The sequence below is a fragment of the Pseudomonas brenneri genome (assembly GCF_007858285.1).
GTDB classification, from domain to species: Bacteria; Pseudomonadota; Gammaproteobacteria; order Pseudomonadales; family Pseudomonadaceae; genus Aquipseudomonas; species Aquipseudomonas brenneri.
In genome coordinates this window covers 345,206-402,657 of sequence record NZ_VFIL01000004.1, presented here as the reverse complement: position 1 = coordinate 402,657, position 57,452 = coordinate 345,206, and the positions used below count along the sequence as shown (strand labels likewise).

Annotated in this window: 47 protein-coding genes (2 of these 47 running past the window's edge); 20 read left to right on the top strand and 27 right to left on the bottom strand. The window is 62.0% G+C overall.

What is annotated here, in order from left to right; all coding sequences use genetic code 11:
• Positions 1-660, top strand: the final stretch of a protein-coding gene (locus tag FJD34_RS11145) for a SurA N-terminal domain-containing protein (protein WP_090290799.1). 1,212 nt of this gene lie to the left of the window's left edge; 660 of the gene's 1,872 nt are visible here — the last part of the coding sequence; its start codon lies off the left edge, out of view; the stop codon is at positions 658-660.
• Between the two features lie 172 nt (positions 661-832).
• Here the strand turns inward: FJD34_RS11145 and FJD34_RS11140 are convergent, their stop codons facing one another.
• Complete coding sequence (locus FJD34_RS11140) at positions 833-2,011, bottom strand: MFS transporter (RefSeq protein ID WP_032860278.1); 1,179 nt, start codon at positions 2,009-2,011, stop codon at positions 833-835.
• Between the two features lie 126 nt (positions 2,012-2,137).
• Here FJD34_RS11140 and FJD34_RS11135 point away from each other — a divergent pair, with 126 nt between their 5' ends.
• Together FJD34_RS11135 and FJD34_RS11130 are read left to right on the top strand one after the other, a co-directional pair.
• Positions 2,138-3,082: a LysR family transcriptional regulator gene (locus FJD34_RS11135; protein WP_090290800.1), complete on the top strand. Its 945-nt coding sequence runs from the start codon at positions 2,138-2,140 to the stop codon at positions 3,080-3,082.
• 44 nt (positions 3,083-3,126) lie between these two features.
• Complete coding sequence (locus tag FJD34_RS11130) at positions 3,127-3,924, top strand: DUF2242 domain-containing protein (RefSeq protein ID WP_090290801.1); 798 nt, start codon at positions 3,127-3,129, stop codon at positions 3,922-3,924.
• On the opposite strand, the gene aceE is transcribed toward FJD34_RS11130, so the two are convergent.
• Positions 3,925-6,585, bottom strand: coding sequence for a pyruvate dehydrogenase (acetyl-transferring), homodimeric type (gene aceE, locus FJD34_RS11125; RefSeq protein ID WP_090290802.1), 2,661 nt, complete (start codon positions 6,583-6,585; stop codon positions 3,925-3,927).
• A 154-nt stretch (positions 6,586-6,739) separates the two neighbouring features.
• Between aceE and FJD34_RS11120 the strand changes: the two genes are divergently transcribed.
• Positions 6,740-7,216 (top strand): MarR family winged helix-turn-helix transcriptional regulator, encoded by a 477-nt coding sequence (locus FJD34_RS11120; RefSeq protein ID WP_029298408.1) that lies wholly within the window; start codon positions 6,740-6,742, stop codon positions 7,214-7,216.
• A gap of 18 nt (positions 7,217-7,234) precedes the next feature.
• On the opposite strand, the gene FJD34_RS11115 is transcribed toward FJD34_RS11120, so the two are convergent.
• The 3 genes from FJD34_RS11115 to FJD34_RS11105 all read right to left on the bottom strand — a co-directional run bounded on the left by FJD34_RS11115 (position 7,235) and on the right by FJD34_RS11105 (position 10,763).
• Positions 7,235-8,287, bottom strand: a complete 1,053-nt coding sequence (locus FJD34_RS11115) for a transketolase-like TK C-terminal-containing protein (RefSeq protein WP_050593349.1) — start codon at positions 8,285-8,287, stop codon at positions 7,235-7,237.
• A gap of 300 nt (positions 8,288-8,587) precedes the next feature.
• Positions 8,588-9,628: an AraC family transcriptional regulator gene (locus tag FJD34_RS11110; protein WP_065943655.1), complete on the bottom strand. Its 1,041-nt coding sequence runs from the start codon at positions 9,626-9,628 to the stop codon at positions 8,588-8,590.
• Positions 9,629-9,632: 4 nt separating this feature from the next.
• Complete coding sequence (locus FJD34_RS11105) at positions 9,633-10,763, bottom strand: carbon-nitrogen hydrolase family protein (RefSeq protein WP_032860273.1); 1,131 nt, start codon at positions 10,761-10,763, stop codon at positions 9,633-9,635.
• 210 nt (positions 10,764-10,973) lie between these two features.
• Between FJD34_RS11105 and FJD34_RS11100 the strand changes: the two genes are divergently transcribed.
• Together FJD34_RS11100 and FJD34_RS11095 are read left to right on the top strand one after the other, a co-directional pair.
• Complete coding sequence (locus FJD34_RS11100; RefSeq protein ID WP_065943657.1) at positions 10,974-13,013, top strand: NADPH-dependent 2,4-dienoyl-CoA reductase; 2,040 nt, start codon at positions 10,974-10,976, stop codon at positions 13,011-13,013.
• 57 nt (positions 13,014-13,070) lie between these two features.
• Entirely contained in the window at positions 13,071-13,961 is an 891-nt protein-coding gene (locus tag FJD34_RS11095) for a 1-aminocyclopropane-1-carboxylate deaminase/D-cysteine desulfhydrase (protein WP_065943658.1), read from the top strand.
• Here the strand turns inward: FJD34_RS11095 and FJD34_RS11090 are convergent.
• The 3 genes from FJD34_RS11090 to FJD34_RS11080 all read right to left on the bottom strand — a co-directional run bounded on the left by FJD34_RS11090 (position 13,958) and on the right by FJD34_RS11080 (position 16,669).
• On the bottom strand, positions 13,958-14,503 hold the full coding sequence (locus FJD34_RS11090; RefSeq protein WP_090290803.1) for a cytochrome b: 546 nt from the start codon (positions 14,501-14,503) through the stop codon (positions 13,958-13,960). The two genes, FJD34_RS11095 and FJD34_RS11090, sit on opposite strands and share 4 nt — an antisense overlap.
• A 114-nt stretch (positions 14,504-14,617) precedes the next feature.
• Positions 14,618-15,445, bottom strand: coding sequence for a phosphonoacetaldehyde hydrolase (gene phnX, locus FJD34_RS11085; RefSeq protein WP_032860269.1), 828 nt, complete (start codon positions 15,443-15,445; stop codon positions 14,618-14,620).
• Between the two features lie 99 nt (positions 15,446-15,544).
• Positions 15,545-16,669: a 2-aminoethylphosphonate--pyruvate transaminase gene (locus FJD34_RS11080; protein WP_032860268.1), complete on the bottom strand. Its 1,125-nt coding sequence runs from the start codon at positions 16,667-16,669 to the stop codon at positions 15,545-15,547.
• 112 nt (positions 16,670-16,781) lie between these two features.
• On the opposite strand from FJD34_RS11080, the gene FJD34_RS11075 reads away from it, so the two are divergent.
• Complete coding sequence (locus FJD34_RS11075) at positions 16,782-17,642, top strand: LysR substrate-binding domain-containing protein (RefSeq protein ID WP_090290804.1); 861 nt, start codon at positions 16,782-16,784, stop codon at positions 17,640-17,642.
• Between the two features lie 118 nt (positions 17,643-17,760).
• Here FJD34_RS11075 and FJD34_RS11070 read toward each other — a convergent pair whose 3' ends face one another.
• A complete protein-coding gene (locus FJD34_RS11070) occupies positions 17,761-18,636 on the bottom strand; it encodes a LysR substrate-binding domain-containing protein (RefSeq protein ID WP_090290805.1) in 876 nt (291 codons plus the stop codon).
• A 266-nt stretch (positions 18,637-18,902) separates the two neighbouring features.
• Here FJD34_RS11070 and FJD34_RS11065 point away from each other — a divergent pair, with 266 nt between their 5' ends.
• Together FJD34_RS11065 and FJD34_RS11060 are read left to right on the top strand one after the other, a co-directional pair.
• Entirely contained in the window at positions 18,903-20,228 is a 1,326-nt protein-coding gene (locus FJD34_RS11065; protein ID WP_032860265.1) for an MFS transporter, read from the top strand.
• 118 nt (positions 20,229-20,346) lie between these two features.
• Complete coding sequence (locus tag FJD34_RS11060) at positions 20,347-21,054, top strand: YebC/PmpR family DNA-binding transcriptional regulator (RefSeq protein WP_032860264.1); 708 nt, start codon at positions 20,347-20,349, stop codon at positions 21,052-21,054.
• A 132-nt stretch (positions 21,055-21,186) separates the two neighbouring features.
• Here FJD34_RS11060 and FJD34_RS11055 read toward each other — a convergent pair whose 3' ends face one another.
• From FJD34_RS11055 to FJD34_RS11040, 4 genes are read right to left on the bottom strand one after another with little or no spacing between them, the layout of a single operon-like run.
• Positions 21,187-22,491: a protein kinase gene (locus tag FJD34_RS11055; RefSeq protein WP_090293093.1), complete on the bottom strand. Its 1,305-nt coding sequence runs from the start codon at positions 22,489-22,491 to the stop codon at positions 21,187-21,189.
• A gap of 34 nt (positions 22,492-22,525) precedes the next feature.
• On the bottom strand, positions 22,526-23,638 hold the full coding sequence (zapE, locus tag FJD34_RS11050) for a cell division protein ZapE (protein WP_090290806.1): 1,113 nt from the start codon (positions 23,636-23,638) through the stop codon (positions 22,526-22,528).
• Positions 23,639-23,650: 12 nt separating this feature from the next.
• Positions 23,651-24,397 carry an anti-sigma factor family protein gene (locus FJD34_RS11045; RefSeq protein WP_090290807.1) on the bottom strand — a complete coding sequence of 249 codons (747 nt, stop codon included), beginning with the start codon at positions 24,395-24,397 and terminating at the stop codon, positions 23,651-23,653.
• Positions 24,394-24,900 (bottom strand): RNA polymerase sigma factor, encoded by a 507-nt coding sequence (locus FJD34_RS11040; protein WP_090293095.1) that lies wholly within the window; start codon positions 24,898-24,900, stop codon positions 24,394-24,396. Before FJD34_RS11040 ends, FJD34_RS11045 begins: the two co-directional genes overlap by 4 nt.
• Positions 24,901-25,104: 204 nt before the next feature.
• Here FJD34_RS11040 and FJD34_RS11035 point away from each other — a divergent pair, with 204 nt between their 5' ends.
• From FJD34_RS11035 to FJD34_RS11020, 4 genes are all read left to right on the top strand, one after another.
• Positions 25,105-26,712, top strand: a complete 1,608-nt coding sequence (locus FJD34_RS11035; RefSeq protein WP_090290808.1) for an amino acid adenylation domain-containing protein — start codon at positions 25,105-25,107, stop codon at positions 26,710-26,712.
• Positions 26,709-27,986, top strand: a complete 1,278-nt coding sequence (locus FJD34_RS11030) for a membrane protein (RefSeq protein WP_032860261.1) — start codon at positions 26,709-26,711, stop codon at positions 27,984-27,986. The genes FJD34_RS11035 and FJD34_RS11030 overlap by 4 nt, the downstream gene beginning before the upstream one ends.
• Before the next feature lie 102 nt (positions 27,987-28,088).
• The gene (locus FJD34_RS11025; protein ID WP_065943663.1) at positions 28,089-29,171 is read left to right on the top strand and encodes a catalase family peroxidase; all 1,083 of its coding nucleotides are present in this window, start codon (positions 28,089-28,091) and stop codon (positions 29,169-29,171) included.
• Positions 29,168-29,704, top strand: coding sequence for a cytochrome b (locus FJD34_RS11020; protein WP_065943664.1), 537 nt, complete (start codon positions 29,168-29,170; stop codon positions 29,702-29,704). Before FJD34_RS11025 ends, FJD34_RS11020 begins: the two co-directional genes overlap by 4 nt.
• Here the strand turns inward: FJD34_RS11020 and FJD34_RS11015 are convergent.
• Positions 29,602-30,867, bottom strand: a complete 1,266-nt coding sequence (locus tag FJD34_RS11015) for an MFS transporter (RefSeq protein WP_083204866.1) — start codon at positions 30,865-30,867, stop codon at positions 29,602-29,604. The two genes, FJD34_RS11020 and FJD34_RS11015, sit on opposite strands and share 103 nt — an antisense overlap.
• 96 nt (positions 30,868-30,963) lie before the next feature.
• Here FJD34_RS11015 and FJD34_RS11010 point away from each other — a divergent pair, with 96 nt between their 5' ends.
• Positions 30,964-31,419: a winged helix-turn-helix transcriptional regulator gene (locus FJD34_RS11010; protein WP_032860258.1), complete on the top strand. Its 456-nt coding sequence runs from the start codon at positions 30,964-30,966 to the stop codon at positions 31,417-31,419.
• A 24-nt stretch (positions 31,420-31,443) separates the two neighbouring features.
• Here FJD34_RS11010 and FJD34_RS11005 read toward each other — a convergent pair whose 3' ends face one another.
• Entirely contained in the window at positions 31,444-32,595 is a 1,152-nt protein-coding gene (locus tag FJD34_RS11005) for a M14 family metallopeptidase (RefSeq protein ID WP_032860257.1), read from the bottom strand.
• Between the two features lie 478 nt (positions 32,596-33,073).
• A complete protein-coding gene (locus FJD34_RS11000; RefSeq protein ID WP_065943665.1) occupies positions 33,074-33,418 on the bottom strand; it encodes a DUF6124 family protein in 345 nt (114 codons plus the stop codon).
• A gap of 129 nt (positions 33,419-33,547) precedes the next feature.
• Between FJD34_RS11000 and FJD34_RS10995 the strand changes: the two genes are divergently transcribed.
• Positions 33,548-34,195, top strand: a complete 648-nt coding sequence (locus FJD34_RS10995; RefSeq protein ID WP_090293097.1) for a LexA family protein — start codon at positions 33,548-33,550, stop codon at positions 34,193-34,195.
• Here FJD34_RS10995 and FJD34_RS10990 read toward each other — a convergent pair.
• Genes FJD34_RS10990 through FJD34_RS10975 form a run of 4 tightly spaced genes read right to left on the bottom strand, consistent with a single transcriptional unit; the run spans position 34,192 to position 39,744 of the window.
• Complete coding sequence (locus tag FJD34_RS10990; protein WP_090290809.1) at positions 34,192-36,144, bottom strand: acetyl/propionyl/methylcrotonyl-CoA carboxylase subunit alpha; 1,953 nt, start codon at positions 36,142-36,144, stop codon at positions 34,192-34,194. The genes FJD34_RS10995 and FJD34_RS10990 overlap by 4 nt on opposite strands.
• Positions 36,141-36,947 carry a gamma-carboxygeranoyl-CoA hydratase gene (locus FJD34_RS10985; protein WP_090290810.1) on the bottom strand — a complete coding sequence of 269 codons (807 nt, stop codon included), beginning with the start codon at positions 36,945-36,947 and terminating at the stop codon, positions 36,141-36,143. Before FJD34_RS10985 ends, FJD34_RS10990 begins: the two co-directional genes overlap by 4 nt.
• Positions 36,948-36,961: 14 nt before the next feature.
• Positions 36,962-38,569 (bottom strand): carboxyl transferase domain-containing protein, encoded by a 1,608-nt coding sequence (locus FJD34_RS10980; protein ID WP_032860253.1) that lies wholly within the window; start codon positions 38,567-38,569, stop codon positions 36,962-36,964.
• A gap of 11 nt (positions 38,570-38,580) precedes the next feature.
• On the bottom strand, positions 38,581-39,744 hold the full coding sequence (locus FJD34_RS10975) for an isovaleryl-CoA dehydrogenase (RefSeq protein ID WP_032860252.1): 1,164 nt from the start codon (positions 39,742-39,744) through the stop codon (positions 38,581-38,583).
• A 171-nt stretch (positions 39,745-39,915) separates the two neighbouring features.
• Between FJD34_RS10975 and FJD34_RS10970 the strand changes: the two genes are divergently transcribed.
• Positions 39,916-41,598: an AMP-binding protein gene (locus FJD34_RS10970; RefSeq protein ID WP_090290811.1), complete on the top strand. Its 1,683-nt coding sequence runs from the start codon at positions 39,916-39,918 to the stop codon at positions 41,596-41,598.
• A 696-nt stretch (positions 41,599-42,294) separates the two neighbouring features.
• On the opposite strand, the gene FJD34_RS10965 is transcribed toward FJD34_RS10970, so the two are convergent.
• The 3 genes from FJD34_RS10965 to FJD34_RS10955 form a co-directional block, all read right to left on the bottom strand.
• Complete coding sequence (locus FJD34_RS10965; protein WP_090290812.1) at positions 42,295-43,194, bottom strand: hydroxymethylglutaryl-CoA lyase; 900 nt, start codon at positions 43,192-43,194, stop codon at positions 42,295-42,297.
• A gap of 14 nt (positions 43,195-43,208) precedes the next feature.
• A complete protein-coding gene (locus FJD34_RS10960; protein WP_029298346.1) occupies positions 43,209-43,610 on the bottom strand; it encodes a MerR family transcriptional regulator in 402 nt (133 codons plus the stop codon).
• Between the two features lie 70 nt (positions 43,611-43,680).
• Positions 43,681-44,610 (bottom strand): LysR family transcriptional regulator, encoded by a 930-nt coding sequence (locus FJD34_RS10955; RefSeq protein ID WP_032860249.1) that lies wholly within the window; start codon positions 44,608-44,610, stop codon positions 43,681-43,683.
• A 151-nt stretch (positions 44,611-44,761) separates the two neighbouring features.
• Here FJD34_RS10955 and FJD34_RS10950 point away from each other — a divergent pair, with 151 nt between their 5' ends.
• Positions 44,762-45,991 (top strand): acyl-CoA dehydrogenase, encoded by a 1,230-nt coding sequence (locus tag FJD34_RS10950; protein ID WP_090290813.1) that lies wholly within the window; start codon positions 44,762-44,764, stop codon positions 45,989-45,991.
• A gap of 96 nt (positions 45,992-46,087) precedes the next feature.
• On the opposite strand, the gene FJD34_RS10945 is transcribed toward FJD34_RS10950, so the two are convergent.
• Both FJD34_RS10945 and xthA read right to left on the bottom strand, forming a co-directional pair.
• Positions 46,088-47,428 carry a substrate-binding domain-containing protein gene (locus tag FJD34_RS10945; protein WP_090290814.1) on the bottom strand — a complete coding sequence of 447 codons (1,341 nt, stop codon included), beginning with the start codon at positions 47,426-47,428 and terminating at the stop codon, positions 46,088-46,090.
• Positions 47,429-47,584: 156 nt separating this feature from the next.
• A complete protein-coding gene (xthA, locus tag FJD34_RS10940; protein WP_032860246.1) occupies positions 47,585-48,397 on the bottom strand; it encodes an exodeoxyribonuclease III in 813 nt (270 codons plus the stop codon).
• Between the two features lie 187 nt (positions 48,398-48,584).
• Between xthA and FJD34_RS10935 the strand changes: the two genes are divergently transcribed.
• The 3 genes from FJD34_RS10935 (at position 48,585) to FJD34_RS10925 (ending at position 54,698) form a co-directional block, all read left to right on the top strand.
• The gene (locus FJD34_RS10935) at positions 48,585-49,235 is read left to right on the top strand and encodes a GNAT family N-acetyltransferase (protein ID WP_032860245.1); all 651 of its coding nucleotides are present in this window, start codon (positions 48,585-48,587) and stop codon (positions 49,233-49,235) included.
• 64 nt (positions 49,236-49,299) lie between these two features.
• Complete coding sequence (locus FJD34_RS10930) at positions 49,300-51,027, top strand: autotransporter assembly complex protein TamA (protein WP_032860244.1); 1,728 nt, start codon at positions 49,300-49,302, stop codon at positions 51,025-51,027.
• A complete protein-coding gene (locus FJD34_RS10925) occupies positions 51,027-54,698 on the top strand; it encodes a translocation/assembly module TamB domain-containing protein (RefSeq protein ID WP_082445581.1) in 3,672 nt (1,223 codons plus the stop codon). The genes FJD34_RS10930 and FJD34_RS10925 overlap by 1 nt, the downstream gene beginning before the upstream one ends.
• A 132-nt stretch (positions 54,699-54,830) precedes the next feature.
• Here the strand turns inward: FJD34_RS10925 and FJD34_RS10920 are convergent, their stop codons facing one another.
• Entirely contained in the window at positions 54,831-57,365 is a 2,535-nt protein-coding gene (locus tag FJD34_RS10920; protein WP_373290074.1) for a fimbria/pilus outer membrane usher protein, read from the bottom strand.
• Positions 57,366-57,450: 85 nt separating this feature from the next.
• Positions 57,451-57,452 carry a 2-nt sliver of a fimbrial biogenesis chaperone gene (locus FJD34_RS10915; RefSeq protein WP_032860242.1) on the bottom strand. It continues 748 nt past the right edge of the window, so a 2-nt sliver of its 750-nt coding sequence is all that appears in the window; its start codon lies beyond the right edge, outside the window; the stop codon is cut by the window's right edge — 2 of its three bases fall inside, at positions 57,451-57,452.

Sequence of the window (57,452 nt, the reverse complement as noted above, 5' to 3'; positions counted from 1 at the left end):
TCCGACCTGGTCCAGCCGGCCTCGGACCTGAAGCTGACCGTACACACCTCGGCGCCGTTTGGCCGTGAAGGTGGTGAAGGCATCGCGGCCAACCGTGCCGTGATCCAGGCTGCTTTCAGTCCTGAAGTGCTGGATGAAGGTGCCAACAGCACCGCCATCGAGCTGGATCCGGAAACCATCGTGGTCCTGCGCGCCAAAGAGCACCGCAAGCCTGAGCAACTGCCACTGGCAAGCGTGGAAACGGCCATCCGTGCACAGTTGACCAAGGAGCGTGCAAGCGCTGCGGCGAAGACTCACGCTGACGAACTGATCGCCAGCCTGCGTGATGGCAAGTTGCCGTTGGATAAGCCGGTTGATGGCCAGGCCTGGAAAGTCACTGAAGCAGCCACCCGTGGCCAGGAAGGCGTTGAGCCTGCCGTGCTGCAGGCTCTGTTCCGCATGGCCAAGCCGGCGGCGAAGGACAAACCGACCTTTGCCGACGTGACCCTGCCTGACGGCAGCTTGATGATCGTACGCTTGAACAGCGTCAACGAAGGGGCTGCACCTACCGATGAAGAGAAGGAGCAGTATCGTCGCTTCCTCGCTTCGCGGGTCGGTCAGCAAGACTTCGCTGCGTTCCGTAAGGAACTGGAAGCCAAGGCTGACATCAAGCGGTTCTGATGTCGTGAGATAGCCTTAAAAAAGACCCCGGCCTGAAAGCCGGGGTCTTTTTTTGCCTGCGCACCGAGGTTTTGTAGGCGCGAGCGTGCTCGCGAAGAACCTGAGAGCGCCGCGTATACCCAGCAAGCCCCCTTTATCGTTAACGTCTTTCGCGAGCAAGCTCGCTCCTACCTTACTGGGGGCTCCGGGTCTTTAAGGTTGCGATCAATGCCAGCATGGCCAAGCCAGCGACCGCCCAGGGAAAGGACATCACGCCCCATCCTTGCAGCAGCACACCACCTACCAGCCCGCCGCCGGCAATTCCCAGGTTCCACACCGTCACCAGCATTGATTGGGCAGCATCCGCAGAGTTGCCGGCAGACTTGGCCAATGCCGTTTGCAGCAGGGCAGGCAAACCACCAAAGGCCAATCCCCAGAGGGCGATGGATGCATAGACGATATCGGCATCCGTCATCCACAACCCCAACCCCAACGCCGCCGCGCCAAACATCACACAACTGACCAGCAGCAGGGTGTGGAGGCGCCGATCAATCAACAGGCCGACGATCCAGATCCCCATCAGTGCAGCCAGGCCAAACACCAGCAGCACCTGGTCAATGTCAGCGGCGATCCCGGCGGGCACCAGGAACGGCGCGATGTAGGTGTACAGAATGTTATGCGCCAGCACGTAGGTAAAGGTCACCCACAGCACCGGACGTACCCCCGGCAAGCACAGGACCTGGCGTAAGCCCAGACGCTGTTGCGCCCCTTGCCCGGCAAAATCGGGCACCTGCCAGCGTACCCACGCCAACAGCACCACGGTCAGCCCGGTCATGATCGCAAAGCTCAAGCGCCAGCCTACCGCCGTGCCGAGAAAGGTCCCGGCCGGCACCCCGAGGGACAGCGCCAGGGGGGCACCAAGCATCGCCACGGCAATCGCCCGGCCTTGCAGGTGTGGCGCCACCATGCGGCTGGCATATCCCGCCAGCAGCGCCCAGAGCAAGCCCGCAAAGACCCCGGCCAGCAAGCGCGCAACCAGCGTCAGCCAATAGACACTGGAAAGCGCCGTGACACTGTTGACCAGCGCAAAGCCGCCAATGGCGATCAGCAGCAAGGGCCGGCGCCGCCAGCCACGGGTGGCGATGGTCAAGGGAATGGCGGCCAGCAACGAACCAAGGGCATACAGCGTCACGAGTTGGCCGACCAGCGCCTCGCTAACCCCCAGGCCGGCGCTCATCTGGGGCAGCAGGCCGGCGGGCATCGCTTCGGTGAGGATGGTGATGAAACCGGCGGTGGCCAGCGCCAGCAAACCCATCATGGGCAGGCGTTCGCGGGGGCTGGACAGGCATTGGGTTGTACTGCTGTCGTTCATGTGGCTCGGCTCCGTATTCAAGGCATCAGGACATTGGGGCAGAGTAGGGGGCTGAAGCGTTGGGAAAAATAGGCTAAGGTTCCGAACTTATCGGATGTTTATGTCCGTAATCAGCAGGAAGGGACAATGGACAGCCTGGGCAGTATTTCGGTGTTTGTGCAGGTCGCGGAAACCCGCAGCTTTACCCAGGCCGGTCGCGTGCTGGGGGTGTCTTCCTCGGCCGTCGGCAAAAGCATTGCGCGTATGGAGCAACGCCTGGGTGTGCGCCTGTTTCATCGCAGCACCCGCAGTATCACCCTGACTGCCGAGGGCGCGCTGTTCCTCGAACGATCGCGGCGGATCCTGGCTGAAGTGGACGCGGCGGAGCAGGAGTTGATCGAAGCGACGGCCATCCCCCGTGGCAAATTGCGTATCAGCTTGCCCCAGGTCCGGGGCTTGTTGATGCCGGTGCTGACCGAGTTCATGCGGGCTTATCCGGATATCGAGTTGGACGTGGATTTTTCCGACCGTATGGTGGATGTGATCGAAGAAGGATTCGACGCCGTGGTGCGCACCGGTAAACCTGAGGATTCGCGGCTGACGGCCCGACTGCTGGGGCACTATCGGTTGGTGTTGGTGGGATCGGCACAGTACTTCGCCCTACATGGCACACCGGTTTGTCCTACGGATCTGAATCGCCACGCCTGCCTGCGCCACAAATTCTGCGCCACGGGCAAGCTGGAAGCCTGGCCATTGCGCCATCTACCGGGTGAGCCCGAGCCCGTGTTGCGCGCGCCGTTGATCAGCACCACCATCGAGTCGTTGAACCATGTGGTGCATGAAGGCCTGGGGATCGCCTGCCTGCCGGACTTCATGGTTCGTGATTCCGTGGAGCAGGGCCGCCTGCAACGGGTACTGGACGATTACCTTGAGCACCACGGCAGCTTCTGGATGCTATGGCCGTCAAGTCGGCATGCCTCGGCCAAACTGCGGGTGTTTATCGATCATATGAGTGCCAGGCTTTTTCCTACGCCTGGCGTCGCGTCAGCCGCTGGCGTCTTACCCACAGGAATCCGCGCGCAGACCACATGATCTGTTGCACAATACCGCCCTGACCGTTTTCCTCAGGATCATCAATGTCGACTTCATTTCACTTGCGTGGCCTCGCGCTTGCGCTGGTGCTGGCAGGCGCCACGGGCTGCTCGTCGCCCAAGACCGCTATCTACGAACATGAGAATTTCGACGACTCCGGTACGTTTTCACGCAATTACCCGGTCAGCGATGTCGCGGCCTGTGAAGCGGCACGCCGGGCGTTGCTCAGCCAGGGCTATATCATCACCAGCAGCGACCCCAAGCTGGTGAGCGGCAACAAGAGTTTCCAGCAGACCGGTGAGACCCATCTGCAGATCAGTTTCAACGTGGTCTGTGCCGAAGATGGCAGCAGCGAGCATCATGCGACCATGTTTGCCAACGCCCTGCAGGATCGCTATGCGCTGAAGAAGGTCAATAACTCCGCCAGCCTGGGGGTGGGTGTACTCGGTTCGGTATCGATGCCGATCGGCTCCACCGACGACTCTATGGTCAAGGTGGCCAGCGAGACGGTCACTTCGCCCAAGTTCTATGACCGCTACTTTGCCTTGGTGGACGTATTCCTGCCTCAGGAAGTGAAGGCTGCCGAACACATTCAAGAGGCGCCCAAGGCTGACCTTGGCGTGCCGGAGCCCAAGCCCGCGCCGCTGATCGAGAAGGTTGAGACACCCGATGAAGCGCCGGCTGCGCCTGTTGCTCCAGCAGTCTCGGAACCGCTGTCGCTGCCACCGGAGACAGCGCCGATCATGCCCCAGCAAACGCCAGCGCAACCGACGGAACCGGCGCCAGCCACGCCTTTGCTGCCGGCACCGACGGAAGCGATCCCGCCGCTGCCGGCCCAGTGACTACACGTTGACGGGGTCGGTCTTGTCGACGTCGATCCCGTAGCGGCTGATTGCCTCGCTGACCTTGGCGCGGTTGATCAGGCCATCGTCCGCCAGGCCCTTCAATGCGGCCAGGACGATGAAGTGGCGATCTACCTCGAAGAATTCGCGCAGCGCTTCACGAGTATCGGACTGGCCAAAGCCATCGGTACCCAGGGCGACCAGGCGCCGGCCCGCCATGAATGGGCGAATCTGATCGGCGAAGATTTTCATGTAGTCGGTGGCAATCACCACTGGCCCTGCGCGGTCCGTCAGGCATTGCTCCACGTAGCTAGTACGTGGCGTTTCCTGCGGATGCAGGAGGTTCCAGCGCTCCACGGCGTGACCATCGCGGCGCAGTTCGGTGAGGCTGGTGACACTCCAGACGTCAGAGTCCACGTCAAAGTCCTTGCGTAACAAGTCCGCGGCGGCGATCACCTCGCGCAGGATCGAGCCACTGCCCATCAGTTGCACCTGGGGCTGCTGGCCGGCTTTCAGGCAATACATCCCCTTGAGAATTCCGTCTTCGACGTCGTCGGGCATGGCCGGGTGCGGGTAGTTTTCGTTGAGCAGGGTGATGTAGTAGTAAATGTCCTGCTGCTCGACAAACATGCGCCGTATGCCCTCACGGATGATTACGGCAAGCTCGTAGGCAAAGGTCGGGTCGTAGGACACACAGCAAGGGATCACCGAGGCCATTACGTGGCTATGCCCGTCATCGTGTTGCAACCCTTCGCCCATCAGTGTGGTGCGCCCGGCAGTGGCGCCCAGCAGGAACCCGCGGGCCCGCGCATCGCCTGCGGCCCAGGCCAGGTCGCCAATGCGCTGGAAGCCGAACATCGAATAGAAGATGTAGAAGGGCACCATCATCACGCCGTGGTTGGCGTAGGACGTACTGGCAGCGACCCAAGAAGAAAACGCACCAGACTCATTCAGGCCTTCCTGCAGGATCTGGCCGTCCTTGCTCTCTTTGTAGTAGCTCAGTTGGCCCGCGTCCTGGGGGGTATAGAGTTGGCCCACGGCAGAATGAATACCGATCTGGCGGAACAGGCTCTCCATGCCGAACGTGCGGGACTCGTCCGGCACGATAGGTACGATCAGCTTGCCCAGGTTAGGGTCTTTGAGCAGGGTGCCGAGGATGCGGACGAAGGCCATGGTGGTGGAAATGGCGCGCTCGCCGGTGTCTTTGAGTTGCGTGGCAAAGGCCTCGAGCGGGGGGGCTTGCAGCGCTGGCACCGAACTGTGCCGGGCTGGAACGTAGCCGCCGAGCGCTTGGCGTCGAGCGGCAAAGTAGCGCGCTTCTTCGCTGTCTGGCGCCGGCTTGAGATAGGGGATTTGTGCCAGTTGGTCGTCGGCCACTTCGAGGCCGAACCGGTCACGGAAGGCCTTGACCGCCTCGGCGCCCATTTTCTTCAGTTGGTGGTTGATGTTCTGGCCTTCGCCCGCTTCACCCATGCCAAAACCCTTGACGGTTTTCGCCAGGATCACTGTAGGTTGGCCGGTATGGCGAACGGCGGCGGCATAGGCGTTATAGACCTTGTCGGGGTCATGGCCGCCCCGTGAGAGCTTCCAGATTTCATCGTCGGAAAGATCCGCCACCAGCGCCAGCAACTCCGGGTATTTGCCGAAGAAATGTTCGCGCACATAGGCGCCGTTTTGCGACTTGTAGTTCTGATAGTCGCCGTCTACGCACTCCATCATGCGCTGACGCAGCAGGCCGCTGGTGTCCTTGTCCAGCAGGGCGTCCCAGCCACCGCCCCAGATGACTTTGATCACGTTCCAGCCGGCAGCGCGGTACAGGCTCTCGAACTCCTGGATCACCTTGGCGTTGCCGCGTACCGGGCCATCGAGGCGCTGAAGGTTACAATTGACCACGAAAATCAGGTTGTCCAGTTTCTCGCGCCCGGCCAGAGAGATCGCCGCGAGGGATTCCGGCTGGTCCATTTCGCCATCCCCCAGGAAGGCCCAGACCTTGCGCCCCTCCTGCGGCTTGAGGGCGCGCAGGTCCAGGTAGCGCATGAACCGCGCCTGGTAGGCCGCAGTGATGGGCCCCAGGCCCATCGACACCGTAGGAAACTGCCAGAAGTCCGGCATCAACCGGGGATGGGGATAGGAGGACAGGCCCTGACCACCGGCCTCGCGGCGGAAGTTGTCGAGTTGTGCTTCGTTGATACGCCCTTCAAGGTAGGCGCGACCGTAAATGCCTGGCGAGGAGTGACCCTGGATGTACACCAGGTCGCCGGCGAAGGTCTCGGTACGGCCACGAAAGAAATGGTCAAAGCCTACGTCGTACAACACTGCAGCCGACGCATACGTGGCGATATGTCCACCCACGCCCGAGTGCTTGCCGGCGCGCAATACCATGGCCATGGCATTCCAGCGGATAAACGCATTGAGCCTGCGTTCTACCGCCAGGTTGCCGGGGTAGGGCAGTTGGCGGTCCACCGCGATGGTGTTGACGTAAGGGGTGGTGACCCGTCCGTGGAAGTCGCCATGGCGCGCTACGTCGAAATCCAGCAACTGATCGATCAGGTAATGGGCGCGCGGGCGGCCTTCGGTGGACAGCACCGATTCGATGGACTCCAGCCATTCGCGCGTTTCCTGTGGATCGTCGTCGAGTCTTACTGCGTTGTTCGCGTTCATGTGAGGCTCCAGGGTGTGCGGTTATCAACGTGCGGGCTTCTTGTGGAAGGTGATTGGGCACGCTGTAAAGTGATTGCAATTGCAACTACATGACTGAATTTAGCGCGGGATGAGCTACCATTGCAACCTTCTCGAATTCCCCGGATGGTGTTGCATGGCATCGAAAGAGCCTGATGTATGGTTTCGGTTTGTCAGGGCCCACAGGGCGGTCATCCGTGAAATTGAACGGCGCCTGACCCAGGCCGGCTTGCCGCCATACGCCTGGTACGACGCCTTGTGGGGCCTGGAAAGCGGTCCTGATGGCACTCGGCGCATGCATGAGTTGGCCGATGTACTGGCCATCGAGCGCTACAACCTGACGCGGTTGGTGGACCGCTTGGAAAAGGACGGCCTGGTGGTGCGCTCGCGCTGCGAGGGTGATGGGCGCGCCGCGTTTGCCTCGATCACCGATGAGGGCCGGGTGTTGCGTAAAAAGATGTGGGGCATCTACGAAAGTACCGTGGATGAATTGTTCCTTTCGCAACTCAACGCCGAGCAGCGTCAGGGCTTTTCCGATGCGCTGGAGCGCACGGCGGGGCTGGCGATGGCCAGTGCGCAAACACGGGGACGGCGCAGGTCTGAAACGCCATAGGCAAGGGCGTCTTCCCGCTCATCTGAGGCGGTACTGCTGCAATGCCCGTTCCACCTGTTGTGGTCCGATCAGCCCATCCTCTGCCAGTGCTTTTAAAGCCAGTGCGGTAATCCAATAGCGGTCAGGTGCCGCTGGCCGGACTGAGCCGGCACCCAGGGCGACAAAGCGTGCACGCACATGGGCCGCCAGCGGGTCGACGACGGACTGCGGATAGCCGGTGACCGCGATCACTGGGCTGTCGTTGCCCGCCAGGCAATCGCGTAAGTGACTGCTGCGTTTTTCTGCCAGTGGATGCAGGCGGTTCCAGCGCTCGGCGGCATTTGCTTCGCGCACCAATCGGGTGTAGCTGGGGCAGCTCCATAGCTGCGCCGATACGTTCCAGTCCTCCTCCAGCAACCTTGCGGCATGCACGACTTCTGCAAACACGTAGCCTGCACCCAGCAGGCGCACGTGCAGAGGTGCCGGTGGTTCGCGCCCGATCCGATACATCCCCTTGATTGCATCCGCGCGGTCTTGTTGCGCCAATCCCGGCCCGTCGTGCTGGTCATGCAGGGCCAGGTAATAGAAACCCGGCCTGCCCTCGATATACAGCGCATGCAAGGCTGCCAGGACTATCGCCCGGGTTTCTTCGCCGGAGGCCGGATCATAGGGGGTGCAATGTGGATTGCTGGCCAGCCACAGCGGGAGTGAGGGGTGTGCGCCTCTGGTCCACCTGGCGGGACGGGTCTGGATGTCGTTGCACAGAATCCCCCGTTGCTCGGTGCCGCGAGAGAGGGAACACAGCTGCGCCGATGAGGTGGCGCTATGCAGGTACAACAGCGGTTTTTCCCCACGGTTACGGGCAAACCAGGTGGGCCAGGTGGCAATGCGCCTGGAGTGGGACTGGCCGCGAATGACCCAGGCTTGCCTGCACGTCGCGGGGTTGAACTCTAGGGTGTTGGCCATAGCCATCACCGTATACAGCGGCGAGCTGCGGGGCGGCTGCTGATTGTTCAAGGTGTCGATGCAGATTTGTGCGGATTGCGCAGTGCTAGCAGTCAAGAGTCGCGTCCCATTGGCGGTGCAGAGCATCACCCTAATGGAAGTTGCGCAATGATTGCAACTGCAATGATTGCATTTGCATTTACTTTGCCTGTTTAAATCCGTGCCTGGCTGCTACGTTTAATCTTCAAGCTCAGGAACGTCATGACCCTGTCTTTTTTTCGTCACGACGGCACTTTAGGCTGGTGATGTGGGTCACTTAAGCCACCTGCTTTGATTACACAAGGAGTCGACGATGGACGATTATCAAGAAGAGCTGTTGGAGTATCAGGCATTCGAACTCGATCCCCTGGATCCGGCCGACGATGCCACCGAGCTGTAGGACAGACGTCAGGCGGAATGCCGCTGACTGCGGCGAAATTCCCCTGGGGTCTGGCTGTTCCAGCGCTTGAAGGCCCGTTGAAAAGCTTCCGCTGAGGCAAAACCGAGCAAATAGGCAATTTCCCCAAACGCCAGTTCCGTGTCGCGAATGTAGGTCATGGCCAGGTCGCGGCGGGTGTCGTTGAGAATCGCGCGAAACTGTGTGCCTTCCTCGGCCAGTTTGCGCCGTAGGGTCCAGGTCGGCAGCTTCAGGCGCGCGGCCACTTCTTCCAGGTCGGGTTCCCGGCCGCCATTGAGCATCGGCCCCAGCAAGCGGGTGATGCGCTCGCGCAGGCTGCGGGTGCGCGTCAGTTGTTCCAATTCCCTTTCACACAGTTGCAACAACAAGTGCCAGGTGCTCGGGCAGTGCTGCGGGTTGCGCAAGCCCAGGCTGTGCTGGCTCAGGCGCAGTTGATTGAGTTCTGCGCCGAACTGCACCGGGCAATCGCCCAGCACGTTGTAGCTGGCGCTGTAGTCTGGCGCGGCGAATTCGATTTCGATCCGCTCGGCCAGCACCGGCTGCTGGCACAAGGTCGCCATCTGATGCAGCCAGCCGGCGAGAATCGAATCCACCACGAAGCGGTTATAAGCGTTGTACGGGCTGATGGAATAGAAGCGCAACCAGGCGCCTTGGGCGTCCTCATGAAAGCTGGATTGGCCACGGTAATTGGCACCGTACAGTGCCTCGAAGCGCGTCAGGGTGCGCGCGGCTTCGCGCACGGTGGGGGCCTGGGCGGCGGTGACACCGGCCAGGCCGAGCTGATTCATGCGACTGAATTGGCCCATGCGCAGGCCCAGGCCGGGATCGTTGGTCAACTGGATGGCCGCATGGCCCAGGCGCATGTAGCGGGGGATCGACAGGCGCGCACCGGGTTCGCTCAGGCGTGCCGGGTCGAGGCCGTATTGCAACAGCAGCGGCTGCGGGTCCAGGCCATGGCTGAGGATGGCATCGGCTACGGTATGCACGATGCCCACCGATAAATCCCCGAGGCGCATCGGTGCCGGTTTCATGGGCTTATAGCCACACGTTCAGCAAGCGCGCACCACGCGCGTTGCCATCGGCGAAGACCTGGCCCTGGGCGCTGAGAAAGCTCTGGCCGCTGGTGCCCTGGTCCCAGAATTGGCCACGCATGAACACGCTGATGCCCGCGCCGGCCAGGCTGATCGGCGCCTGGCTGATCAGGCTCAGGCGATGCCAGGCTTGGCCTTCGCTGAGTTCTTCGGGCTTGAGGCTGACTTCCGGTGGCGTGGATACGCTCTTGAAACCGCGCCACGGCTTGTCCCAGGTATCCCGGCCAATCACCAACGCCGGCACCGCGACCAATTGCGCGCCTTGTTCGTTGAGCTTGCGGTAGTTGTCCGGGTACCAGCTGTCGCTGCCGATCAGGATGCCCAGGCGCCCGGCCGGGGTGTCGATGACATTGACCACGCCTTCGTCACCCGGCGCGATAAAGCCGCGCTCATCAAAGATCGGGTAGAGCTGGCGTTGGGGCTGGCCCAGGGGCAGGCCATCGCGGTCGAATACCAGGCTGGTGTTGTACAGCGCACCATGGCCAACCTGCAATTGGCCCTGGCTGACGCTCGGGTTGGGCAGGGCGATGGAGCCGGCCACCAGCGTCACCCCGAACTCCTTGGCCAGGCCGCCAAACAGCACCTGGTAATCGCGGGCCATGGCCGGGGCCTTCATGCGCAGGTAGGCGTCGTCCAGGCGGTTGTCGCCCTGGGCACTGATCAGTGCGCGCAGGAACAGCAATGGGTTGCTTGCTGATAGCCAGTTCATCGCCTCTTTAAGGCTGGTGGCTTGGTACAGCTCGTTTTTTTCGCCACTGACCATCAACCAGGTGCCGACATGTTCCGGCAGGACCACGATGGTTTTGTCGTTGAGCAGGCCCATGTCCCGGGCGTTGCGCAGGTACGCCGAGAGCTTGAGGTGCAAGCGCTCCAGGCTCTGGTAGTCAGCGGGGAACAGTTCTGGCTGGATGCCCAGCAGGTTGCCGTGATCGGCGGGCGTACCCTGGTTGACGGCCAGGTTGATCCGCAGGTCCGACAGGTAATGCCCCACGGGGCGCTCCTGGGTCCAGACCAGATAGGCGGAAACGGCGGCGACCAGGGCCATGGTGAGGGTCAAGGCAAGTAATTTACGCATGGAGAACAGACAACAGGCCGTGTGCAGGGTTCGCCCCTAGGGTAGGGCGCGTTGTCACGCTTGCCAAGGGGCGCTGCACATTTGGATCAATAACTTGTCAGTTTCAGTCATTGAGCGCCAAGGGTATGGCTCTTAGTCTGTGGGTCATAAACCGATGGTCTGCCATTCGAGCCTGCCACGTCCCGTGATGATCCGTTGTGGAGCTGTACCATGACCGCTGCTGCCTACCCGCACCTGCTGGCCCCGTTGGACCTGGGTTTTACTACCTTGCGCAATCGCACCTTGATGGGTTCGATGCACACCGGCCTTGAAGAAAAGCCCGGCGGCTTCGAACGCATGGCTGCTTATTTCGCCGAGCGTGCCCGTGGCGGTGTGGGCCTGATGGTCACCGGCGGCATTGGCCCGAACGATGAGGGCGGGGTGTATTCCGGGGCCGCCAAGCTGACCACCGAAGCCGAGGCGCTCAAGCACAAGATCGTCACCCAGGCGGTGCACGAGGCGGGTGGCAAGATTTGCATGCAGATCCTCCATGCCGGGCGTTATGCCTACAGCCCCAAACAAGTCGCGCCAAGCGCGATCCAGGCGCCGATCAACCCGTTCAAGCCCAAGGAGCTGGACGAGGAAGGCATCGAAAAGCAGATCAGCGACTTTGTGACGTGCTCGGTACTGGCCCAGGTCGCCGAGTACGACGGTGTGGAAATCATGGGCTCGGAAGGTTATTTCATTAACCAGTTCCTCGCCGCCCACACCAACCATCGTACCGATCGCTGGGGCGGTGCCTACGAAAACCGCATGCGCCTGCCGGTGGAAATCGTGCGTCGGGTGCGCGAAGCCGTGGGGCCGAACTTCATCATTATCTTCCGCCTGTCGATGCTCGACCTGGTGGAAGGCGGCAGCACCTGGGAAGAAATCGTGCAACTGGCCAAGGCCATCGAGCAGGCGGGCGCGACGATTATCAACACCGGCATCGGCTGGCATGAAGCGCGTATTCCGACCATCGCCACCAAAGTACCGCGCGGAGCATTCAGCAAAGTCACGGCCAAGCTGCGTGGCGCGGTGCAGATCCCGTTGATCACCACCAACCGTATCAACACCCCGGAAGTGGCCGAGCAGATCCTCGCCGAGGGCGATGCCGACATGGTGTCCATGGCCCGTCCTTTCCTCGCCGACCCGGAGTTCGTCAACAAGGCCGCCGCTGGCCGTGCCGACGAAATCAACACCTGCATCGGCTGCAACCAGGCCTGCCTGGACCACACCTTCGGTGGCAAATTGACCACCTGCCTGGTCAACCCGCGCGCCTGCTACGAGACCGAGCTCAACTATGTGCCGGTCACCCAGGTCAAGAAGATCGCCGTGGTGGGTGCCGGCCCTGCCGGTCTGGCAGCCGCTACCGTCGCCGCCGAGCGTGGCCATCAAGTGACGCTGTTTGATTCGGCCAGCGAGATCGGCGGCCAGTTCAACGTGGCCAAGCGCGTGCCGGGCAAGGAAGAGTTTTTCGAAACCCTGCGTTACTTCAAGCGCAAGTTGCAGACCACCCATGTCGAACTGTGCCTCAACACCCGGGTAGATGTGGCGCAACTGGCGGCCGGCGGTTACGACGAGATCATTCTCGCCACGGGTATCGCGCCCCGTACCCCGGCAATCCCCGGCGTGGAAAACGCCAAGGTGCTCAGTTACCTGGACGTGCTCCTGCAGCGCAAACCGGTCGGCCAGCGCGTGGCGGTGATCGGTGCCGGCGGTATCGGCTTTGACGTTTCGGAGTTCCTCGTGCATCAGGGCGTGTCCACCAGCCTGGACCGCGAAGCGTTCTGGAAAGAGTGGGGCATCGACACCCACCTTGAAGCACGCGGCGGTGTGGCCGGCATCAAGCCCCAGCCCCATGCCCCGGCCCGTGAAGTATTCCTGTTGCAGCGCAAGGCTTCCAAGGTCGGCGATGGCCTGGGCAAGACCACTGGCTGGATCCACCGCACGGGCCTGAAGAACAAGCAGGTGCAGATGCTCAATAGCGTCGAGTACCTGAAGATCGACGATCAGGGCCTGCATGTCCGTATCGGCGCCGAGGGCGAACCCCAGGTGCTGGCGGTGGACAACATCGTCATCTGCGCCGGCCAAGACCCGCTGCGCGAACTGCAGGACGGCCTGGTCGCCGCAGGCCAGAACGTGCACCTGATCGGCGGTGCCGATGTGGCCGCCGAGCTGGACGCCAAGCGCGCCATCAACCAGGGCTCGCGTCTCGCCGCCGAGCTGTAAGACCCGGGAAGGGGCGGTGTTAGACTACCGCCCCTTTTTTCATGCAGACATGCCCTGATGGGTCCTTTCGATTGGCTTCCCCAGGCTCCCCTTGAACCCTTGCAGCTGGATTGGCTGAACGGGGTCGAGGTGGCCGTGCTGCGCCTGGACCGCATCGACCCGCTGATCAGCGGCAACAAGTGGTTCAAGCTCACCGAGCACCTGGCCCAGGCGCAACAGGCTGGCGCCACGGGCATCATCAGCCTGGGCGGGGCCTACTCCAATCACTTGCACGCCCTGGCGGCAGCCGGCAAACGCTTCGGTTTTGCCACTGTCGGCCTGTTGCGCGGGCATCCCCAAGACACTCCGACGGTCCTCGATCTGCAAGCTTTGGGCATGCAACTGCACTGGCTGGGTTACGGCGGCTACCGCGCGCGCCATGCACCGGACTTTTGGTTGCCTTGGTGTGAGCGCTACCCGCGTCTGCATCCCGTGCCTGAAGGCGGCGGCGCATTGGCTGGGGCGCTGGGCTGCGGAGTGTTGGTCGAGCAAGCCCGACGACAGTTGCACACCTTGGGTTGGGCCGATTACGACGCCTGGTGGTTGGCGGCTGGCACGGGCACCACACTGGCTGGGTTGGTGCTGGCGGAGGCGGGTGCCCATCCTGTGTATGGGGCACTGGCGGTGCCGGATGATCATGGCGTCGCGCAGAACGTGCAGGCCATCGTGCAGGGCGGGTATGAACTGCTGGATGCCAGCCGTGGCGGCTTTGCCAAGGTCGATCAGCCATTGCTTGAGTTTATCGCCACTACCGAACAGGCCAGCGGCATGCTGCTGGAACCGCTGTACACCGGCAAGGCACTGCTGGCGCTCAAGCAGCAGATCGAAGCCGGGCGCTTTGCCCCCGGCATTCGCTTGATCTTTGTGCACACCGGCGGCCTGCAAGGCCGCCGGGGTTTTGCGGACTAACGCTTGGGCAACATGCGCAACACGGTGTTATCGCGCATGAAGTAGTGGTGATACAGGCCAGCAGCTGCGTGCAGGCCGATCAACCAGTAACCGATGGTGCCGCCCAGCACGTGCCAGCCTTCGATCTGCTTGGCCAGGTCTTTGTTCTCGCCGATCAACGGTGGCAACTCAAGCCCGTAGAACCACACCGAATGCCCTTCGGCACTGACGATCAGCCAGCCGAAGATCGGCATGCCGATCATGAACATATACAACGCCACGTGCATCAGGGTCGCCAGCAAGGTTTGCCATTGCGGCGGTGCCGGCAAAATCTTCGGCGCCACGCCAAGGCTGCGGGCAAACAGGCGCAGCCAGACCAGTACGAACACGGTCAGGCCGAACATGAAGTGCAGTTCCTTGATTAACGTGCGTCCGCCACTGCCTTTGGGGAAAATCCCGCGAAATTCAATGGTGGCGTAGACCGCGACCAGCAGCACCAGCATCAGCCAGTGCAGGGCGATGGACATCGTACTGTAACGGGACTCACTGTTTTTCCACGGCATCGCGTCTTTCCTCACTCATCAGGGGCAAACCTCCGTTCTTTGGCGACGAAGTCCCTTCAGCCTAACCCTGTTATGCAAGGTTTGCCCGAGTGAGGGGCGATGTATTGACCTCTATCAGATGCCTTGCGGCATTTCACCGCGGGCCAGGCGCTGATTGATGTCGGCGATCACGCCGGGCAGGTCGGTGATGGTGTCGATCAGGTAGTGCGGGCGCGAGCCGGCAAACAGCGTTTCGATACGCTTGCGTTCGCTGGCCAGCGTTGCAGGGTCGAGGGCGCGGAACTGCTCGTAGGTCAGGCCCAGGGCGTTGCCCGAGCAGGTCAGCGCCACGGTCCACATCCCGGCGCGGCGGCCTTCGAGGATGCCCGGCACGGTGTCGTCGATCTTCACGCAGGCGGCCACGTCATCGATACCCAGGGCAATCACATTGGCCAGGGCCTGGGCCGGCCAAGGGCGGCCATTGGGCACTTCGTCGGTGGCCACCACGTGGTCGGCGATATAGCCGTTGGTGGCGGCCAGTTCGACCACCTTGTCCATCACTTGCTTGGGGTAGCCGGAGCAGGAGCCAATCTTGATCCCTTGCGCACGCAGTGCGGCGATGGTCTCCAGGGCACCGGGAATCAGCGCCGAGTGTTCGGCGATCTTCTCGATCTGCAGCGGCATGAAGCGCTCGTAGATGGCGGTCACGTCAGCGTCGGTCGGCGTGCGGCCGAAGGCCTTGCGATAGCGCTCGGCCACTTGCGGCTGATCACACAGGGTGCGGATGTGGTCCCACTTGCCCATGCCCATCGGGCCACGGGCTTCTTCGATGGACACCTGCACGTCGAATTCGGCGAAGGCCTCGACAAAAATCTGCGTGGGGGCGAACGAGCCGAAGTCGACCACGGTGCCGGCCCAGTCAAGGATGGCGGCTTGCAGGGTGTTGGGGTTCTGATAGTTCATGGTGCAAATCCTATGGCTAATGTGGCGTTTTTTGTAGGAGCGAGCTTGCTCGCGAAAAACCTGAGGGCGCCGCTGTGAAGCAGGCCGCCCGCGTTATCGTTAACCCACTTCGCGAGCAAGCTCGCTCCCACACATCTCTTGCAGCGCCTGGGCAATCGCCGCCACCGCTGCTTGCATCTCGGCCTGGTTGACGTGACCGATGCAGCCGACGCGGAAGGTTTCGACCTGGGTCAATTTGCCCGGATACAAAATGAACCCCTTGGCCTTGACCCGCTCGTAGAAGTCCTTGAACTGGTAGCGCGGATCGTTCGGCGCGTGGAACGTAACGATGATCGGCGCCTGGATCGCGGCGGGCAGGAAGCTGCGCAGGCCCAGTTCGGCCATGCCGTCCAACAGCGTCTGGCAGTTGTCTGCATAGCGCTGGTGGCGGGCCGGCAGGCCGCCTTCTTCGTTGTATTGCAGCAGTGCTTCATGCAGCGCCGCCACCACGTGGGTCGGCGGGGTAAAGCGCCATTGGCCGGTCTTGGCCATGTAGGCGTGCTGGTCGAACAGATCCATGGCCAGGGAATGGCAGTTGCCCTGGGCGGCGGCCAGTGCGTCTTTTTTGGCAAAGACAAAACCCATGCCCGGTACGCCTTCCAGGCATTTGCCGGAGGCGGCGATCAGGGCGTCAAACGGCACTTGGGCGGCGTCGATGGGCAGCGCGCCAAAGGAACTCATGGCGTCGATGATCAGGCGCTTGCCGTGGCGCTGGATGACCTGGGCGATCTCCGGCAGCGGGTTGAGAATACCGGTGCTGGTTTCGCAGTGGATCAGCGCGACATGGGTGATGCTGCTGTCAGCCTGCAACAGCCGATCCACATCAGCGGCGGTGGTGGGCTGGTCTTCAGCGGTTTCGAAGGTGCTGAACGGGCGGCCGAGCACTTCGCAGATCTTCGCCAGGCGCTTGCCGTAGGCACCGTTGATCAGCACCAGCACCTTGCCATCCCGTGGCACCAGGGTGCCGATCGCGGCTTCGACGGCAAAGGTGCCGCTGCCCTGCAAGGGCACGCAGTGATGGCTGTCGCCACCGTTGATGATCGCCAGCAGTTGCTCGCAGAGGCTGGCGGTCAGTTGGTTGAAGCGGTCATCCCACGAACCCCAGTCAACCATCATCGCCTGGCGGGTGCGGGCGGACGTGGTCAGGGGCCCAGGTGTGAGCAGGATCGGCGCGGCAGTACTCATTCTCATGTCCTCGCAAAGCAGTGGGATGAAGCTACGGGACATAAATTGCAGTTTGGCTTGTCATCAATCAAATTGTTTGTTGTTATGCCAGCCATCAGTGAGGCCGATAGCTATGAATCTTTTCCAACTCCGTGCGTTTGACGCCGTGGCCCGGGACGGCAGTTTTACCCGGGCCGCCGCGCGCCTGTTTATCAGCCAGCCCGCCGTGACCGGGCATATCAAGGCGCTGGAAGAGCACTACCAGATCACTCTGCTGCGGCGTACCGCGCGGCGGGTCGAGTTGACGGAAGAGGGGATCAAGCTCGCGGCCATCACCCGCAGTATCTTCGGCCAGGTGGATGAAGCGCAGACGCTGCTTGAAGCCAACCGGCAACTGCTGACTGGGCGCCTGGAAGTGGCGGCGGATGGGCCACACATGGTCATGCCGATGCTGGCGCGCCTGCGTGCGCGCTACCCGGGGATTACCGTCAACCTGCGTTTGGGCAATGCCCAGGAAACCCTGGCCGCGCTGCTGTCCGAGCATGCGGATGTGGCGGTGTTGACTGAGGTTGAACCGCGCAAGGGTTTGCATTTGCAGCCGTTGAGCGAGTCACGGATCTGCGCGCTGGTGCCCGCCGGCCACCCATGGCTGGCAGACCCGGCCGGTATCCGCCTGGAGCAACTGGACCAGGTGATCATGGTGCTGCGTGAGCCCAGTTCCATTACGCGTCGGACTTTCGACGACGCCTGTGCCGAGGCTGGCGTCAATCCCCGGGTGCTGCTGGAACTGGACAGCCGTGAGGCGGTGACGGAAGCGGTGGCCGCCGAGTTGGGGGTGGGCGTGGTGTCGTCGGTAGAAGTCAGCCGTGACCCGCGGGTGCACGCGATTCCAATCCAGGGCGAGGGCTTGCTGAACCAGCATATGCTCGGCTGCATGGAGCGGCGCCGGGAGTTGCGCTTGATTCAGGCGTTTTTCGAACTGGCCTCCAGTTGATGGGTGTTGATCAGACTCTGTGGCGAGGGGGGGGCCATCAATTAAGCGCAGATCCCCTGTGGGAGCGAGCAAGCCCGCTCCCACATTTGATCTTTGCTGCTTTGAGTATTGCGTTCGCTCAGGTATCGAGGCTCTCGCGGACAATCTCCAGAAAGGTCGCCACCACCCGTCGCGAGCTCTGTTCTTTGAGGCACACCAGCGTTTCCTTCATGCGCTGGGTGCAATCGCGAATCGGCATGGCATACACCCGTGAGTCCGCACCAAACTCCGACGCCGAGACCACGCCCACGCCAATCCCCACCACCACCGCTTCACGGGCGGCCTCGCGGCCTTCTACCTGGATCGCCGGGCGAATCCGCAGCCCGGCCTGGTGCATCTCCCGCTCCAGGGTCTGACGGGTTACCGAGCCGGTTTCCCGCAGGACCAGAGGTGTGTCATCCAAGTCCGCCAGTTCGATGAATTCACGCCCGGCCCACGGGTGGTTGCGTGCAACAAAGGCCAGCATCGGGTCATCGCGCAGCGGGATCGAGAGCAGGCGCTCATCGTCAACGTCGCGCCCCACCAGCGCCAGGTCAGCCTGATAGTTGTACAGGCGATACAGCGCATCATCGGTGTTGCCGGTCTCGATCTTTACCGTGATTCCCGGATAACGTTCGCAAAACTGCGCGATCTGCGGCAGTACATGCACCGGCGCATCCACGGCCAGGGTCAGGCTGCCGGTCTGCAAGGCCTTGGAGTCTTGCAGCAGTTCCTCGGCCTCGGCGGCGATCACAAACAGGCGCTGGGTGATACTCAGCAGGCGCTCGCCCAGGTCGGTCAGGCGCACGGAGCGTTTGTTACGATGGAACAACAGCACACCGAAGCGCTCTTCGAGCTTGCGCACCTGGTCGGAAATGGCCGGCTGGGTGAGGAACAGCCGCTCGGCTGCCAGGGTAAAGCTGCCGTGGACGGCAACGGCATGGAAGGCTTTGAGTTGCGCGTGGGAAACCGACATGGCACGACCTCTTACAAGCTGAGCTTATATTTGAAATACGATAAATCGATTTTACCTATTAGTCAGCCATTGCTTTGATAGCCCTCAGTCGCCGTAGGTTGAGTCCTACAACTTCGGCGATCATGGGTCGTTGCGTGCAACCTTGCAGGACTCATCTGACCAGTACCTGGCGCCCTGCGACCCGGTACTGCAGTGCAAAACAATAAAAACACAGGCAATTGCTTCTCGATTCTGCCGGCACACTCACACCTGAGGTCAGAACCACCATGAATATCCCTATGGGTAGCATCAAGCGTTGGCGCGTGCAGATTTTCGCCATCACCTGGCTGGCTTATGCCGCCTTCTATTTCACCCGCAAAGCGTTTTCCGTGGCCAAGCTCGGCATTGTCGACGACCCGAACTTCCCGCTGGACAAGATGATGATGGCCAACCTCGATGGCCTGTACCTGGCGGCGTACGCCGTCGGCCAGTTCACCTGGGGCATGCTGGCCGACCGTTTCGGGCCACGGGTGGTAGTGCTCGGTGGCCTGGTGATTTCCGCGTTGGCCGCGTTGGTGATGGGCACCTTTGCCACGTTGCCGATCTTTATCAGTTGCATGCTGATCCAGGGGCTGGCGCAGTCCACCGGCTGGTCGGGCCTGTGCAAGAACCTTGGCAGTTTCTTCCCGGCGCAGCAGCGTGGGCGGGTGCTGGGGCTGTGGAGTTCCTGCTATGCCTTTGGCGGCCTGGTGGCGTCACCGTTTGCCGGGTGGTGGGCCTATACCCTGATCGGTAGCTGGCACGCAGCGTTTATTTCCAGCGCGGCGGTGGTGGCAGTGGTTGCGGTGCTGTTCTTCATCTTCCAGCGCAACACCCCGCAGGATGTCGGTTTGCCCGCCGTGGAGCCGGAGCCCGCCTTGAGTGCAGAAGAGGCGGCAGCAGCCAGGAAGATCAGCATTCTTGAACCGTTGCGCGAGATCTTGCGCAACCGCACGGTACTGACCCTGGGCCTGGCGTATTTCCTGTTGAAGCCGGCGCGTTACGCGATCCTGTTGTGGGGCCCGGTAATTGTCTACGAGCAGATGCCGTCGGTGGGCAAGGTCGGCGCAGCCATTGTGCCCACCGCGTTCGAGCTGGCGGGGCTGCTGGGGCCGATCATGATTGGCCTGGCGTCCGACAAGCTGTTCGGTGCGCGGCGCATGCCGGCCTGTGTCCTCAGCCTGCTGGCGCTGACGGTGTCACTGGCGTTGTTCATGGGCGCGTTGCACACCGGCAGTGTGTTGCTGGTGATGGCCTTGCTGTTTGTCATGGGCCTGACCCTGTACGGGCCGGACTCGATGATCAGCAGCACCGCCGCGATCGATTTCGGCACGGCCAAGGCTGGCGCCACGGCGGCGGGTTTCGTCAACGGCTGCGGTTCGGTGGGGGCGATCCTGGGTGGCCTGCTGCCGGGTTACTTCGACACGGTGACGGTGTTTATCGTATTTGCCGGTTGCGCGTTGTTTTCTTCGCTGGTGTTGATGCCTTACTGGAACGCTCGGCCTGCGGTATTGGCGCAAGTCGGGGACTTTGTGCCGGATCGCGCCATGGCGATCAAACCCCTGCGCACCTGAGCCACCTGCGTCGCTGGCCGGTTTTTTGGTGGAAGAGAGTGTTTTTGCCCTATAAACTCTGCCGCCAAAGCGCCGGCCAGTAGACGTCTCGGCGCCACGGATATCAAGAGAGTGAGTCATGGGCGCACAGTGGAAGGTTAAACATAAAGAAGCGGCATCCAATGCCAAGGGCAAGATCTTCGGCAAGCTGGTGAAAGAGATCACCATTGCCGCCCGCAACGGTGCAGACACCGCGACCAACGCCCACCTGCGTCTGGTGGTCGAGCAGGCCAAGAAAGCCTCGATGCCCAAGGAAACCCTGGAACGTGCGATCAAGAAAGGCGCGGGCCTGCTGGGCGAAACCGTGCAGTACCATCGCGTGACCTATGAAGGGTTCGCCCCGCACCAGGTGCCGTTGATCGTTGAATGCGTGACCGACAACATCAACCGTACCGTGGCGGAAATCCGCGTGGCGTTCCGCAAGGGGCAATTGGGGGCTTCGGGCTCCGTGGCCTGGGACTTCAACCATGTGGGGCTGATCGAGGCCTCGCCGGATACTCCGGATGCCGATCCGGAAATGGCCGCCATCGAAGCCGGCGCCCAGGACTTTGAAGAAGGCGAAGAAGAGGGTTCGACCCTGTTCATCACCGAGACCACTGACCTGGACGCGGTACAGAAAGCCTTGCCGGAGCAGGGTTTCACCGTGTTGTCGGCCAAGTTGGGCTACATCTCGAAAAACCCGGTCACTGGTTTGAGCGACGAGCAGATGGCTGAAGTCGAAGCCTTCCTGGAAGGCCTGGACAACCATGACGACGTGCAGGATATGTTCGTCGGCCTGGCGGGCTAAACCCAGTCTAGAACGGTGATGGCGGGCTTGTGTGGGAGCGGGCTTGCTCGCGATAGCGGTGGTTCAGTCAATATTTCTGCGACTGACACACCGCTATCGCGAGCAAGCCCGCTCCCACATTTGCATGGCATTTCAGAATGAGGACAGTTGCGCCTCGATCTCTGCGAACGCCGGTCGTGCCAGCACCTGTGGCTGGCAGCAATGGTCACGCAGTGCTTCCAGCGCCAGGCGCTGTTGATCGCTCAAGCCGCTGTCAATCCGCTCCAGCAACTCCCCCAGCAACACCCCGAACGCGCGCACTTCAATGCGTTGCAGCGCCCTGGTTTGCAAGGTGTCTACCGTGGCGTGGAACGATGCCGCGCCAAAGTCCCCGAGCAGGCAATCACCCTCGGCATTGCACAGGATATTGTGGCCATACAGGTCGCCATGGGTAATGCCGTGCCGGTGCAGGTGGGCGGCCACCGAGGCGATGCCCCGCGCTATGCGCAATGCCACCTCGGCGCTGAAACGTGTGGCGGGGTCGTAGATGTCCCGGGTGCAGGACGCCAGGCTTGGCAGGCCGGCGAGGTTGCGGTAGCTCGGCTCGATCAGGTCCATCACCAGTGCGGCCTGGTCATCGGGGTGGCCAACCACGCGGCCTTGCACCCTGATCAGGTTGGGGTGCAGCCCGGCGGCAATACAGGCCTGCATTTCGTGCAGCGGCGAACCGTCGCTGGTGATGGTGCCCTTATAGAGTTTGACGGCGACAGGCGCGTTCGAAGGTTTGCAGAGTGCCTTGCGGATCACACCTGAGGCGCCTTCGCCCAGCACTTCGGCCAGCGCCAGTTCGGCCCAGGGAATATTCGGCGTGTCGTCGTCATTGGCCACATCCACCGCCATTTCCACCGGGTTGCCGGCATAGGCCAGCCAGGTCAGGCGCGGTAGTGTCAGCAGCCAGTGCGGCAATTGCGCCAGGCGGTTGGAGGCGATGCGCAGCAGTTCGAGGTTATGGCACTGGGCCAGGCTCGCCGGCAGTTGCTCCAGGCGGTTGCCGGCCAGCATGAGTTTTTGCAAGCGTGGCCGCTCGCCGAGCTCGTCCGGCAACTGGCTGATGTGGTTGTCGGTAAGGATCAGCCAGCGCAGCTGCGGCGGCAGCGCGGCAGCGGGCACATGCTCGATCTGGTTGGCTTTGAAGCCAACCATGCTCAATTGCGGGCATTGGCCCAGGCACGCCGGCAGTTCGGTAAAGGCGTTGTCCGAGCAAAACAGCACGCGCAGGTGGGGCAGGCGGTGCAGATCGTCGGGCAGGCTGCTCAGGGCATTGCCACTGAGGTTGAGGATTTCCAGGGAGTCGGCCAGGTCGAAGATTTCCCGGGGGAACTGCGTCAGGCCACAGGACAGGTCCAGGCGCTTGATGCCAGCCAGTTGGCCAGCCTTGAGTTGGGCAAGGGTATCCATGAACAGCAGCGTCACTCGACAAAGGCAAAGGCGCTCATGATAACGGCTTGGGCGCGATCGAGCTGATTTGTTGCAACTGGCCCAGGCGGCTGCGGGTGCGCGCCAAGTCGATCGCCTGGCCCTCCAGGGCATCGTCCAGTGGCTGTTGGCCCAGCAGTGTCAGGTGCTTGTCCTGGTCGTACAGCACGTCGATCAGGTTGATAAACCGTTGTTGCACGGCAATCGGGCAGTCGTCCAGCCGGGGCAGGCCGTCGATGATCCAGTGGTCGAAGTCCTCGCACAGCAGCAGGTAATCCATCACGGCAGTGGGTTGTTCACACAGGTCGTTGAAGGTGGCGCCCAGGGTGCGCGCCTGATGCCAGCGGACCTGCAGTTGTCGTGCTCCCACTGCCAGGGCCAGGGGCGGGCCATCGGTGTCGGGCAGCCCCCGCTCACTGCGTTGGGCCGGGGTGCCGGGCCAAACGTACAGGCCATGGGTGAAGCGCTGTTGCCGATGGTTCTGTGCCAAGCCTCGATAGTCGTGGGGCGCGCTGACTTGCATGACGTCCATGCGTGCGCCGATCAAGTCGATCACCGGCTTGAAGCGCTGGTGATACAGCGGGTTGGGCAGCAAGCCCTGTGGCGGGTAATTGGAGGTGAGCAGCACCAGGATGCCCCGTTGGAACAACGCCTTGAACAGACGGGTGATCAACATCGCATCGCCGATGTCATGCACATGGAATTCGTCGAAACACAGCACCCGGCAACCGTCGAGCAATTGATCCAGGGTAGCGGCCAGGGCGTCGGCCTGCTGGCGGTGAGCAAACATGCCTCGGTGCAGGCGGGCGAAAAAGTCGTGGAAATGCACCCGCTGTTTGTCCGGGCACGGCAAGGCCTGGAAAAACCCGTCGAGCAACCAGCTTTTGCCCCGGCCGACGGCCCCGTGCAGGTACAAGCTGCGGGTCGGACGCCGGGCCTGCAAGTGCGCGGTTTGCCGGGTCATGGCCGCGATCACCTGCCATTGGCTGGGGCTGAGGGTGTAGCCCTGTTGCCGGGCCTTGTCTTCAAAGAACCGCTGAATGGCTGGGGCATTATCGGTGGTGGTTGTTTTGCCCAGCAGCCGTTTGAACAAGGGCAGGCGACGGGGGCGGCTATCTCGAAAAGGCATGGCGTTGGCGTCCTAGAACCTTGTGGTCTGCTTGAGCAATGGGGTGGTCGGCTCGTCCTCTTGGCTGACCATCGCATAGTTGTAGCCGGGGCTGGACCAGTACTGGGCCTGGAGCCCGTCGGCATTGCGACTGCCCGGTGGCAGCAAGGTGTTCTGCGGGCCCGGCGGGCGAATGTAGAAACTGATGCGCCGGCCCTGCGGGTTCTCGTAGAGCACCATCGCCGCTGCGCCTTGATCAGTGGTGAGCAGGCGCCCGCTGACCGGGTTGAAACCGGCCTGGCTCAGGTCTGGCAGGCGATGGGCCTGGGTGAAGTAACGGTCGAGCCAGGCTTGCATATCGCCGCTGCCTTGCACCTGGTAATCGGCGGGCATGATCCGCTCCTGGGCGAACAGGCGATAGGCCTGCATGGCGTCGGTCATCGGCAGTGCCGTGGCCACAAGGGTTGCCTGCCGTGCTTGCCAGCCACCCAGGCCGCCCAGGCTGACGGCGAGCACCAGCATGGCGGCAGTGGCCAGTTGGCGGCGCGACTGGTGCTTGAGACGCTGGCGAATCAGTGCCGGATCCAACTGCGGATTAGCCGCTGGCGCAGCGCCGAGGGCCGCGCGCAGGTGCTGGGCATCCTGTTGCCAGGCGTGGACCTGGGCCGCGACCTCGGGGTGGGCGGCGAGCCAGATCTCCAATTGGCGTCGGTCCACCTCCGAGAGTTGGTGGTCGACGTAAGCGTGCAGGTCGCGTTCGTTGGGGGGCAGGCTGATCATTTGAGTATCCGCAGGGAGGGGCGGTTGATGTCGCCGTCGCTGAGCTGGCGCAAGGCCTGGCGGGCGCGGGACAGGCGTGACATCACGGTGCCGATGGGCACGTCGAGGATATGGGCGACTTCCTTGTAGCTCAAGCCTTCCACCGAGACCCACAGCAGCAGGGCGCGCTGCTCGCCGGTCAACTGGTCGAAAGCTTGCAGGGTCGACTGGGCGATCACCTCGCGTTCGACCGAGGGTTGCGCGTCATCGCGCCCGGTAAAGAACTCCAGCATCCGTGCATAGCGTCGCGAACGCCGGTGCGCGTCGAGAAACTGCCGGTAGAGGATCGAGAACAACCAGGCGCGTAAATCACCGTCGACGCGCCTGTCACGCCAACTGACGATGGCGCGCTCCAGGCTGGCCTGCACCAGATCATCGGCGCTGCTGGGGTTGCGCGTCAGGGACAGGGCAAAGCGCCGCAGCCTGGGAAGGAGTTCACGCAACTGTTCGTCGAGTTCGTGCATGGGGGCCTGCGTGTCGTGGGCGGTGTTGAGGGAGACGCCTACCGGCAAAGGTTGTTCCATTTGTAGGAAAAATAAACGCTACAGATGGCCTTGGTCTTTATCGTTTGTAGGCTCCCGTAGCCCTGTAATGTCGTGAATCGTCCTCAGTCCAGCTCCCAGCCTGCCCGATCACTGTGAGGCAGGCGCCAGATGAGGAGTTGACACATGATATCGGCGACAGCAGCAGATAGCGGATTTGCTTGCACCAAGGCACTGGGCCATTTGCCCATCATCCAACGTAATACCCTTGAAAGTTGGGGATGCGGGCCGGCACGGCCACTGCCGTACGCGTGTATACACCTGGCCTTCGAGGCGCAAGCCGCAGCAGCTCCCCAGCAGATAGCCGCGCTCTGTCTGGAGCAGAGCATCAGCTATGAGCAGTTGAACCGCCAGGCCAATCGGCTGGCCCGGCACTTGATCGAGCAGGGCGTGGTGGCGGGAGACACGGTAGCGCTGTTTGTCGAGCGGTCGATCCCCATGCTGGTGGGCCTGCTGGCCGTGTTGAAAATCGGCGCGGCGTACGTGCCGCAGGATGCCAGGATCACTCCGCCGGCCCAGTTGACGATGATCCTTGAGACATTGTCGAGTGCCGTAGTACTGACCCTATCCGGGCTCAAGGACCGATTGCCGCTGGCGGCGGGCCAGCCGTGCGTGTGCCTGGATGAGTTCCTGGCGCAACAGCCCTGGGTGGCCGAGGAATGCCTGCTGGACGTCGCCGCGCCAGACCCTGCCAGCCTGTGTTTTGTGCTGTTTACCTCCGGTACCACAGGCCGGCCAAACGGGGTGCGGGTGACCCACCGCAATGTCTGCAATATCTTGCTGACGGCCCCGGGAAACCTCGGCATCAAGCCAGGCATGAGCGTTGGGCAGATACTCAACATCGCCTTTGACATGGCGGCCTGGGAGATCCTCGGTTGTCTGGCCCATGGGGCGACGTTGCTTATCCGCCAGCAAGACATCGGGGAAACGGCACGCCATTGCCAGGTGCTGATCGCCACGCCGTCGATTCTCGCGACCCTGGATCCCCGGCAATGCCCCACGCTTGAGGTGGTCGCGGTGGCGGGCGAGCCATGCCCCCAGGCCCTGGCGGACCGCTGGGCGGCCCATTGCACGTTCTACAACGGTTGCGGGCCGACTGAAACGACCATCGTCAATACCCTGCATCGGCATGTGCCAGGGGCGCGATTGACCATCGGCAAGCCGACACCCAATAACACCGTGTATGTGCTCGATGAACATGGCCAGGCCTGCGCGCCAGGGGCAGTGGGGGAGATGTGGGCCGGGGGCGATGGGGTGACGGCCGGTTATCTGCACAACCCGTTGTTGACTGCGCAACGCTACCGACCTGATCCATTCCTGGGGGCGGGCCGGATGATGTTCCATACCCGCGACCTGGGCCGCTGGACGGACGAAGGGGCGTTGGAGCATCTGGGGCGGGTTGACGATCAGGTCAAGGTCCGCGGTTTTCGCGTGGAGTTGGATGCGCTTGCCACCACGCTTGAGGCCTGCGGTGCCTGTAGCCGGGCGGTGGCGTTGAAGTTCGACAGCCAGCACCTGGTGGCATTCGTGACCCCCGCCACGGTGGATATCCCGGCAGCCAGGCAGTACTGCGCGCAACGGCTGGCCTACTACTGTGTGCCCGCGGTGATTTTCGCCGTGGACCTCCTGCCGCTCACAGCGCGTGGCAAGGTCGACAAGGCTTTGCTGCTGCAATGGGCCCGTGACAGCGAGGAGGGGCGCCAGTTGCTCCTGAGCACAGGTGGCCGAGCATGATTGAACGGTGGATGGCCACGGTGCTGCCCGCCCGGCCTGGCGGGTGGCGGCGCTGGCGTGGCAGGCCGATATTTTCCCATTACAACTGTCTGGTGGCAGGGGTGCTGATGGGCAACGGCTGGTTTGCGCTGGCGGGCTTGACCCTGCCCTTGATCGACGTGCAACAGGTGTCGCTGCTGGTGATGATTAACCTGTCCCTGGCGATCCTGGTGCGCCAGCAGTATGTAATCAACGGGCTGTTCTGGTTGGCGACGCGTATTCCCGTGAGCTGGCCGCTGTATATACGCCGCCGCGCCGCCAAGGTCTATCACCTGGGCGGGCTGCACAGCGGCGGTGCGCTGGCTGCCACGGTGTGGTTCGCGGTGCTGGTCGGCAGCCAGGGCTGGCGCTATCTGCAACAGCCTTCGAGTGTGTCGGTGCCGTGGTTGCTGGTCAGTGCGGCGCTGCTGGGTGTGTTGCTGTTGATGGTGGTGATGGCGCAGCCGGGGATTCGCCGCCGCTTTCACAATGGCTTTGAGCGCGTGCACCGGTTTGCGGGGTGGGCGGCCTTGCTGTTGTTCTGGGTGCAGACACTGCTGGCCGAGGCTCCCGCGGGGGCGGTTTGGGTATTGCTGGTGCTGACCCTGAGTATTGCGCTGCCTTGGTTACGCTTGCGCAAAGTGGTAGTCAGTCATCAGCGGCCTAGTGGCCATGCCGTGATCAGCACATTGCGCCACACCACGCCCTTTGCGGGGTCGTCCACCGCGATCAGCCTGCAACCGCTGCTGGAGTGGCACTCGTTTGCCAATATCCCGACACCGGGCCAGCCGGGTTTTCGCCTGATTATTTCCCGGGCCGGGGATTGGACGGGGCGCTTTATCGAGCAGATGCCGTCCCATGTGTGGGTCAAGGGTATTACCACGGCGGGGGTGGCCAACGTCGAGACCTTGTTCAAGTCGGTGGTGTACATCGCCACTGGCAGCGGCATTGGCCCGGTGATGCCGCATTTGCTGGCCAAGCAGGTGCCGATCCAGTTGGTCTGGTCGACCCGCAGCCCGGCCAAGACCTATGGCGAGGAACTGGTTGCAGAAATCCTTCGCGCACAACCCGGTGCAGTGATCTGGGACACCGATGTACGGGGCAAACCTGACCTGGTGCAACTGGCCTACGCGGCGGTGCAGGACTTCGCTGCCGAAGCGGTGATCTGTATCGCCAACCAGGCGGTGACGCAGCGGGTGGTCGAGGAAATGGAGGCTCGGGGGATACCCGCCTATGGGGCGATCTGGGACTCCTGAACAAGGCTCTGATGAAAATGCCTACGGCCCTGGGGGAATAAGCCCGTGCGAGCGGCGTCCTATTGCACCTATCCCCTGTGGCCATAGGCCTCGGAGCATTTCATGCCAGATCATCCATCCCCACCACGCCCGCCGTTGGGGCGTGCCAGCCTGATGCTGCGCCTGGCGGCTATTGGCGCGGTTGTTGGTGTCGTGGCGGGGGCTTTTGCCTACGTCAACGGCACACTTGACCCACAGCGTTTGCGCCCCAAGACGTTGGTCAATGCCCTGGAAACCAATAATGGCGTACACCAAGGCTACCGACGCAATCACGCTAAAGGTGTGTGCGTGGCCGGCTATTTCGAGAGCAGTCCTGCGGCTCGGGCGTATTCCAGCGCACAGGTATTCAGTGAGGCCCGCACCCAGGTGATCGGGCGTTTCGCCCTGCCCAGCGGCAACCCCTATGCCCCGGACAACAGCGTGCCGATCCGCAGCCTGGCCGTGCAGTTCAGCCAGGCCAACGGCCAGCAATGGCGCACCGGGATGAACAGCATGCCGGTGTTCCCGGTGGGCACGCCTGAGGCGTTCTACCAGATGCTCAAGGCCGGTGCCCCAGACCCTGCGACCGGCAAGCCGAACCCGGCCAGTATGCCGGCGTTTTTTGCCAGCCATCCCGAGGCCGCGCCGTTTCTGGCGTGGGTCAAGACCGCCAAGCCCTCTGCCAGCTATGCCACCGAGACCTATAACGCGATTAACGCTTTTTACCTGATCAATGCCACCGGGCAACGCCAGGCCGTGCGCTGGGGCGTGGTACCGCTGAGCCAGGATGCCAGCGGCGCCATCACGCCTGAAGGGGCGGATTCCCTGCAGGCAGATTTGATACAACGCTTGAAGGCCGGGCCGCTGCGCTGGCAATTGCAGATCACCCTGGCCAACCCCTCGGACCTGGTAGATGACGCCAGCAAGGCCTGGGTCGGCGCGCACACGGTGCTGAACGCCGGCACCTTGGTGCTTGAAAGCAGCCAGCCGCAACTGGACGGCGATTGCCGTGATATCAACTTTGACCCCTTGATCCTGCCCAGCGGTATCGAAGCCTCCAATGACCCGCTGCTGGCCGCACGTTCTGCCGCCTATGCCAGTTCATATTTGCGTCGCACCGGCGAAGTCAGCCAGTTGCACAGCGCCCCTCAGGAGTCCCGGCCATGAATGCCCAACCGCGTTTTTTTGCGCCGCTGGCGCGCCTGCTGCACTGGCTGATGGCGCTGATGGTGATCGCCATGCTGTTTATCGGCGCTGGCATGGTGGCGTCGGTTTCCGAGCGCCATGAGTGGTTGTTGCACCTGCACAAGCCGCTGGGCATTGCGATTCTGCTGTTGGTGATCGTGCGGCTGGGGGTGCGCTTTTCTACCCGTCAGCCGCCGTTGCCTGTCGACTTGCCGGCGTGGCAGGTGATGGCGGCCAAGGCTTCGCATGTGCTGCTGTATGGCTTGATGCTGATCCTGCCGTTGCTGGGGTGGGCGATGATTTCGGCGGCCGGTGATCCGGTGATGCTGTCCAGCGCCTTGCAGTTGCCCGGATGGGTGCCGGCCAATGCGCAGTTGTTTGCGGTGCTGCGCAAAGCCCACGGTTACCTCGCCTATTTGCTGTTTCTGACGGTGTTGCTGCATTTGGCGGCGGCGTTGTTCCATGGCTGGGTTCGTCGCGATGGCGTGCTGCAAAGCATGCTCGGCAAGGACTGAGGTGCAAGGGTCGCCCGCCAGTAAACCAGGGCCAGCAGGTTGATGGCGGCGCCCAGGCCACACACGCCGAGCCAGCCGGCCCAGGCATACATCATCGTCGCCGCGACCGAGCCCAGGGCGCTGCCTGCCGAATAGAACAGCATGTAGCCGGCCACCAACCTGCTCTGGGCGGCGGGGCGCACGCTGTAGATCAGGCTTTGGCTGGTGACATGCACGGCTTGCAGGCCGAGGTCGAAGGTAATCACCCCGAGCAGCAGCGCCCACAGCGAGGACTGGGTGAAGGCGATGGCCAGCCACGACACCAACATCAGCCCCAGGGCTGCGCCGCTGGTCCACTGGGCCAGGCCCCGGTCGGCCAGGCGTCCGGCATGAGCCGCGCCCAGCGCGCCAGCAGCACCGGCGAGGCCGAACAGGCCGATCTGGGTGTGGGACAGCGACAATGGCGGGGCGCTCAAGGGCAGTACCAGCGGGGTCCAGAGCACGGTGCCAGCGGCAAAAATCAGAAACGCCAGGACCGCGCGGTCGCGCAGCACTTTTTCTTCACGCAACAGGCTGAACACCGAGCCGAGCAGCTGTAGATACGAACCTGGTGCCCGGGGCTGCTCGGTGGCCGGCAAGACGCGCCAGAGCAACAGTGTCATCAGCAGCGTCAGGCCAGCCGACAACAGGTACACCGAACGCCAGCCGGCCAGGTCTGCCATGACCCCGGACACCGTGCGTGCCAGCAGCAGGCCGACCACGATGCCGCTGGTCACCAGGCCCACCACATGGCCCCGTTGCTCGGGCCGCGCCAGGTTTGCGGCGTAGGCCACCAATACTTGTGCCACCACCGCGAGCAAGCCGGTCAGCAGCAGGCCAGCCAGAAACCACAGGCTGCTGCTGGACAGGCCGAGCAGCAAAACCGCGGCGGTGGACAGCAGTAACTGGCCGACGATCAAGTGCCGGCGATTGAGCAGGTCGCCCAACGGCACCAGCAGCAACAGACCCATGCCATAACCGACCTGAGTCAGGCTGATCACCATGCCGATGGTGGCGGGGTCCATGGCGAACGTGGTGGCCATGGCATCAAGCAGGGGTTGGGCGTAATAGACATTGGCCACCGACAAACCACAGGCAATGGCGAACAGCAGCACCACGGCGCCGCTCAAAGGGGGAGTTGGCATGCTGGATTCCTTTGTGGTTTTAAAATGAAACTAGTTGTACGGTAGATAGGCCGGTTTTATATTGCAACTACATTTTTCATCAGGCAGGTGTTGCGCATGGTCAAACTCACTCGCTTTGAAAGTGCCGAATGCCCGGTGGCACGCTCACTGGAGGCCATTGGTGATGGTTGGGCGCTATTGATCATTCGGGATGCATTCGATGGCATCCGCCGCTTCGGCGAGTTCCAGCGCAGCCTGGGGATGGCCAAGAACATTCTGTCGACGCGCCTGCGCAATCTGGTGGCCCACGGGATTTTCGAGATTGTCCCGGCTTCGGATGGCAGCGCTTACCAGGAGTATGTGTTGACGCAAAAGGGCAGGGGACTGTTCGCCGTGATCATTGGGCTGCGGCAATGGGGCGAGGGTTTTTTTTACGACGAGGGCGAGGCTCGTTCGGTGATGTTGGACCGTGAGCACGGGCAGCCGCTGCAGGCCTTGGCGGTGCGTGCAGCGGATGGCCGGGTGCTCGGGCCGCAGGATTGCCTGCGGGTGGCGGCGCAATCCGGGGGCTGAACCTGGCCCCCGGGGTAAGCAGGATCAGCGCAGCACGCTGACCATATCCGCCACGGTGCTCAGCACGTCCTTGCCCAGTTGCAGCGAGCGTTTGCCGGACCAGCCGGTATGCGGATCGGGTGCATCGTCGTTGTCCTTGAACGGCATTTCCAGGGTCAGGGACAGGCAATCGAATTTCTCGCCCACGCTGTTGCACGCCAGGGTCATATTGGCCTGGCCCGGCAAGTCACGCGTGTAGCCATGGGTGGTCTGGAAGTCGCGGGTCAGGGCGCTCAAGTGGCTGCGGAAGTGTTTTTCCAGGCCTTCGATACGCGGTGTGTAACCGGGGTTGCCTTCACAACCGGCGGTGAACACGTAGGGGATTTCCTCGTCACCGTGGATGTCCAGGAACAGGTCGACGCCGTATTGCTCCATTTGCTGCTGGACGAACAGCACTTCCGGGCTTTGTTCCTGGCTTGCGCTTTGCCAGGCGCGATTGAGGTCCTGGCCCATGGCGTTGGTGCGCAGATGACCGTGAAACGCGCCATCCGGGTTCATATTCGGCACCAGGTAGAGGTCGGCAGCGGCCAGGAGTCTGTTCAGTTCGTCGTCACCGTGCTGTTGCAGGCGCTCGATGATGCCTTCCATAAACCACTCGGCCATGTGCTCGCCCGGGTGTTGTTGGGCGATGATCCAGACTTTGCGCTGCCCTGCGCCACCCTTGCCACGGCGCAGGAGCGGGATATCACGGCCTTCGACGCTCTTGCCGGTGGCCAGCAATTGCGTGCCGGCGCGGTTCAGTGCCTGGTCGATCAACCAGGCGTGACGCTCGCGGCTGTAGGGTTCGAAGTAGGCGAACCAGGCGTGTTTTTGCTCGGTCTGGAATTCGATGTGCAAGGTTTCGCCGTCAAAGCGCGTTGGCACCCGGAACCAGTTGATGTGGTCGTAGGACGCCACGGCGTTGTAGCCGCTCCAGGCATGTTTGTAGGAGGACTGGCCGGCGTTGCTCAGGCGGAAGGTATGGGTATGGCCAATGTGCATCCCTTCGGCCTTGAAGTGGAACCATTGGAAGTGCTGGCTGCGAGTATCGGGTTTGATTGCGAGCAACAATTGATGGGCATCGCTGGTGTCGAGCACCTGGATATTGCCGCTGTCGAAATCGGTGCTGATCTTAATGGAGGTCAAGGCCACGGTCATAGTCTGGTTGCCTGAATATGAGGGGTGTGGCGGGTAGTTTACACAGGCGCGGGGTAAAGTCTGGACGCAAACTTTTGCGAAAAAGAAGGGGGCGTCGTCCATGACGCAGCCGCAGCTTAGAGTCTGTGAGATTGATTCTCAAGTGCTAATTTGGAAAGATCCGGGCCAGAGCGCTTTATCGACTTTCTTTTCGCGATAGTCTTTTGCTACCATGCGCGCCATCAAGCAACACACAGTCTTCATTAGCCTGAAGCCACGCCAGAATAACTGGCAAAAAAAGACCCGGCCAAAGAGCCGGGTCAAAAACCGTGATTAGCCTGATGAGGAGATATTCCAAGAGTCCGACCTAAGGTCTCTTGGTCTATCGACTGATCTCGCGACCAGCTGCTTGCAATAATAATCATTATCATTTGCAAGTCAAATGTTTTTATCAACCAGATAGAAATATTTTTCCTTTTGTTCCTGCATGCCTACCTGGCTATGGGGTTTTCCCGCCTGCCAGTTGCAGTGGACGCTCCAGCATGGCCTTGGCCATATCAATCAGGTACACCACCGAAAACGCCAGGTCCCGGGTGCCTCCCAGCTTGTTGTCGGCCAGTTCATAGGCGATGGCGGCAGCGCTGCGCAGCAGGTCCGACGCGTGGATCAGGGCTTCTTCACTGCTGACAGCGGGGTTGGCCTCGAACCATGTCACATCGTCCGATGCCAGGCCTGGATCTTCTTTCAAGTAGTAGTCCAGCGCGCGCTGGGCAGCGGCGCTGTCCTGCAAGAGCTTTATTTCATCATCAGGTGTACCAGGCAGGTGATCCGGGGTTGTGTTCATGAGGTCGGTGCTCTGGGTGGGAAGGTGAACAGGTGGAGCTGATAATAATACGAACTGTATTTATGTCATTTGATTGATTACTACAAACTGTTTATTGTCGCGCTGAATACACCCGGTATCGTCTGCCCCATGGATAAATGGATCGCGTTGGTCAAAGCCAACATGAAAGACCGCAAGGTCACGCAAGACCAACTGGCCACGCGGCTGGGCATGTCCCAGGGCGGCATCGGCCACTGGCTGGGCAAGCGCCGTGTCCCCAGCCTCGCCGACATGAACCGGGTGCTCGAAGAACTGGGCCTGGGTTATCTGGAAGCGGCGCTGGTGATCCGCGAGAAGGGCGACGCCCCGGCAGACGACGAAGCCGCGTCGGCCGTTCAATACAACCCGTATTTTCGCTATCCCGTGAAAGACTGGAAACAGCCCATCCAGGTGCACGAGCAGCGGCCAGCCTATGGCCAGGCGCGTTTTCAGGCGAGCGACTACGATGCCGACGGCGAAGCGTTCTGGCTCCAGGTCTACGGCGATGCAATGACCGCACCCAGCGGGCCGAGTATCGCCGATGGGATGATGATCCTGGTGGACCCGGCCCTCGACGCCGAGCCCGGCAAGTTGGTGGTGGCCCAATGGGCCGGCAGCAGCCAGGCGACCTTTCGCAAACTGATCGAGGAAAGCGGCCAGCGTTACCTGGTGCCGCTCAACCCGACCTATCCAAAGGCGCTGCTGACCGATGCCTGCCAGATCATCGGCGTGGTGGTACAGGCCACGGTGAAGTTCTAGGCCAAGACTTCCAGCTCCACCAAGGCGCTGCCTTCGCCGACCATTTCGCCTTCCTGGCAATACAGCGCCTTGATCACACCGGCATGGGGTGCGCGAATGCTGTGCTCCATCTTCATCGCTTCGAGCACCACCAGTTGCGTGCCAGCCTCGACCGTCTGCCCGACGTCCACCAGCACCCGCACGATGCTGCCGTTCATCGGCGCAGTGAGGCCGCCCTGATGCGCCTGCCCGGCATCGACGGCGGCGATCGGATCAAACAGCGTCACACTGCGCATCTCACCTTGCCAGCGCAGGAACAGCGTCTGTCCATGGCGTACAGCCAGGTGCGAACGGCGTAGGCCGGCATCCTCGATCAGCAGGTGCTCGTTACGCAGTTGTGGCGCGGCGTTGGTTTGCAGGGTCACCAGGCGGTCCTGGCCGTCGCAGCTCAAATGCAGTGACGTCTCGGCGGGCAGGCCCGCGCGAAAACCCAGTGCCGCAGCCCACGGCGAGGCGAGGTCATCTTCGCGCAGCCGGGCTGGCTGGCTCTGCATGAAACCATGGCCAGCCGCCTGCCAGAACTCATCGCTCAACTCACTGGCGGCAGGCAGCAGTTGCTCCTGGTACCGCGGGATAAACCCGGTATCTAACTGCGCCGCAGCGAACGCAGGGTGGCCGATGATGCGTCGCAAAAAGCCCAGGTTAGTCTTCAAACCACCGACCGCAAACTCATCCAGCATGCTCAGCAGGCGCAGGCGCGCCTGTTCGCGATCCTCGCCCCAGGCAATCAGTTTGCCGAGCATCGGGTCGTAGAACGGGGAGACGTCGTCACCTTGCTCGACGCCGCTGTCCACCCGGCGTCCCGGGCCTGGCGCCGACTCGCGGTACAGCGCCAGGCGCCCGGTGGCCGGCAAGAAATCATTGGCAGGATCTTCGGCATACAGCCGCACTTCGATGGCGTGACCGCGCAACGGCACCTGATCCTGGGTCATCGGCAGCGGTTCGCCCTGAGCGACACGGATTTGCCAGGCCACCAGATCCAGGCCGGTAATGGCCTCCGTCACCGGGTGTTCCACCTGCAAGCGGGTGTTCATCTCCATGAAGAAGAACTCACCACGCGCATCCAGCAGGAACTCCACCGTGCCAGCACCGACATAGCCAATCGCCTGGGCCGCACGCACTGCCGCCTCACCCATGGCCTGGCGCAGGGCAGGGCTGAGACCGGGCGCCGGCGCTTCTTCGACGACTTTCTGGTGCCGACGCTGGATCGAGCAGTCGCGTTCATTGAGGTACAGGCAATGACCGTGTTGGTCGGCAAATACCTGGATCTCCACGTGGCGTGGCTGGATCAGGTATTTCTCCACCAGCATCTGCGCGTTGCCAAACGACGACTGTGCTTCACGCTGGGCCGAGGCCAGGGCTTCGGCCAATTGGCTTTCGTCCTCGACCACTTTCATGCCCTTGCCGCCACCGCCAGCAGTGGCCTTGAGCAGCACCGGGTAGCCAATGCGCGCAGCAGCCTGGCGGAAGGTTTCCAGATCCTGGGCGGCACCGTGATAACCCGGCACCAGCGGTACGCCAGCGGTTTCCATCAAGGCCTTGGCGGCGGACTTGCTGCCCATGGCATCAATGGCCGAGGCGGGCGGGCCGAGGAAAATCAGCCCGGCGTCAGCAATCGCCCGCGCAAAGCCCGGGTTTTCGGAAAGAAAGCCATACCCCGGATGAATCGCCTGGGCGCCGCTGGCCTTGGCGGCGGCGATCAACTTGTCGATCTGCAGGTAGCTGTCGGCAGCCTTGCTGCCGCCCAGGTCCACGCGGATATCGGCTTCGCGGCTATGGCGCGCATCGCGGTCAGTAGCGCTGTGCACGGCGACGGTGGTCATCCCCAGTGCCTTGGCCGTGCGCATGACCCGGCAGGCGATTTCGCCACGGTTGGCCACCAGCACGCAGGTAATCAACGGTGAACTCATGAACGAGGCTCCTGGGACTGCCAACTGGGTGCACGTTTTTGCAAAAACGCGCGCAATCCTTCCTGGCCTTCGGCGCTGACGCGGATGCGCGAGATGGCGTTTTCGCAGTAACGGCGCAACGCTGGAGTGAGCGCGCCGTTGCCGACTTCGCGCAGCAAGTCTTTGCTGGCACGCATGGCCGCCGGGCTGTTGAGCAGCAGGTTGGCGGTCCATTGCTCGACCTGTTGATTCAGCTCGGCGAGGGGGTAGCTTTGCGCCAGGAGCCCGATGGCCTGGGCCTGGTGGCCGTCGAAGCGCTCTGCGGTCAAGGCATAACGCCGTGCCGCGCGTTCGCCAATCGCCTGCACCACAAATGGGCTGATCACCGCCGGGGCGAGGCCGATGCGCACTTCCGACAGGCAGAACTGCGCGTCATCGGCGCCAATGGCCATGTCGCAGCAACTGATCAGGCCCAGGGCGCCGCCATAGGCCGCACCCTGGACCACCGCGAGTGTCGGGATCTTCAGCTTGGCCAGGTTGTACATCAACTCCGCCAGCTCGCGGGCGTCGTCGAGGTTGGTGTGGTAGTCCAGCTCAGCCGACTGTTGCATCCAGGCCAGATCCGCGCCGGCGCTGAAATGCTTGCCGCGCCCGCGTACCAGCAAAAAACGTAGCGAGGCATCGGCCTGGACCTGGTCCAGGGCAATGATCAGCTCACGGATCATTTCGGCGTTGAAGGCGTTGTTCTTCTGTTCCCGGCTCAACCACAGCGTGGCAAAGCCACGGGGGTCGCTCACCAGTTCCACGGTGTTGAAATCGCTCATGGGTGCAGCTCCAATTACATGCGGAACACGCCGAAGCGGCTCGGCTCGATGGGGGCATTCAGCGCGGCGGACAGGGCCAGGGCCAGCACGTCACGGGTCTGCAAGGGGTCGATGACGCCGTCATCCCACAGGCGGGCGCTGGAGTAATAGGGGTGGCCCTGGGTTTCATACTGGTCGAGGATCGGTTGCTTGATCTGCGCCTCTTCCTCGGCGCTGAACCCCTGGCCACTGCGTTCGGCCTGTTCGCGCTTGACTTGCACCAGCACACCGGCGGCCTGTTCGGCGCCCATCACGCCAATACGTGCGTTGGGCCACATCCACAAAAATCGCGGATCGTAGGCGCGCCCACACATCCCATAGTTACCGGCACCAAAGCTGCCGCCGATGATCACCGTGAATTTCGGCACCTTGGCGCAGGCTACCGCCGTGACCAGCTTGGCGCCGTGCTTGGCGATGCCGCCGGCCTCGTACTTCTGGCCGACCATGAAGCCGGTGATGTTCTGCAAGAACAGCAGGGGAATCCCGCGCTGGCAGGCCAGTTCGATAAAGTGCGCGCCTTTTTGCGCCGCTTCAGCGAAGAGGATCCCGTTGTTGGCGAGGATCGCGACAGGATAGCCATGCAAATGGGCAAAACCGCAGACCAGCGTGGTGCCGAACAGCGCCTTGAATTCATCGAATACCGAGCCGTCCACCAGCCGCGCAATCACTTCGCGCACATCGAACGGCTGCTTGGCATCGGCCGGGATCACGCCGTACAGCTCGTCGCTGGCATACAGCGGCGCGACGGGTGTGCGCTGTTGCAACTGCCCCTGTTTGCGCCAGTTGAGGTTGGCGATGCTGCGGCGGGCCAGGGCCAGGGCGTGTTCGTCGCTGTCGGCGTAATGGTCGGCTACCCCGGAGATCTTGCAGTGCACATCGGCACCGCCAAGGTCTTCGGCGCTGACCACTTCGCCCGTGGCGGCCTTCACCAGCGGCGGCCCGGCGAGGAAGATGGTCGCCTGCTGGCGCACCATGATCGCTTCGTCCGCCATCGCCGGCACATAGGCACCACCGGCAGTGCAGGAGCCCATGACCACGGCAATCTGCGGGATGCCCTGGGCGCTCATGTTGGCCTGGTTGAAGAAGATCCGCCCAAAGTGCTCGCGGTCGGGAAACACTTCGTCCTGGCGCGGCAGGTTAGCGCCGCCGGAATCCACCAGGTAGATGCACGGTAGGCGATTCTGTTCGGCGATGGTTTGCGCGCGCAGGTGTTTTTTCACGGTCAGCGGGTAATAGGAGCCACCTTTTACCGTGGCGTCGTTGGCGACGATCATGCACTCGACGCCTTCGACCCGACCGATTCCGGCGATCACGCCAGCGGCGGGTACGTCTTCACCGTAGACCTGATACGCCGCCAGTTGGCTGAGCTCAAGGAACGCCGAACCCGGGTCGAGCAGGCGGTTGATGCGTTCGCGCGGCAACAGCTTGCCACGGGAAGTGTGGCGCTCCTGGGCCTTGCTGCCGCCGCCTTGCTGGACCTGGGCAAGCAGGGTGTGCAGGGCATCGACTTGTTTGAGCATTGCCGCGCTGTTGGCGGCAAACTCTGCCGAGCGTGGATTGAGTTGGGTGTGCAGGGTGGCCATGGTGCACTCCCTCAGCGGGTTTCGTTGAACAGTTCGCGGCCAATCAACATGCGCCGGATCTCACTGGTACCCGCGCCGATTTCATATAGCTTGGCATCGCGCAACAGGCGGCCGGCCGGGAATTCATTGATGTAGCCATTGCCGCCGAGAATCTGGATCGCATCGAGGGCCATCTGTGTCGCGCGTTCGGCGCTGTACAAGATCACCCCGGCGGCGTCCTTGCGTGTGGTTTCGCCACGCTCGCAGGCCTGGGCCACCGCATAGAGGTAGGCGCGGCTGGCGTTGAGCTGGGTGTACATGTCGGCGACCTTGCCCTGGATCAGTTGGAACTCGCCGATGCTCTGGCCGAACTGCTTGCGGTCGTGGATGTACGGCACGATCAGGTCCATGCAGGCCTGCATGATCCCGGTCGGGCCACCGGAGAGCACCACGCGCTCGTAGTCCAGGCCACTCATCAGCACTTTGACGCCGCCATTGAGCGCGCCGAGGATGTTTTCTTCAGGCACCTCGACGTCGTCGAAAAACAGCTCGCAGGTGTTGGAGCCGCGCATGCCCAGCTTGTCGAACTTGTTGCTGCGGCTGAAGCCTTTCGAGTCGCGCTCGACGATAAACGCGGTAATGCCGTGGGCGCCTTTTTCCAGGTCGGTCTTGGCGTAGATCACGTAGGTGTGGGCATCGGGGCCGTTGGTGATCCAGGTCTTGCTGCCGTTGAGCACATACACGCTGCCGCGTTTGTCGGCGCGCAGCTTCATCGAGACCACGTCGGAGCCGGCATTCGGCTCGCTCATGGCCAGGGCGCCGATGTGCTCGCCGCTGATCAGCTTGGGCAGGTACTTGAGTTTTTGCGCGTGGCTACCGTTGCGGTTGATCTGGTTGACGCACAGGTTGGAGTGCGCACCGTAGGACAGCGCCACCGAGGCCGAGCCGCGGCTGATTTCTTCCATGGCCACCACGTGGGCCAGGTAACCCAGGCCGGCACCACCGTATTCTTCCGGCACGGTGATGCCCAACAGGCCCATGTCACCGAACTTGCGCCACATATCCACGGGGAACAGGTTGTCGATGTCGATCTGCGCCGCCCGTGGCGCCAGCTCCTTGGCCACGAAGGCCTGCACCTGGTCGCGCAGCATGTCGATGGTTTCACCGAGGGCGAAGTTCAGGGTCGGGTAACTCATGGGAGGGCACCTATAAACATTATTGTTGTGGGGCTGGCGATGCCATTGGGCGATCACCTTTACGTTAACGTAAACTTGCGTTGCATGACTGTCAATCGTAGCTTACGTTAACGTCAAGCTCGCGCCTGATCGGCGCACCGTCCACCTACAAAAAAGACAATAGGGGTCGTCATGGATCAACCGAATCAGAGCTACAGCCGTGGCCCACAGGACAAGGCCCTGCTGGCCATGACCATTGGCCAGGCATTTGACCGCACAGTGGCGCAGTACCCGCAGGGCGAGGCCCTGGTGGTGCGCCACCAGCACCTGCGCTACACCTGGCGGCAACTGGCCGCAGCCGTGGACCTGCATGCACGCGCTCTGCTGGCCCTGGGTTTGCAGGCCGGGGATCGCCTCGGCATCTGGGCGCCGAATTGTGCCGAGTGGTGCATCAGCCAAGTGGCCAGCGCCAAGCTCGGGGTGATCCTGGTCAATATCAACCCGGCCTACCGCAGCAGTGAGCTGGAATACGTGCTTAAGCAGTCGGGTTGCCAGTGGTTGATCTGCGCCGGTTCGTTCAAGTCCTCCGACTATCACGGGATGTTGCAGGCGCTGGTGCCCGAGCTGACGGAGCAGGGCGCTGGCCAATTGCGCTGTGAGCGGTTACCCGAACTGCGCGGGGTGATCAGCCTGGATGCACGACCGCCCTCGGGGTTCCTGCCCTGGTTGCAATTGTCGACCCTCGGTGCAGGAGTCCCTGTGCAGCAGTTACACCAGCGCGAGGCCAGCCTGCACTTCGACCAAGCCGTCAACATCCAGTACACCTCCGGCACCACGGGCTTTCCCAAGGGTGCCACCCTCAGCCATCACAACATCCTCAACAACGGCTACATGGTCGGCGAAAGCCTGGGCCTGACCGCCCAGGACCGCCTGGTGATCCCGGTGCCGCTCTATCATTGCTTCGGCATGGTCATGGGTAATCTGGGCTGCATTACCCATGGCACCACCATGATCTATCCCAATGACGGCTTCGACCCGCTGCTGACCCTGACGGCCGTGGCCGAAGAACGCGCCACTGGCCTGTACGGCGTGCCCACGATGTTCATCGCCATGCTCGATCATCCGCAGCGCGACGAGTTCGACCTGTCGACCCTGCGCACCGGGATCATGGCCGGCTCTACCTGCCCGATCGAGGTGATGCGCCGGGTGATCAGCGACCTGCATATGAGCGAAGTACAGATTGCCTACGGCATGACCGAGACCAGCCCGGTGTCGCTGCAGACCGGTGCGGATGACGACCTGGAGCGTCGCGTGACCACGGTCGGGCGCACCCAGCCACAATTGGAAAGCAAGATCATCGACGAGGCCGGCAACACCGTGCCACGCGGGCAGATCGGCGAGTTGTGTACCCGTGGCTACAGCGTGATGCTCGGCTACTGGAACAACCCCGAGGGCACCCGCGAAGCCATCGACGACGCCGGCTGGATGCACACCGGCGACCTGGCGAGCATGGATGAGCAGGGCTATGTGTGCATCGCGGGGCGCAACAAGGACATGATCATTCGCGGTGGCGAGAACGTGTACCCGCGGGAACTGGAGGAGTTCTTCTTCACCCACCCGGCGGTGGCCGATGTGCAGATCATCGGCATTCCCGATGAGCGCTACGGTGAAGAGATCGTGGCCTGGATCAAGTTCCACCCGGGGCATGTGGCCAACGAACTGGAACTGCAAACCTGGTGCAAGGGGCGCATTGCGCACTTCAAGACGCCGAAGCACTTTCGGTTTGTCGAAGCGTTTCCGATGACGGTGACGGGCAAGATCCAGAAGTTTCGTATGCGTGAGATCACGATCGAGGAACTGGGGCGCGAACCCTGAGGCCTGGCCCAAACCTGATGTGGGGTTGGGCTTGTGTGGGAGCGGGCTTGCTCGCGATAGCGGAGTATCAGTCAAGTATTCATCAATTGACCCACCGCCTTCGCGAGCAAGCCCGCTCCCACAGGGGATTGAGGGGGCACAAAATGCATTTCACCCAGACAGCACAAAGGGGAGCCGAAGCTCCCCTTTAATTTGTTGTTACGTGCTCTTTTTTTATTATTGAGGGGCGGTCTATTGTTGTTTTTGGCAACCGTGGCCCTTTACCGCTGTTTTTGGCGACCCCCATCCGGGGTCAAGAGCAAACGTATTTTTTTGAGCGCTGATCTGCTTCTTCGCACGCGATCCAACCAGTGGGTAGCTACCTTGAGGTAGTTTTATTGTTCTCTGCCCGGTTGCGAGTGGCGGCTTGCGCCGTACCCTGCGAAGCACATCTTCTCCAAAAAAATCTGTTAGCTGCGTCTCTGCCGTGTTGTTTTTGTTATGTCAGAGTCGTTACGTCTTATTTTTATTAGGTTTGGTGCTTTTTATTCTTGTTATGCCATAGAGATAGCAGAAGCCGTGCCAACTTTTTAAAACCCTTTAAAATCAATGGTTTGATTTTTTCGTGGGAAATTTACTTCAGGAAATGCGACAAAATATGTTCCCGTGTTACCCGATGTGTAGCCGCGAGGTAACACATCGTCACGGGTGCGCTACTCAATGGGCACTGCGGGCCTTGGCCACGCGTGAGCCGGTGGGGCGACCCAGGACCGTACAGATCTGTTGGCCCGCCACGATCAACGTGTCCATGTCGATGCCGGTCTCGATGCCCAGGCCGTTGAGCAGGTACAGCACGTCCTCGGTCGCCACGTTGCCGCTGGCGCCCTTGGCATAGGGGCAGCCGCCGAGGCCGGCGATAGAGCTGTCGAACACCTCGATACCCTCCAGCAGGCTGGCGTAGACATTGGCGATGGCCTGGCCATAGGTGTCATGGAAGTGCCCGGCGAGTTTTGCCCGTGGCACGTCCTTGCCCACCACCTCGAACATCCGCCGAGTGGCGCCTGCGGTGCCGGTGCCGATGGTGTCGCCCAAAGACACCTCGTAGCAGCCCATGGCATGCAACTCACGGGCCACTGCGGCCACTTGTTCTGGGGCGACCTGGCCTTCATACGGGCAGCCCAGCACGCAGGACACATACCCGCGCACACTGACGCCATGCTGCTGCGCTGCCGCCATGATGGGCGCAAAGCGCTCCAGGCTTTCGCTGATGGAGCAGTTGATATTGCGCTGGGAAAACGCCTCGGACGCCGCCGCAAACACCGCGACCTCCTTGACCCCGGCCGCCAGCGCGTCCTCGAACCCGCGCAGGTTCGGTGCCAGGGCGCCGTAGATCACCCCCGGCTTGCGCTGGATCTGCGCAAACACCTCGGCCGATCCGGCCATCTGCGGTACCCATTTAGGCGAGACAAAACTGCCGACTTCGATATAGCCCAGGCCCGCCGCACTGAGGGCGTCGACCAGACGTACCTTGTCGGCCACGCTGATCGGTTGCGCTTCGTTTTGCAGGCCGTCGCGCGGGCCGACTTCGACCAGGCGCACATGGGAGGGGAGAGACATGGGATTTACCTTTTTTATTGGGGTTGGCCGACCTGGCTCTGGATTGTCTGTTCCAGGGCCTGGGTGCAACGTTCTTCGGCGGTGTCCAGCTCCAGCTTCATCTGTTCGATGTCGAGCAACTGTTGTTCCAACTGCTCGCGACGTTCGCTGATTTTCGCCAGCATACTGTGCAGCTGTTTTTGATTGCCGCTGGTGGGGTCGTAGAGCTCGATCAACTCGCGGCACTCGGCCAAGGAAAAACCGATGCGCTTGCCGCGCAGGATCAGCTTCAGGCTGACTTTGTCCCGTGGCGAATAGATACGCTCCTGGCCCCGGCGTTCGGGGCTCAAGAGACCTTGTTCTTCATAGAAGCGAATGGCCCGGGTGGTGATGTCCAACTCGCGGGCCAGGTCGGAGATGCTGTAGGTCGTGCTCATGGTGGCGCTCAAGGAGGGTCTTGGCGCTACGCTAATGGCTGCTTGACGTAAGCGTCAAGCAAATCACCGCCTACGGGTTATCCAACTTCTTCTCGCGCGCCGTGACCTGCTGGCACAACTCGATCATCTGCTCACGCATCCAGCGGTTGGCCGGGTCCTGGTCGGTGCTTTCATGCCAGTACAAGTGGGTTTCCACCGGCGGCACATCATTGACCGGCAGGTTGAACGAGTGCAGGTCGTTACGCCTTGCAAAGCGCTCGGGCACGGTCATCACCATATCGGTCTGCTGCAATACCTGGGAAGCCATCAGGTAATGCTGCGAACGCAGGGCGATCTTGCGCTGGATGCCCATCTTGCCCAGTGCCAGGTCGACGTGGCCCAGGCCATTGCGGCGGCTGGAAATATGAATATGGGTCAGTCCCAGGTAGTCATCCAGGCTGAATTTTTCCTTGCCCGCCAGCGGATGCCCCTTGCGCATGGCGCACACGTAGCGGTCTTCCATCAGCTTGACGTGACGCACTTGCGGGTCAGTGTTGAGCGGTGCATCCACGGCAAAATCCAGGCGCCCGGCGGCCAGTTCCTTGGTGGTTTCCCGGCGCTTGGACAAAAAGCTTTCGATGATCACCGTGGGCGCCAGGCGGCGCAGGCGCTGGAACAGCGGCGGCAGGATCACGGCCTCCGTGAGGTCGGTCATGCTGATGCGGTAGGTCTTGGCCGCTTGCAACGGGTTGAAGATCCGGCTTTCCTGCACCGATACCCGCAACAGCGACAAGGCGTTGCGCACCGGGCCAATGATGTTCTGGGCCATGGGCGTCGGCACCATGCCTTGGGCAGTGCGCACGAACAGCGGGTCGTTGAAGGTCTCGCGCAGGCGTGCCAGGGCGTTGGATACGGCCGGCTGGGTAATGCCGACGATCTGCCCGGCGCGGGTCAGGTTGGCTTCGGTGTAGATCGCGTCAAAGACGATGAAAAGATTGAGGTCGACCTTGCTCAGATTCATTTCGCTGCGCTCTTCTTGTTAGGTTTTCATGCGCCGATCATATATCGGTGATGAATGTTAATACACGCCGAGAATAGGCTAGGTAAATTATCAACGCTGTTCTAGCATCGATTGCATGACCTAAACAACCTCTCAAAGAAGGGAGCTGCTCATGGATTTTGCCTATTCGCCCAAGGTTCAGGAACTGCGTGAACGCGTCACCGCGTTTATGGATGCTTACGTTTACCCCGCCGAGCCGGTGTTTGAACGCCAGGTCAGCGAAGGTGACCGTTGGCAGCCCACCGCGATCATGGAAGAGCTCAAGGCCCGCGCCAAGGCTGAAGGCCTGTGGAACCTGTTCCTGCCGGAGTCCGAGCTGGGCGCTGGTCTGACTAACCTGGAATACGCGCCGCTCGCAGAAATCATGGGCCGTTCCTTGCTCGGGCCGGAGCCCTTCAACTGCTCGGCGCCCGACACCGGCAATATGGAAGTGCTGGTGCGCTACGCCAACGAAGAGCAGAAACAGCGCTGGCTGGAGCCGCTGCTGCGCGGGGAGATCCGCTCGGCGTTCGCCATGACCGAACCGGACGTGGCGTCTTCCGACGCCACCAACATGGCCGCCCGCGCTGAACGCCAGGGTGACGAATGGGTGATCAACGGTAAAAAGTGGTGGACCTCCGGCGCCTGTGACCCGCGCTGCAAGATCCTGATCTTCATGGGGTTGAGCAACCCGGATGCGCCGCGCCACCAGCAGCACTCGATGATTCTGGTACCGGTGGATGCGCCCGGTGTGAAAATCGTCCGCCCGCTGCCGGTGTTCGGCTACGACGACGCACCCCATGGGCATGCCGAGGTACTGTTCGACAACGTGCGGGTGCCGTACGAAAACGTCTTGCTGGGTGACGGCCGAGGCTTTGAAATTGCCCAGGGTCGCCTTGGCCCCGGGCGTATCCATCACTGCATGCGCTCCATCGGCATGGCCGAGCGCGCCCTGGAATTGATGTGCAAACGCTCGGTCAGTCGCACTGCCTTTGGCAAGCCGCTGGCGCGCCTGGGTGGCAACATCGACAAGATTGCCGACTCGCGGATGGAAATCGACATGGCACGCCTGCTGACCTTGAAGGCCGCTTATATGATGGACACGGTCGGCAACAAGGTGGCGAAAAGTGAAATCGCCCAGATCAAGGTCGTGGCACCGAACGTGGCCTTGAAGGTGATTGACCGGGCGATCCAGATCCACGGCGGTGCCGGGGTCTCCAATGACTTCCCGCTGGCCTATATGTATGCCATGCAGCGCACCCTGCGCCTGGCCGACGGCCCGGATGAAGTGCACCGGGCGGCGATTGGCAAGTTTGAAATTGGCAAATATGTGCCTAAAGAGCTGATGCGCAGCGGCCAGTAAGGCCGCGTCGCCTGTATCGCGAGCAAGCCCGCTTCCACACTGTGGGAACGGGCTTGTCCGCGATAGCGGGGGGCAATCAACCCCCGTCTTCAGGCTTCAATAAACCCAGACCTCCACCCGACGATTCTTGATCCGCCCCTCATCCACGCTATTGGTCGCCACCGGCATCTCGGCGCCAAAGCCGCGAATATCGCGCAACACCACACCACTCTTGACCAGTTCCCGGCGTACCGCCATCGCGCGCAATTTGGAGAGCAATGCCGCGCGCTGCGGGTCACTTTTGGCATCGCCAAACCCCACCAGCGTCACCCGTTTGTCGAGCTTGTCGTGGCTGCTGAGATAAGCCACCACCCGCGCCAGGTCCTGGCGTGCCTTGTTGTCCAGGCTGGCACTGCCTTCTTCGAAGCGGAAGTTCACCGTCAGTCGCTGCGCCTCGCGGGCGATGGCCTGATAGGCCGCGGGCATCGGCGCCCGTGGCTGCACGGTGATGGCCTGGACCTGTTGGGCAATAAACCCATTGGCGGCAACGATGGCCTGGCCTTGGGCGCCTTGGGCAAAGTCCACCAGCGCTGCGGCCCAGGGGTTCGTATTATTGGGTGGCAGGTAGAAGAACAAGCGGCGCGACAGTGGGTAATCCTCGGTGGCGATCAGGCTGTTCTGCGGCAACATGGCCTGGGAGTCGCCGTCACTGATGGCCGCCGCCTTGGCCTGGCGTACGTAGGGCAGGCCAATAAAACCAATGCCTTGTGGGTCGCGACTGACCGCGTCGGACAATTGCTCGCTCGATTCGAAGCGTTTTGCCGTGCCGTCGAGGGTTTTGCCGTAACGGTTGAGCACCAGTTCCTTGAAGGTGTCGTAGGTGCCGGATTGATCATCGCGGGCGTATAGCTGGATCTTGCCACCGCTGCCGCCCAAGGCTTCCCAGGTACTGATTTCACCGCTGAAAACCTGCGCCAGTTGCCCGCTGCTCAAGGTGTGCAGTGGGTTGCGGGGATGCAGGATGATTGCCAGGCCATCAATGGCGATCACCTGTTCGGCGCCGGGGCTTTTCAGGTCGCCCAGGGGTTCGAGCTCGACCAGTTCATGGTCCTTGATCGGACGCGAAGCGGCGGCCAGGTCCGCCTCGGCATTTTTCAGCGCGACAAAGCCGGTGCTGGAACCATGGGCGGCGATTTCCACTGACACACGCTGGCCTTGGGCCGTACTGCCGACGATGCGTTGCTCATTGGGGCGGGGCGCCGGCTCGCGGTGTATGGCCTTGAGCCCCTGTTGTTCCATCAAGCCTTTGACCAGTGCGGGCCCCAACGCCGCGCCAATGGTGTTGGAGCCCTGGATGCGCAGGGCCGGACCGTGTTCGGGAAAGGGAAGAGGGGTTGCAAGGACCACAAGAGGAAAAGTGCTGCAGAGTGCCAGCAGGTACAGAGCGCGCAGCATCATGCCGCCACCTTCTCAAGCCATAGGAAGTGCGGGCAGATTAAGTCAGTAAGATTTCCATAATATGACTGGCGCCCAACAGAGCCAAATGTATTCACAGATCTAAATGTGGGAGCGGGCAAGCCCGCTCCCATATTTTTGACTGCGTTGTCGCAAGAATCAGCTCAGTTCAAGCCAGATCGGTGCGTGATCCGAGGGCTTTTCCAGGCCGCGCAGTTCATAGTCCACGCCGGCATCCTTGATTCGTGGCAACAGGCCATTGGAGGCCATGATCAGGTCGATGCGCAGGCCGCGCTTGGGTTCGTCTTCAAACCCACGGCTGCGGTAATCGAACCAGCTGAAGCGATCTGCCACGTCCGGGTTCAAGTGCCGGAAACTGTCGGTCAGGCCCCAGTTCTTCAGGCGGGCCATCCACTCGCGCTCTTCCGGCAAGAAGCTGCATTTGCCGGTCTTGAGCCAGCGCTTGGCGTTGTCGGCACCGATACCGATGTCGCAATCCTCGGGGGAAATGTTGACGTCGCCCATCACTACCAAGGCCTGGTCATTGCTGAACTGGCTTTCTAGCAGCTGTTGCAGGTCTTCGTAGAAGCGCTGCTTGGCCGGGAACTTGGTCGGGTGATCGCGGCTTTCGCCCTGTGGGAAATAGCCGTTCATGATGGTGATCGGGTTGCCATGCTCATCGGCAAACGTGCCCCAGATAAACCGGCGCTGGGCATCCTCTTCGTCGCTGGCAAAACCCTTGTGCAAGGCCAGCGGTTCCTGGCGCGAAAGCAGGGCGACACCGTAGTGGCCTTTCTGCCCGTGGTAGTACACGTGATAGCCCAGGGCCTGGACTTCGGCCAGCGGGAATTGGTCGTCGTGGACCTTGGTTTCCTGCAGGCCGATCACGTCCGGTTGATGTTTCTCGATCAGGGCCGCCAGCTGATGAGGCCGGGCGCGCAGCCCGTTGATGTTGAAGGAGACGATTTTCATGGTCGGCAGTCCAGTCTGGCAAAAGGGCGATGCTAGCCGACAAGTCGGACGGGGGCCAGCGTGGCGGTAGGACAGATGCACTGCTAATGTCTCTCAGGGAGCCAATGGCAGGGAACGACTCAGTTGCCCCGGGCTCGTAACAATAAGAGCGCGACCTGTTGAGTTGCGTCCAGGGGAGAGACGACTGATGCCCGACACCTCGACCGCTATTGCCCAGGTCCACCTGCTCGACAGCGGCTATTCGCGCGAAGCGCGTTCGCTGCTGTATCACGCCTATCGCCATGAGCCGACCTTTGCCTACCTGTTCGAAGCCGAACGTTCTGGCTACGAGCAGCGGGTACGCGCCACCGTGCGCGAGTTGGTCAAGCAGCACTTTCTCCAGGAATTACCGGCCATTGGCCTGCTGGTCAATGACCGCCTGATCGGCATTGCCCTGATTGCACCGCCGCAGCGGCGCCTGGGCATCACTGAAAGCTGGGCCTGGCAATTGCGCATGTGGCTGGGCACCGGTTTCAGATGCACCCGGCGCTACCTCGACTACCATCAGGCGGTGTTGGCCTGCCTGCCGTCCGCGTCAGTGCATGTCTTGCCGTTGCTGGGGATTCACCCGCAATTTCAGGGCAAACATTACGGTGAGCAACTGCTTGAGGCCGTGCATAACTGGTGTGCCGAAGACCCGCACTCCCAGGGCGTGGTGCTGGACACCGGCAACCCGCTGTACCTGGAATTCTACAAGCGCCAGGGTTATGAAGAAGTGGGCGAGGTGGCCGTAGGACCGATCCTGGAGCATGTGTTTTTTCACCCGAACCCACAGGTGTTACAACCTGCAACGCCTTAACACAGAATTATTCAGATGATTCCCGGTTCTAAGGTGCTCCCTTGCTCGTGTAGCATCCGCGCCTATGAAGTTTCCCAATAGAGTTACCAGCGGCTTGATTCTGCTGTTCACAAGCTGCGGCGCATTGGCGCAAAGCGAGTTGGACGTGCGCATCAAACCTTCAAACGACGCGCTGAAAGCCAATATCGAAGGCTATATCGGCGGGGTTGGCGAGCGTGACGAGGAAGCCTTGCAGCGCTTCAGTCGTGGTGCCGAGGAGCAGGCCCGCAAGGCCGCCCAGGCACTGGGCTTTTACCAGCCGCAGATTGCCAGTGAGGTAAAGGGCGGCAAGAACCCGCGCCTGATCCTCAGCATCGACCCCGGCGAGCCCGTGCATCTGCGTAATGTCACGATTCGGGTCGACGGCCCGGCGGCCGAGCTCAAGTCCTTTCGTGTCCCCGACAGTAAAGACCTCAAGTCCGGCGCCGTTCTCAACCATGGCCATTACGAAGATGCCAAGCGCCTGATTCAGAATCAGGCCTCGCGGTTCGGTTTTTTCAGTGGTCGTTTCAGCAGCCAGAAGCTATCCGTCGATCCCCAGGCCGGTGTGGCCGATATCGAGTTGGTCTACGACAGCGGCCCGCGCTACACCCTTGGCAAGGTCAGTTTTGCCGGTGATACACCCTTTGACGAAGAACTGCTGCAACGCATGGTGCCGTTCAAAAGTGGCACGCCTTACGACTCCGAATTGATTGCCGAACTGAACCAGGCGCTGCAATCGAGCGGCTTTTTCGAGAGCTTGCGGGTGGATGCCGCCCCGGCTGCGGCAGCCAATGATGTGATCCCGGTGGCCGTCCAACTGCAAACCCGCAAACCACGGACCATGGGCCTCGGCCTGGGGTACTCGACCGACGTCGGCCCGCGCGGCAAGGCCAACTGGACCCGTCACTGGGTCAACCCCCAAGGCCACAGCTATGGCTGGGAGGCCGAGTTGTCGGCGCCGCGGCAGAACGTCGGCCTGTGGTATGACATCCCCCTCGATCCGCCGCTGACCGACAAGCTGCGCTTCGCCGGTGGTTACCAGAACGAAGAAATGGCCAATACCGACACCGTGAGCAAGCTGCTCACCCTCGGCCCGGAATGGCACAGCAAGTTGCCCAGCGGCTGGACACGGGTGATCTCGCTGAAATGGCAGCGCGAAGAATACCGCCTGGGCGATGACTCCGGCCTGAGCAATTTGCTGATGCCGGGCCTGAGCTATTCCTACCTGCGCAGTGATAACCGCATCGACCCGCACAACGGCTACCGCCTGCAATTCGACACCAAGGTGGCCAAGGAGGGGGTGGGCTCGGACACCAACCTGCTTTATGGCACCGCCATGATCAAGGGCTTGACCACCGTGTGGGACAAGCACCGTTTCCTCGGCCGTGCGCAGTTTGGCGGCAGTGCCACCAATGGCTACAAGTCCGTGCCGCCATCCCTGCGCTTTTTTGCCGGTGGCGACCAGAGCGTGCGCGGCTACGAGTACCAGACCCTGTCCCCGGAAAACAACAAGGGCGACCGCATCGGTGGCCGCTACATGGTGGCCTTGAGCGCCGAATATCAGTATTCCATCGCCGAAAAGTGGCGGATCGCGACGTTTGTCGATCAGGGCAACTCCTTTAACAACCTGGATTTGCCGAGCCTGAAAACCGGTGTCGGTGTGGGGGTGCGCTGGGTTTCGCCGGTCGGCCCGATTCGTCTCGACCTGGCCCATGCCCTGGAAGATCCGGGCGGTATTCGTTTGCACTTTTCCATGGGGCCTGAGTTGTGATGCGTGCTTTGAAAATAACGGGCTTGAGCGTGGTGGCGCTGATCGCCCTGGTGTTGCTGGCCGTGTGGACCGTATTGGGCACACAAGTCGGCAGCCGCTGGACCCTGGGCCAGGTGCCGGGGTTGGCCGTGGACAATTTCCAGGGCCGCCTCGGCGGGCAATGGAGCGCCGACCGCCTGCTGTGGCAACAAGACAGCAGCCGCGTGGAACTCAATGCGCCGAAGTTCGACTGGTCGCCGGCGTGCCTGCTGCGCATGACCTTGTGTATCCAGCAACTGGACGTCGAGCAGATCAGCCTGCAATTCCCGCCCAGCACCGAAGAAAGCAGTGGCCCGATTACCCTGCCGGACTTGAACCTGCCCGTAGCCATTGAGCTGGGCGACGTGCGCGTCGGTAGTCTGCTGTTCAATGGCAGCGAAGAGCTCAAAGGCCTGCAACTGGCGGCACACTGGACCGCCGAAGGGATGAAGATCGACACGGTACACCTGCAGCGCGACGGCCTGGTGTTGGACCTCAGTGGCTTGCTTAATCCAAGTGGCGATTGGCCGCTGACGGCGACCGGCAACTTGAGCCTGCCCTACGCCCCTGGCGGTGCGCCGTGGACGGTGGCACTGAACGTCGAGGGCAACTTGCTCAAGACCCTCAAGCTCGACGCCGACAGCAGCGGCTACCTGCCGGCCAAGCTCAGCGGCGAGCTGCAACCCCTGGTCGAGAACCTGCCGGCGCAGGTGCGCATTACCGCCGATGGTTTCAAGGCCAGCGCCGACCTGCCGGATACCTTGCAGCTCAATCAACTGGACCTCACCGCCAAGGGCGATCTGGGCAAAGGCTATCAACTGCTGGGCAAAGCCGTACTGCCCGCCGAGAAAGGCCCGGTCGACCTGCTGCTGCAAGGCCGGGTCGATGCCAAGGGCGCGCAGATCGCCGGCCTGGACCTGACGGCCGGTGACAAGCAAAGCCTCAAGCTCAGTGCCCAGTTGGATTGGCAGCAGGGTTTCAGTGCTGACGCAAAAATCGACTGGCTGGACTTTCCCTGGCATCGCCTCTACCCAGTGATTGATGAGCCGCAAGTAGCGCTGCGTACCTTCAATGGAGAAGTCTCTTATAAAGACGGCAACTACCTGGGCAATCTCAAGGCCGACCTCGATGGCCCGGCCGGCAAGTTCAGCCTGGTCACGCCCTTCAGTGGCGACCTGACCCAAGTGTTCCTGCCGGAGCTGAAGCTGGTTGCCGGCCAGGGCAAGGCCGAAGGCCACCTGAACCTGAAATTTGCCGATGGCATCGCCTGGGATACCGCGCTGGACCTGTCGGCGATCAACCCGGCGTACTGGGTCGCGGAACTGCCGGGCACGCTCGCCGGGCCGCTGCGCAGCCAGGGCGAAATGAAAAACGAGCAACTCAAGCTCAATGCCGACCTCGACCTCAAGGGCCGTCTGCGCGGCCAAACCGCCGTGCTGGCCGCCAAGGCCGAGGGTGCGGGCGAGCAGTGGACCCTGGCCAACCTGGATATCCGCCTGGGCGACAACCGCATCAACGGCAGTGGCAGCCTGCAACAACGCCTGGCTGGGCAGATTGATATCAAGCTCGCGCGCCTGGCCCAGTTGTGGCCGCAGTTGCGTGGGCAGGTCAATGGCCGGCTCGACGTGGCCGGTACCTTGAAGGCGCCGCAAGGCAAGCTCGACCTCAAGGGCCAGCAACTGGCATTTGAAGATAATCGCCTGCAAGCCCTCAGCCTGGACGCCACCCTGGATAATGCCCAGCGCGCGAAGATCGACCTCAAGGGCAGCGGCATCCAGGCCGGTGACACCCAGCTCGGCACCCTGACCGCCAGCGCCCAGGGCGATATCAAGAGCCAGAAAGTCCAACTGGACCTGATGGGGCCGCTGGTCAAGCTGGCCCTGGCCCTGGACGGCAACCTCGACCAAGGCAACTGGCGCGGGCGCTTGGCCAGCGGTGATATACAGGCCGGTGGCCAGGACTGGAAGCTGCAAGCCCCGGCGAAAATCGAGCGCATGGCCGACGGCAAGCTGACCTTCGCCGCCCATTGCTGGGTCTCCGGGCCCGCCAGCCTGTGTGGTGAAGACCAGCGTCTGATGCCCGATCCCAAGCTGCGCTACCACCTCAAGCAATTCCCCATCGACAGCCTGGCGCAATGGCTGCCCAAGGATTTTGCCTGGCAGGGCAAGCTCAACGCCGATATCCAGCTCGACCTGCCGGCCAGCGGCCCCAAAGGTCTGGTCTCGGTGGATGCCAGCGGCGGTACCTTGCGTGTCAAGGACAAGGACCAGTGGCTGGATTTCCCCTACGACACCCTCAAGCTGGAAACCACGCTCAATCCCACGCGCATTGATACCCAGCTGAATTTCCGCGGCGGCAAGCTCGGTGAGTTGTTGTTGCAGGCGCAGATCAACCCACTGGCGAAGAACAAGCCGATCTCCGGCAATTTCAGCCTTACCGGCCTCGATCTTGCGGTAGCACGGCCGTTCGTGCCGATGGTGGAAACCCTCAACGGCAAGCTCAACGGCAGCGGGCGGATTTCCGGCGGGCTGCTGGCGCCGCAGGTCAACGGCAACGTCAACCTGATCGCCGGTGAGATTTCCGGACCTGAACTGCCCATCAGCCTCGAAGGTCTGAACCTGCAGGCGCTGATTGCCGGTGAAAGCGTGCAACTCAACGGCGGCTGGCGCAGTGGCAAGGCCGGGCAGGGCAGCCTCAAGGGCCAGATCGACTGGGGCCGCGCCCTGGCGGTCGATCTCAGCCTGCAAGGCTCGCAACTGCCGGTCACGGTCGAACCCTACGCGGAACTTGAAGTGGCGCCGGACCTGAAAATCACCCTCAAGGACGACAAGTTGGCGATTGCCGGCAAGGTCCACATCCCGCGTGGTGATATCACCGTGCGCGAACTGCCGCCGTCGACCGTCAAGGTCTCGGACGACACGGTGATCGTCGGCAGCCAGACCGAAGAGGGCAAGCCGCCGATGGCGATGGCCATGGATATCAACGTGGTGGTGGGCGAGGACCAGCTCAACTTTGCCGGCTTCGGCCTGACCGCCAAGGTTCAGGGCCAGGTGCATATCGGCGACAACATGGACACCCGTGGCGAGCTCTGGCTCAACGATGGTCGCTATCGTGCCTACGGCCAGAAACTCGATGTACGCCGTGCGCGCCTGATGTTTGCCGGGCCCCTCGACCAGCCGTATCTGGACATCGAAGCCATCCGCAAGACCGACGACGTGATCGCCGGGATCCGCCTGAGCGGTAGCGCCGAACAGCCCACCACACAGATCTTCTCGGAGCCGGCGATGAGCCAGGAGCAGGCGCTGTCGTACCTGGTGTTGGGGCGTCCGTTGAGCACTACGGGTGAAGACAACAACATGCTGGCGCAGGCAGCGCTGGGCCTGGGCTTGATGGGCAGTGCCGGGGTGACTTCGGACATCGCCAAGAACCTGGGGATCCAGGACTTCGAACTCGATACCCAGGGCAGCGGCAACAATACGGCAGTGGTGGCCAGCGGCAAGATCACCGAGAAACTCAGCCTGCGTTACGGGGTTGGGGTGTTTGAGCCGGCCAGCACCATTGCCTTGCGCTATCTGTTGAGCAAGAGGGTGTATCTGGAAGTGGCCAGCGGCGTGGCCAGCTCATTGGATATCTTCTACAAACGGGATTTCTGACGGCCAGGCGCAAATCAAAATGTGGGAGCGGGCTTGCTCGCGAAAGCGGTGGATCAGTACCAAATTGGCTGGCTGATACGACGCTTTCGCGAGCAAGCCCGCTCCCACATTGTTTTGCAGTGTTTTTATAGCCTAGGGCTGGCACACCAGCGACACCCGCTCAAAGTTCAGCGCCTTGTCACGTTCTGCCAGCGTATAGGGCGCCTGGCATTGTTGCTCGCCCCACTTGATGACCAAGTTGCCTGAGTCCTGCTCCATCAGCGCCAGTGCCTTGCCGCTAGGGTCGGCAATCGCGATCTGTTTGCCTGCCATGTCCTCGATGGCCGCGCCAAATGGAATCGGCTGGCGCTGGGCATCAAACAACGCGAACTGCACGCGGCGCCCGGTCTTGCTGATGTACCGCGCCAACACGATTGCACCACGGCGTGGTACCACCTGTTGGGTGGCGTTATCGATCTCGATGTCTGCCCCCAGGTCGCGGGTGTCCAGGCTGATCCAGTTCACCCGATAGGGTTGGGCGTTGGACACCACGGCAAAGCCGTTGCGACCTGTCTCGGCGCCGCTGTAGCTGCCAATTTTCACCCCGGCCACGTCCGGCACTTCGGCCAGGGCAAAGGTCTCGCCCACGGTCTGCCCCAGGTTGATACCGCCTGCGTGGCCCACGATCGAGCCGGACAGGTTGAGGTTTTGCGAGTTGTAGCCGCTGCCCTGGCCATACCCTGCGCTGATGTCCATGACAGAGGTGCGGGTGCTGAGGTTGGCCGAACCGGTACTGCCGCCGTTGCTGCTATTGCCGCCTTGCACCGAGTAGTAGGTGTCGCTGTTTTCCGAGAGGTAACCGTTGATGCCCACTTGGGTGCTGTCGCTGTTCTTTTGCGTACTGGCAGAGACAAATGCCCGTGGCGCGCGAGGTGCCGAACCCAAGGGGAACGACAGCGACAGGTTGACCAGGGTGTCATTGTTCGCCGGCCCGTAATTGCCAACATCCTTGGAATAGGTGGCTGACAGGTTGTAGCTCATTTCGCCCCAGTAGTTGCTGTAGCCCGCCGACACGCTCTGGGAGCCGCCGCGTCCCCAATAACGCTGGTCGCTGGCGTTCATATAGACGTTGCCGTACTGCTGGTTGCGGCCCAGGCTCTGGTTGACGGTCAGGTCGGTACGGGTTTTCGAGTTGCCCGTGCGCTTGAGGCCATCGGCGCTCAGTTCCTCGACGTGGTCGGTCAGGGTCCGATAGCCTTCAGTGGAGTAGCGATAGGCGGCCAGGGTAAAACTGGTATCGGTGCCGGTGAACGTCTTGGCATACAACGCCCGCAGGCTATTACCCTGGACTTTCTGGCCCTCGGTGCGGCTGGATGAGTGCGTCACGTCCACCGAAACCGCACCAATCGGCGTATTGCGACCGGCGCCCAGGGACAGGGCCTGGAAGTTCTCCGTGGCCTGCACCCCGACAATGCCCGACAGGTTGCTGCTGATGCCGTAGGCCAGGGTGCTGCTGACAAACTGTGGCGTCGCTTGGTCGTCGTTATTGCTGTTGTACTTACCGGCCGAGACGCTGTATTTCACCTGGCCCTGGCGAACCATGATCGGCAGGCTGGAAAACGCTTGCATGGTGACCCGGCGCCGACCATCGGCTTCGATGACGGTCACTTCCAGGTCGCCGTTGGAACCGCTGGGGTAGATATCGCTGATTTCGAACGGGCCCGGCGGCACGTTGGCGGTGTACAGGATGTAGTTGTTCTGGCGGATCTCCACGGTCGCGCTGGTCTGCGCCACGCCACGGATGATCGGCGCATAGCCGCGCTCACTGTCGGCGCGCATGCCCTCGTCGGACGCCAGTTTCAGCCCGCGATAGCGCACGCTGTCGAACAGGTCGGCATCGGAGAAGATATCGCCGGCGCTGAATTGGCCCTTCAAGGCGGTCACGTCATGTTGCAGGTAACTGCGGTTGCTCTTGAAGGTGCTGGGTCGGCCGGTGCTGCTGTTGAAGTTCGACTCGTTGCGCAGCCGCCACGCGCCCAGGTTGATGCCGTTGCGCAGGCCCAGGTTATTGGACAGCGTGGTGTTGTAGTCGGTGTGGTTACGGTTGCTGCTCAACTGATAGTTGATAAACGCCGCCGACACGCCGTCGTCCCACAAGGCCGGGTCCACGTAGCCACGGCGGCCGCGCTCCATGGCCTGTTGCGGCACGCTGACCAGCAGGCGCAGGCGGGGGACGTCGTAGCGCACGCTGGCGTGCTCAATCAGGGCGGGCAGGTCATAACAGGCTTGTGGGTCATCGAGGGTGAGTTTTTCACTGGCTTGCAGTTTGGCGATGTCGATGCCCAGTTGTTGCAGCATTTCCAGGGTCAGGCAAGGATCAACCTTGCCGTTGGCGGGGTTGCGGCGAAAGTCGATATCGCGACGGCCCACCAGGGTGTCGTTGCTGTAGAGGTCAACCCGGTAGTTGCCAGGCAACACACTGTTGGCTGCCAGCAGCAGTTGCAGGTCGACGGAGGACGGTGCGCCTTGCAGAAACGTGGTGTTGAACTGTTCAGTGGAGTCCTGCTCGCTGCCTTCGGCCAGGCACGTGGTGCTGGAGGTGATGACAATAAGCAGTGGCGCCCACTGAGTCAGCCGCCCACAGCGGTTCCCGCCAAGATTTAATCTGCTGCGCATAAATAAAAACATGTAGGAAACCTATATCACCTCCGATACGAACTAACGGAGCGAAGAGAAATACGGTAGAAGTACGTGTGCCAACCAGGCAGGTACGTT

Coding starts and splice junctions, on each gene's coding strand:
- FJD34_RS11140 (WP_032860278.1), bottom strand. CDS start 2,011: ATGAACGACAGCAGTACAACCCAATGCCTGTCCAGCCCCCGCGAACGC.
- FJD34_RS11135 (WP_090290800.1), top strand. CDS start 2,138: ATGGACAGCCTGGGCAGTATTTCGGTGTTTGTGCAGGTCGCGGAAACC.
- FJD34_RS11130 (WP_090290801.1), top strand. CDS start 3,127: ATGTCGACTTCATTTCACTTGCGTGGCCTCGCGCTTGCGCTGGTGCTG.
- aceE (WP_090290802.1), bottom strand. CDS start 6,585: ATGAACGCGAACAACGCAGTAAGACTCGACGACGATCCACAGGAAACG.
- FJD34_RS11120 (WP_029298408.1), top strand. CDS start 6,740: ATGGCATCGAAAGAGCCTGATGTATGGTTTCGGTTTGTCAGGGCCCAC.
- FJD34_RS11115 (WP_050593349.1), bottom strand. CDS start 8,287: ATGCTCTGCACCGCCAATGGGACGCGACTCTTGACTGCTAGCACTGCG.
- FJD34_RS11110 (WP_065943655.1), bottom strand. CDS start 9,628: ATGAAACCGGCACCGATGCGCCTCGGGGATTTATCGGTGGGCATCGTG.
- FJD34_RS11105 (WP_032860273.1), bottom strand. CDS start 10,763: ATGCGTAAATTACTTGCCTTGACCCTCACCATGGCCCTGGTCGCCGCC.
- FJD34_RS11100 (WP_065943657.1), top strand. CDS start 10,974: ATGACCGCTGCTGCCTACCCGCACCTGCTGGCCCCGTTGGACCTGGGT.
- FJD34_RS11095 (WP_065943658.1), top strand. CDS start 13,071: ATGGGTCCTTTCGATTGGCTTCCCCAGGCTCCCCTTGAACCCTTGCAG.
- FJD34_RS11090 (WP_090290803.1), bottom strand. CDS start 14,503: ATGCCGTGGAAAAACAGTGAGTCCCGTTACAGTACGATGTCCATCGCC.
- phnX (WP_032860269.1), bottom strand. CDS start 15,445: ATGAACTATCAGAACCCCAACACCCTGCAAGCCGCCATCCTTGACTGG.
- FJD34_RS11080 (WP_032860268.1), bottom strand. CDS start 16,669: ATGAGTACTGCCGCGCCGATCCTGCTCACACCTGGGCCCCTGACCACG.
- FJD34_RS11075 (WP_090290804.1), top strand. CDS start 16,782: ATGAATCTTTTCCAACTCCGTGCGTTTGACGCCGTGGCCCGGGACGGC.
- FJD34_RS11070 (WP_090290805.1), bottom strand. CDS start 18,636: ATGTCGGTTTCCCACGCGCAACTCAAAGCCTTCCATGCCGTTGCCGTC.
- FJD34_RS11065 (WP_032860265.1), top strand. CDS start 18,903: ATGAATATCCCTATGGGTAGCATCAAGCGTTGGCGCGTGCAGATTTTC.
- FJD34_RS11060 (WP_032860264.1), top strand. CDS start 20,347: ATGGGCGCACAGTGGAAGGTTAAACATAAAGAAGCGGCATCCAATGCC.
- FJD34_RS11055 (WP_090293093.1), bottom strand. CDS start 22,491: ATGGATACCCTTGCCCAACTCAAGGCTGGCCAACTGGCTGGCATCAAG.
- zapE (WP_090290806.1), bottom strand. CDS start 23,638: ATGCCTTTTCGAGATAGCCGCCCCCGTCGCCTGCCCTTGTTCAAACGG.
- FJD34_RS11045 (WP_090290807.1), bottom strand. CDS start 24,397: ATGATCAGCCTGCCCCCCAACGAACGCGACCTGCACGCTTACGTCGAC.
- FJD34_RS11040 (WP_090293095.1), bottom strand. CDS start 24,900: ATGCACGAACTCGACGAACAGTTGCGTGAACTCCTTCCCAGGCTGCGG.
- FJD34_RS11035 (WP_090290808.1), top strand. CDS start 25,105: ATGATATCGGCGACAGCAGCAGATAGCGGATTTGCTTGCACCAAGGCA.
- FJD34_RS11030 (WP_032860261.1), top strand. CDS start 26,709: ATGATTGAACGGTGGATGGCCACGGTGCTGCCCGCCCGGCCTGGCGGG.
- FJD34_RS11025 (WP_065943663.1), top strand. CDS start 28,089: ATGCCAGATCATCCATCCCCACCACGCCCGCCGTTGGGGCGTGCCAGC.
- FJD34_RS11020 (WP_065943664.1), top strand. CDS start 29,168: ATGAATGCCCAACCGCGTTTTTTTGCGCCGCTGGCGCGCCTGCTGCAC.
- FJD34_RS11015 (WP_083204866.1), bottom strand. CDS start 30,867: ATGCCAACTCCCCCTTTGAGCGGCGCCGTGGTGCTGCTGTTCGCCATT.
- FJD34_RS11010 (WP_032860258.1), top strand. CDS start 30,964: ATGGTCAAACTCACTCGCTTTGAAAGTGCCGAATGCCCGGTGGCACGC.
- FJD34_RS11005 (WP_032860257.1), bottom strand. CDS start 32,595: ATGACCGTGGCCTTGACCTCCATTAAGATCAGCACCGATTTCGACAGC.
- FJD34_RS11000 (WP_065943665.1), bottom strand. CDS start 33,418: ATGAACACAACCCCGGATCACCTGCCTGGTACACCTGATGATGAAATA.
- FJD34_RS10995 (WP_090293097.1), top strand. CDS start 33,548: ATGGATAAATGGATCGCGTTGGTCAAAGCCAACATGAAAGACCGCAAG.
- FJD34_RS10990 (WP_090290809.1), bottom strand. CDS start 36,144: ATGAGTTCACCGTTGATTACCTGCGTGCTGGTGGCCAACCGTGGCGAA.
- FJD34_RS10985 (WP_090290810.1), bottom strand. CDS start 36,947: ATGAGCGATTTCAACACCGTGGAACTGGTGAGCGACCCCCGTGGCTTT.
- FJD34_RS10980 (WP_032860253.1), bottom strand. CDS start 38,569: ATGGCCACCCTGCACACCCAACTCAATCCACGCTCGGCAGAGTTTGCC.
- FJD34_RS10975 (WP_032860252.1), bottom strand. CDS start 39,744: ATGAGTTACCCGACCCTGAACTTCGCCCTCGGTGAAACCATCGACATG.
- FJD34_RS10970 (WP_090290811.1), top strand. CDS start 39,916: ATGGATCAACCGAATCAGAGCTACAGCCGTGGCCCACAGGACAAGGCC.
- FJD34_RS10965 (WP_090290812.1), bottom strand. CDS start 43,194: ATGTCTCTCCCCTCCCATGTGCGCCTGGTCGAAGTCGGCCCGCGCGAC.
- FJD34_RS10960 (WP_029298346.1), bottom strand. CDS start 43,610: ATGAGCACGACCTACAGCATCTCCGACCTGGCCCGCGAGTTGGACATC.
- FJD34_RS10955 (WP_032860249.1), bottom strand. CDS start 44,610: ATGAATCTGAGCAAGGTCGACCTCAATCTTTTCATCGTCTTTGACGCG.
- FJD34_RS10950 (WP_090290813.1), top strand. CDS start 44,762: ATGGATTTTGCCTATTCGCCCAAGGTTCAGGAACTGCGTGAACGCGTC.
- FJD34_RS10945 (WP_090290814.1), bottom strand. CDS start 47,428: ATGATGCTGCGCGCTCTGTACCTGCTGGCACTCTGCAGCACTTTTCCT.
- xthA (WP_032860246.1), bottom strand. CDS start 48,397: ATGAAAATCGTCTCCTTCAACATCAACGGGCTGCGCGCCCGGCCTCAT.
- FJD34_RS10935 (WP_032860245.1), top strand. CDS start 48,585: ATGCCCGACACCTCGACCGCTATTGCCCAGGTCCACCTGCTCGACAGC.
- FJD34_RS10930 (WP_032860244.1), top strand. CDS start 49,300: ATGAAGTTTCCCAATAGAGTTACCAGCGGCTTGATTCTGCTGTTCACA.
- FJD34_RS10925 (WP_082445581.1), top strand. CDS start 51,027: ATGCGTGCTTTGAAAATAACGGGCTTGAGCGTGGTGGCGCTGATCGCC.
- FJD34_RS10920 (WP_373290074.1), bottom strand. CDS start 57,365: ATGTTTTTATTTATGCGCAGCAGATTAAATCTTGGCGGGAACCGCTGT.